General features: G+C 63.8%; 55 protein-coding genes and 4 tRNA genes (2 of these 59 cut by a window edge). 41 read left to right on the top strand and 18 right to left on the bottom strand.

Translation table 11 applies throughout. The features are described from left to right. Positions 1 to 456, bottom strand: partial view of a DeoR/GlpR family DNA-binding transcription regulator gene (locus O3301_RS22890; RefSeq protein WP_305057581.1) — the 5' portion only. Its footprint begins 303 nt before the window's first position; the window shows 456 of its 759 coding nt (coding positions 1-456); its start codon is at positions 454 to 456; its stop codon lies beyond the left edge, outside the window. A gap of 225 nt (positions 457 to 681) precedes the next feature. Here O3301_RS22890 and glpD point away from each other — a divergent pair, with 225 nt between their 5' ends. From glpD to glpK, 8 genes are all read left to right on the top strand, one after another. After that, a complete protein-coding gene (gene glpD, locus O3301_RS22885; RefSeq protein WP_305057580.1) occupies positions 682 to 2205 on the top strand; it encodes a glycerol-3-phosphate dehydrogenase in 1524 nt (507 codons plus the stop codon). 106 nt (positions 2206 to 2311) lie between these two features. Continuing rightward, positions 2312 to 3406, top strand: coding sequence for an ABC transporter ATP-binding protein (locus O3301_RS22880; protein ID WP_099667328.1), 1095 nt, complete (start codon positions 2312 to 2314; stop codon positions 3404 to 3406). A 1-nt stretch (position 3407) separates the two neighbouring features. After that, entirely contained in the window at positions 3408 to 4508 is a 1101-nt protein-coding gene (locus tag O3301_RS22875; protein ID WP_305057579.1) for an ABC transporter ATP-binding protein, read from the top strand. After that, complete coding sequence (locus tag O3301_RS22870) at positions 4508 to 5392, top strand: carbohydrate ABC transporter permease (protein ID WP_034754965.1); 885 nt, start codon at positions 4508 to 4510, stop codon at positions 5390 to 5392. Before O3301_RS22875 ends, O3301_RS22870 begins: the two co-directional genes overlap by 1 nt. Next, the gene (locus tag O3301_RS22865; protein WP_369811511.1) at positions 5389 to 6195 is read left to right on the top strand and encodes a carbohydrate ABC transporter permease; all 807 of its coding nucleotides are present in this window, start codon (positions 5389 to 5391) and stop codon (positions 6193 to 6195) included. Before O3301_RS22870 ends, O3301_RS22865 begins: the two co-directional genes overlap by 4 nt. Position 6196: 1 nt before the next feature. Further along, entirely contained in the window at positions 6197 to 6499 is a 303-nt protein-coding gene (locus O3301_RS22860; RefSeq protein ID WP_369811512.1) for a DUF2160 domain-containing protein, read from the top strand. Positions 6500 to 6562: 63 nt separating this feature from the next. Beyond that, complete coding sequence (locus O3301_RS22855; protein WP_034779106.1) at positions 6563 to 8290, top strand: ABC transporter substrate-binding protein; 1728 nt, start codon at positions 6563 to 6565, stop codon at positions 8288 to 8290. Positions 8291 to 8378: 88 nt separating this feature from the next. Further along, positions 8379 to 9872, top strand: coding sequence for a glycerol kinase GlpK (glpK, locus tag O3301_RS22850; RefSeq protein ID WP_305057578.1), 1494 nt, complete (start codon positions 8379 to 8381; stop codon positions 9870 to 9872). 19 nt (positions 9873 to 9891) lie between these two features. Here glpK and O3301_RS22845 read toward each other — a convergent pair whose 3' ends face one another. Then, on the bottom strand, positions 9892 to 10452 hold the full coding sequence (locus O3301_RS22845) for a YdcF family protein (protein ID WP_305057577.1): 561 nt from the start codon (positions 10450 to 10452) through the stop codon (positions 9892 to 9894). A 151-nt stretch (positions 10453 to 10603) separates the two neighbouring features. On the opposite strand from O3301_RS22845, the gene O3301_RS22840 reads away from it, so the two are divergent. Next, entirely contained in the window at positions 10604 to 11113 is a 510-nt protein-coding gene (locus tag O3301_RS22840; protein WP_289914175.1) for a hypothetical protein, read from the top strand. A 9-nt stretch (positions 11114 to 11122) separates the two neighbouring features. On the opposite strand, the gene O3301_RS22835 is transcribed toward O3301_RS22840, so the two are convergent. Next, positions 11123 to 11770, bottom strand: coding sequence for a cysteine hydrolase family protein (locus O3301_RS22835; protein WP_305057576.1), 648 nt, complete (start codon positions 11768 to 11770; stop codon positions 11123 to 11125). Positions 11771 to 11882: 112 nt separating this feature from the next. On the opposite strand from O3301_RS22835, the gene O3301_RS22830 reads away from it, so the two are divergent. Continuing rightward, a complete protein-coding gene (locus O3301_RS22830) occupies positions 11883 to 12875 on the top strand; it encodes a GlxA family transcriptional regulator (protein WP_305057575.1) in 993 nt (330 codons plus the stop codon). Here O3301_RS22830 and O3301_RS22825 read toward each other — a convergent pair. Next, positions 12858 to 13739: a tetratricopeptide repeat protein gene (locus tag O3301_RS22825; protein WP_305057574.1), complete on the bottom strand. Its 882-nt coding sequence runs from the start codon at positions 13737 to 13739 to the stop codon at positions 12858 to 12860. The two genes, O3301_RS22830 and O3301_RS22825, sit on opposite strands and share 18 nt — an antisense overlap. A 139-nt stretch (positions 13740 to 13878) precedes the next feature. On the opposite strand from O3301_RS22825, the gene O3301_RS22820 reads away from it, so the two are divergent. Next, the gene (locus O3301_RS22820; RefSeq protein ID WP_305057573.1) at positions 13879 to 14643 is read left to right on the top strand and encodes an AraC family transcriptional regulator; all 765 of its coding nucleotides are present in this window, start codon (positions 13879 to 13881) and stop codon (positions 14641 to 14643) included. Between the two features lie 58 nt (positions 14644 to 14701). After that, the gene (locus O3301_RS22815; protein WP_289914180.1) at positions 14702 to 15649 is read left to right on the top strand and encodes a DMT family transporter; all 948 of its coding nucleotides are present in this window, start codon (positions 14702 to 14704) and stop codon (positions 15647 to 15649) included. A 22-nt stretch (positions 15650 to 15671) separates the two neighbouring features. Here the strand turns inward: O3301_RS22815 and O3301_RS22810 are convergent, their stop codons facing one another. From O3301_RS22810 to O3301_RS22800, 3 genes are all read right to left on the bottom strand, one after another. Then, positions 15672 to 16238 (bottom strand): carboxymuconolactone decarboxylase family protein, encoded by a 567-nt coding sequence (locus O3301_RS22810; protein ID WP_289897335.1) that lies wholly within the window; start codon positions 16236 to 16238, stop codon positions 15672 to 15674. Between the two features lie 108 nt (positions 16239 to 16346). Next, complete coding sequence (locus O3301_RS22805) at positions 16347 to 16694, bottom strand: hypothetical protein (RefSeq protein WP_099667338.1); 348 nt, start codon at positions 16692 to 16694, stop codon at positions 16347 to 16349. Between the two features lie 147 nt (positions 16695 to 16841). After that, the gene (locus tag O3301_RS22800) at positions 16842 to 17342 is read right to left on the bottom strand and encodes an Lrp/AsnC ligand binding domain-containing protein (protein WP_070222192.1); all 501 of its coding nucleotides are present in this window, start codon (positions 17340 to 17342) and stop codon (positions 16842 to 16844) included. A 106-nt stretch (positions 17343 to 17448) separates the two neighbouring features. Between O3301_RS22800 and O3301_RS22795 the strand changes: the two genes are divergently transcribed. The 16 genes from O3301_RS22795 to O3301_RS22720 all read left to right on the top strand — a co-directional run bounded on the left by O3301_RS22795 (position 17449) and on the right by O3301_RS22720 (position 33802). After that, entirely contained in the window at positions 17449 to 18738 is a 1290-nt protein-coding gene (locus O3301_RS22795; protein WP_099667339.1) for a D-amino acid dehydrogenase, read from the top strand. Between the two features lie 13 nt (positions 18739 to 18751). After that, positions 18752 to 19870, top strand: a complete 1119-nt coding sequence (gene alr, locus O3301_RS22790) for an alanine racemase (protein WP_251348138.1) — start codon at positions 18752 to 18754, stop codon at positions 19868 to 19870. Between the two features lie 88 nt (positions 19871 to 19958). Beyond that, a complete protein-coding gene (locus O3301_RS22785) occupies positions 19959 to 20516 on the top strand; it encodes an NADPH-dependent FMN reductase (RefSeq protein ID WP_099667341.1) in 558 nt (185 codons plus the stop codon). Positions 20517 to 20678: 162 nt separating this feature from the next. Beyond that, positions 20679 to 22229: a sensor domain-containing diguanylate cyclase gene (locus O3301_RS22780; protein WP_305057572.1), complete on the top strand. Its 1551-nt coding sequence runs from the start codon at positions 20679 to 20681 to the stop codon at positions 22227 to 22229. Between the two features lie 154 nt (positions 22230 to 22383). After that, a complete protein-coding gene (locus O3301_RS22775) occupies positions 22384 to 23817 on the top strand; it encodes a cytochrome ubiquinol oxidase subunit I (RefSeq protein WP_099667343.1) in 1434 nt (477 codons plus the stop codon). Continuing rightward, positions 23807 to 24814: a cytochrome d ubiquinol oxidase subunit II gene (cydB, locus tag O3301_RS22770; protein ID WP_305057571.1), complete on the top strand. Its 1008-nt coding sequence runs from the start codon at positions 23807 to 23809 to the stop codon at positions 24812 to 24814. The genes O3301_RS22775 and cydB overlap by 11 nt, the downstream gene beginning before the upstream one ends. Further along, positions 24814 to 24951: a DUF2474 domain-containing protein gene (locus tag O3301_RS22765; protein WP_099667345.1), complete on the top strand. Its 138-nt coding sequence runs from the start codon at positions 24814 to 24816 to the stop codon at positions 24949 to 24951. Before cydB ends, O3301_RS22765 begins: the two co-directional genes overlap by 1 nt. Next, entirely contained in the window at positions 24951 to 25484 is a 534-nt protein-coding gene (locus tag O3301_RS22760) for a hypothetical protein (protein ID WP_305057570.1), read from the top strand. The genes O3301_RS22765 and O3301_RS22760 overlap by 1 nt, the downstream gene beginning before the upstream one ends. A 45-nt stretch (positions 25485 to 25529) precedes the next feature. Then, positions 25530 to 25964, top strand: coding sequence for a hypothetical protein (locus O3301_RS22755; RefSeq protein ID WP_305057569.1), 435 nt, complete (start codon positions 25530 to 25532; stop codon positions 25962 to 25964). A 127-nt stretch (positions 25965 to 26091) separates the two neighbouring features. Further along, positions 26092 to 26433, top strand: coding sequence for a hypothetical protein (locus O3301_RS22750; protein WP_305057568.1), 342 nt, complete (start codon positions 26092 to 26094; stop codon positions 26431 to 26433). A 1-nt stretch (position 26434) separates the two neighbouring features. Next, a complete protein-coding gene (locus O3301_RS22745; protein WP_305057567.1) occupies positions 26435 to 27793 on the top strand; it encodes a TolC family protein in 1359 nt (452 codons plus the stop codon). A gap of 2 nt (positions 27794 to 27795) precedes the next feature. Then, complete coding sequence (locus O3301_RS22740) at positions 27796 to 29178, top strand: multicopper oxidase family protein (RefSeq protein WP_305057566.1); 1383 nt, start codon at positions 27796 to 27798, stop codon at positions 29176 to 29178. A gap of 196 nt (positions 29179 to 29374) precedes the next feature. Next, complete coding sequence (locus O3301_RS22735) at positions 29375 to 31030, top strand: methyl-accepting chemotaxis protein (protein WP_289914186.1); 1656 nt, start codon at positions 29375 to 29377, stop codon at positions 31028 to 31030. A 78-nt stretch (positions 31031 to 31108) separates the two neighbouring features. Then, complete coding sequence (locus O3301_RS22730; RefSeq protein ID WP_289897345.1) at positions 31109 to 31882, top strand: transporter; 774 nt, start codon at positions 31109 to 31111, stop codon at positions 31880 to 31882. Between the two features lie 93 nt (positions 31883 to 31975). Next, positions 31976 to 32488 carry a hypothetical protein gene (locus tag O3301_RS22725; RefSeq protein ID WP_289904455.1) on the top strand — a complete coding sequence of 171 codons (513 nt, stop codon included), beginning with the start codon at positions 31976 to 31978 and terminating at the stop codon, positions 32486 to 32488. A 15-nt stretch (positions 32489 to 32503) separates the two neighbouring features. Next, a complete protein-coding gene (locus O3301_RS22720; protein WP_251348150.1) occupies positions 32504 to 33802 on the top strand; it encodes an NAD(P)/FAD-dependent oxidoreductase in 1299 nt (432 codons plus the stop codon). A gap of 57 nt (positions 33803 to 33859) precedes the next feature. Here O3301_RS22720 and O3301_RS22715 read toward each other — a convergent pair whose 3' ends face one another. Next, a complete protein-coding gene (locus O3301_RS22715) occupies positions 33860 to 34375 on the bottom strand; it encodes a DUF6265 family protein (RefSeq protein WP_305057565.1) in 516 nt (171 codons plus the stop codon). Between the two features lie 147 nt (positions 34376 to 34522). Here O3301_RS22715 and O3301_RS22710 point away from each other — a divergent pair, with 147 nt between their 5' ends. Next, positions 34523 to 35122 carry a hypothetical protein gene (locus O3301_RS22710; RefSeq protein ID WP_305057564.1) on the top strand — a complete coding sequence of 200 codons (600 nt, stop codon included), beginning with the start codon at positions 34523 to 34525 and terminating at the stop codon, positions 35120 to 35122. 27 nt (positions 35123 to 35149) lie between these two features. Here O3301_RS22710 and O3301_RS22705 read toward each other — a convergent pair whose 3' ends face one another. Further along, positions 35150 to 35863 (bottom strand): sensor histidine kinase, encoded by a 714-nt coding sequence (locus O3301_RS22705; protein WP_099667356.1) that lies wholly within the window; start codon positions 35861 to 35863, stop codon positions 35150 to 35152. 310 nt (positions 35864 to 36173) lie between these two features. Between O3301_RS22705 and O3301_RS22700 the strand changes: the two genes are divergently transcribed. Further along, complete coding sequence (locus O3301_RS22700; protein ID WP_077406391.1) at positions 36174 to 36569, top strand: hypothetical protein; 396 nt, start codon at positions 36174 to 36176, stop codon at positions 36567 to 36569. 73 nt (positions 36570 to 36642) lie between these two features. Here the strand turns inward: O3301_RS22700 and O3301_RS22695 are convergent, their stop codons facing one another. Together O3301_RS22695 and O3301_RS22690 are read right to left on the bottom strand one after the other, a co-directional pair. Beyond that, entirely contained in the window at positions 36643 to 37626 is a 984-nt protein-coding gene (locus tag O3301_RS22695) for a diguanylate cyclase domain-containing protein (protein ID WP_099667358.1), read from the bottom strand. 306 nt (positions 37627 to 37932) lie between these two features. Further along, positions 37933 to 40422, bottom strand: a complete 2490-nt coding sequence (locus O3301_RS22690; RefSeq protein ID WP_305057563.1) for an ATP-binding protein — start codon at positions 40420 to 40422, stop codon at positions 37933 to 37935. A 427-nt stretch (positions 40423 to 40849) separates the two neighbouring features. Here O3301_RS22690 and O3301_RS22685 point away from each other — a divergent pair. From O3301_RS22685 to O3301_RS22675, 3 genes are all read left to right on the top strand, one after another. Continuing rightward, positions 40850 to 40926: transfer RNA gene (locus tag O3301_RS22685), tRNA-Arg, on the top strand. A gap of 82 nt (positions 40927 to 41008) precedes the next feature. Beyond that, positions 41009 to 41085: transfer RNA gene (locus tag O3301_RS22680), tRNA-Arg, on the top strand. 77 nt (positions 41086 to 41162) lie between these two features. Further along, a tRNA-Arg gene (locus O3301_RS22675) sits at positions 41163 to 41239 on the top strand. A 114-nt stretch (positions 41240 to 41353) separates the two neighbouring features. Here O3301_RS22675 and O3301_RS22670 read toward each other — a convergent pair. Next, positions 41354 to 43522: a hypothetical protein gene (locus O3301_RS22670; protein ID WP_305057562.1), complete on the bottom strand. Its 2169-nt coding sequence runs from the start codon at positions 43520 to 43522 to the stop codon at positions 41354 to 41356. A gap of 270 nt (positions 43523 to 43792) precedes the next feature. Between O3301_RS22670 and O3301_RS22665 the strand changes: the two genes are divergently transcribed. Next, positions 43793 to 43869 (top strand) — tRNA-Arg (locus O3301_RS22665). Between the two features lie 55 nt (positions 43870 to 43924). Here O3301_RS22665 and O3301_RS22660 read toward each other — a convergent pair. Then, a complete protein-coding gene (locus O3301_RS22660) occupies positions 43925 to 44800 on the bottom strand; it encodes an AraC family transcriptional regulator (protein ID WP_305057561.1) in 876 nt (291 codons plus the stop codon). A gap of 114 nt (positions 44801 to 44914) precedes the next feature. On the opposite strand from O3301_RS22660, the gene O3301_RS22655 reads away from it, so the two are divergent. Continuing rightward, positions 44915 to 45871 carry a phytanoyl-CoA dioxygenase family protein gene (locus O3301_RS22655; RefSeq protein ID WP_305057560.1) on the top strand — a complete coding sequence of 319 codons (957 nt, stop codon included), beginning with the start codon at positions 44915 to 44917 and terminating at the stop codon, positions 45869 to 45871. Between the two features lie 94 nt (positions 45872 to 45965). Further along, a complete protein-coding gene (locus O3301_RS22650) occupies positions 45966 to 47111 on the top strand; it encodes an alpha-hydroxy acid oxidase (RefSeq protein ID WP_305057559.1) in 1146 nt (381 codons plus the stop codon). Here the strand turns inward: O3301_RS22650 and O3301_RS22645 are convergent. The 5 genes from O3301_RS22645 to O3301_RS22625 form a co-directional block, all read right to left on the bottom strand. After that, positions 47108 to 47620 carry an ATP-binding protein gene (locus O3301_RS22645; protein ID WP_289914193.1) on the bottom strand — a complete coding sequence of 171 codons (513 nt, stop codon included), beginning with the start codon at positions 47618 to 47620 and terminating at the stop codon, positions 47108 to 47110. The genes O3301_RS22650 and O3301_RS22645 overlap by 4 nt on opposite strands. Positions 47621 to 47813: 193 nt before the next feature. Next, on the bottom strand, positions 47814 to 48620 hold the full coding sequence (locus tag O3301_RS22640; protein WP_305057558.1) for a DUF6624 domain-containing protein: 807 nt from the start codon (positions 48618 to 48620) through the stop codon (positions 47814 to 47816). Between the two features lie 10 nt (positions 48621 to 48630). Then, positions 48631 to 49293 (bottom strand): hypothetical protein, encoded by a 663-nt coding sequence (locus tag O3301_RS22635; RefSeq protein WP_305057557.1) that lies wholly within the window; start codon positions 49291 to 49293, stop codon positions 48631 to 48633. 41 nt (positions 49294 to 49334) lie between these two features. Beyond that, positions 49335 to 50075 (bottom strand): CPBP family intramembrane glutamic endopeptidase, encoded by a 741-nt coding sequence (locus O3301_RS22630; RefSeq protein WP_305057556.1) that lies wholly within the window; start codon positions 50073 to 50075, stop codon positions 49335 to 49337. A 35-nt stretch (positions 50076 to 50110) separates the two neighbouring features. Further along, the gene (locus O3301_RS22625) at positions 50111 to 51703 is read right to left on the bottom strand and encodes a sensor domain-containing diguanylate cyclase (RefSeq protein WP_305057555.1); all 1593 of its coding nucleotides are present in this window, start codon (positions 51701 to 51703) and stop codon (positions 50111 to 50113) included. Between the two features lie 139 nt (positions 51704 to 51842). Between O3301_RS22625 and O3301_RS22620 the strand changes: the two genes are divergently transcribed. The 5 genes from O3301_RS22620 to O3301_RS22600 all read left to right on the top strand — a co-directional run. Continuing rightward, positions 51843 to 52406 carry a GNAT family N-acetyltransferase gene (locus tag O3301_RS22620; protein ID WP_289910617.1) on the top strand — a complete coding sequence of 188 codons (564 nt, stop codon included), beginning with the start codon at positions 51843 to 51845 and terminating at the stop codon, positions 52404 to 52406. 62 nt (positions 52407 to 52468) lie between these two features. Further along, positions 52469 to 53008, top strand: a complete 540-nt coding sequence (locus tag O3301_RS22615; RefSeq protein WP_305057554.1) for a GNAT family N-acetyltransferase — start codon at positions 52469 to 52471, stop codon at positions 53006 to 53008. Next, positions 53005 to 53715: a response regulator transcription factor gene (locus tag O3301_RS22610; RefSeq protein WP_305057553.1), complete on the top strand. Its 711-nt coding sequence runs from the start codon at positions 53005 to 53007 to the stop codon at positions 53713 to 53715. Before O3301_RS22615 ends, O3301_RS22610 begins: the two co-directional genes overlap by 4 nt. Continuing rightward, on the top strand, positions 53712 to 54935 hold the full coding sequence (locus O3301_RS22605; RefSeq protein WP_305057552.1) for a HAMP domain-containing sensor histidine kinase: 1224 nt from the start codon (positions 53712 to 53714) through the stop codon (positions 54933 to 54935). The genes O3301_RS22610 and O3301_RS22605 overlap by 4 nt, the downstream gene beginning before the upstream one ends. 72 nt (positions 54936 to 55007) lie before the next feature. Further along, positions 55008 to 55406 carry the beginning of a PHB depolymerase family esterase gene (locus O3301_RS22600; RefSeq protein ID WP_305057551.1) on the top strand. 477 nt of this gene lie beyond the right edge of the window, so the window shows 399 of its 876 coding nt (coding positions 1-399); its start codon is at positions 55008 to 55010; its stop codon lies beyond the right edge, outside the window.

Genomic DNA, 55406 nt, shown 5'->3' with positions numbered 1-55406 from the left:
CACGATGCCGCGGTCGCGCCCGCGCACCACGCCGCCGGCCACGATGACTTCGCAGGCGGCGTTGTCGGCCAGGATGGCGGCCACGTTCAGGTTGTTCGTCACCACGTGCAAGCCCGTGTGCCGGCCCAGCGCGCGCGCCACTTCCTCGGTCGTCGTGCCGATATTGATCAGGAGCGAGCAGCCGTGCGGCACTTGCACGGCGACGGCGGCGGCGATGCGCCGCTTGGCCTCGCTGTTGAACACTTGCCGCTGGCTGTAATCGATGTTTTCCACGGACGAGGGCAAGCCAACCCCGCCGTGGTAGCGGGCCAGCAGGCGCGCTTCTTCCATCTGCTTGACGTCGCGGCGCACGGTTTGCGGCGTCACGCCCAACTGCTGGGCCAGCTCTTCGACGGACATGGTGACCTTCTGGCGCACCACTTCGAGCAGGCGGCGCTGGCGGGGATTCAAAATCATGGGCTTGTCTCTTTAAAAATCAAAAACGAACAGAAACGAACAAATAGTGATGAAAATATGTTGCTATGAGTTCGCATTCTGGCGTATCTTATTCATATTGCATGCGTATTACTAGATGGTGATCTTAACGACAGTCGCCGGCGATGCCTAGTCTTTCCTCGCCGCCCTTTCCCCGACAGACACGGAGTCCCGATGGCCGCAGCACAGCAAGGTGTGGAGACAGCGATGGCATACGACGTGCTGGTGGTCGGCGGCGGCATCAATGGCGCCGGCATCGCGCGCGACGCGGCCGGACGGGGCCTGTCCGTGCTGCTGTGCGAAAAGGACGACCTGGCCGCGCACACCTCGTCCGCCTCCACCAAGCTGATACACGGCGGCCTGCGCTACCTCGAATACTATGAATTCGGCCTCGTGCGCAAGGCGCTGATCGAGCGCGAAGTGCTGCTGCGCTCGGCGCCGCACATCATGTGGCCGCTGCGCTTCGTCATGCCGCACGCCAAGGGCCAGCGCCCGGCCTGGCTGATACGCGCCGGCCTGTTTCTCTACGATATGCTGGCGAAGCGGGAAATCCTGCCTGCCTCCAGCGGCATCGACCTGACCCGCCACGCGGCCGGCACACCGTTAAAACCCGAGTTCAAGCGGGGCTTTGTGTATTCCGACGGCTGGGTCGACGATGCGCGCCTGGTGGTCCTGAACGCCATCGACGCGGCGGACAAGGGCGCGCAGGTGCTGACGCAGACGCGCTGCACGGCGCTGTCACGCGATGGTGCGGGCGGGGACGCTGCCTGGCTGGCCACCTTGCAGCACGCCAGCGGGCGGCAGAGCACGGTGCGCGCGCGCAGCATCGTCAACGCGGCCGGGCCGTGGACGGCCGAGTTCCTGCAGCAGGCCGCGCCCGGTGGACAGGGCCGGCATTTGCGCCTGATCAAGGGTAGCCATATCGTCGTCAAGCGCCTGTTCGAGCATGATCATGCCTACATCTTCCAGCATCCGGACGGGCGCATCGTGTTTGCCATTCCGTATGAGCACGATTTCACCCTGATCGGCACTACCGACCTCGACTATCACGGCGACACCGGCAAGGTGGAAATCGATGACGAGGAAATTCGTTACTTGTGCGAGCTTTCCAGTTACTATTTCAGCAAGCCAATCTCGCCGGCCGACGTGGTCTGGACGTATGCGGGCGTGCGCCCGCTGGTGGAAGACGCGGCGGCCGACGCCAAGGCCGTCACGCGCGATTACCGCTTCGAGCTGGACCAGGAAGGTGCGCCGCTGCTCAGCGTTTTCGGCGGCAAGATCACCACCTTCCGCAAGCTGGCCGAGGAAGCCATGGACATGCTGGCACCCTTGCTGGGCAATACGCTGCCGGCCTGGACAGCCAGCGCCTGCCTGCCCGGCGGCGACGTGTTCGGCAGCACGCCGCAGAACCGGTCCGTGCGCGAGTTCGGCCAGTTCGTGCAAGGCTTGCAGCGCGAGTACGCGTGGCTGCCGGCGGCGCTGGTGGCGCGCTATGCACGCGCCTACGGCACGCGCATCCACGCGCTGCTCGCCGGGCGCAGGGACGTGGCGGCCATGGGCGAGGAAATCGCCGCCGGCCTGTACGCGGCGGAGGTCGATTATGTGCGGCGCCATGAATGGGCCGTCAGCGCGGCCGACATCCTGTGGCGGCGCTCCAAGCTGGGCCTGCACCTGCCGCGCGCGACGGCGGACACGCTCGACGCCTGGCTGTTGCAGCATCCTTTGTCATAAGCAGCACCTTTTGCCGTAAGCAGCAGCCGTAAGCAGCACACGTTGGCGACCGCGCCCCGCAGAGGGTGCGGCGAAGAATAAGAAACCATCACTGGAGGAGAAGCGCGTGCAACTGGTACTGGACAAGATCAGCAGGAAGCAGGGGGCTGACGACTTTTTATATCCGATGTCGCTGGCATTGGTGCCGGGCGCCATCAACGTTTTGCTGGGCACCACGCGTGCCGGCAAGACGACCCTGATGCGCGTGATGGCGGGCCTGGACAAGCCCAGCGGGGGCACCGTGACGGCCGATGGCGTCGACGTGACGGGCGTGCCCGTCAGCAAACGCAACCTGGCCATGGTGTACCAGCAATTCATCAACTATCCGGCCTTCACCGTATACGACAATATCGCTTCGCCTTTGCGCTTGCGCAAGGAACCCGAGGAACAGATCCGCACGAAAGTGCTCGCGCTGGCCGAGCGCCTGCACATCACGCCGTATCTGCAGCGCACGCCCGGAGAATTGTCCGGCGGCCAGCAGCAGCGCACGGCGCTGGGGCGCGCGCTGATCAAGGATGCGTCCTTGCTGCTGCTCGACGAGCCGCTCGTCAACCTCGACTATAAATTGCGCGAGGAATTGCGCCGCGAATTGACGGAACTGTTTTCCGGCGGCAGCACGACGGTCGTGTACGCCACCACGGAACCGCTGGAAGCGCTGCAGCTGGGCGGCCACGTGGCCGTGCTGCACGAGGGTCGCCTGCTGCAGCAGGGACCGACCCTGGACGTGTTCAACGCCCCCAATTCCATCGATGTGGCGCGCACCTTCAGCGATCCGCCCATCAACCTGATCCCCGCGCGCGTGGATGCGCACGGCGTGGCGCAGGCGGCGGACGGCCTGGCCATCCACCTGAGCGGCGCGCAGCGCGCCCGCCTGGGCGACAGCACGGAGGTGATCCTCGGCGTGCGCGCGCACAGCCTGCATCTGTCGCCCCAGTCCGATGGCGACGTGCCCATCGCGGCGCAGGTGGACCTGGCGGAAATCAGCGGCTCGGAAACCTATGTGCATGCGCGCCGCGGCGAGCTGGCCCTGGTGGCGCAGCTGGGCGGCGTGCACAACCTGGAGATCGGCAGCGCCTGCACCGTGTATTGCCAGCCGCACGCCTTGCTGATCTTCGCGCAAGACGGCGGGCTGCTGTTTGCTCCAGAACAAGGAGGCGCTTGACATGGCGCGCATCGAACTGGTGGACCTGGCGCACGCCTATAAACCGAACCCGACGGCGCCAAGCGACTATGCGCTGCGGCCCATGAGCATGGAATGGCATGACGGCGGCGCGTATGCCTTGTTGGGGCCGTCCGGCTGCGGCAAGACGACCTTGCTCAATATCATTTCCGGCCTCGTGAAACCGTCGCACGGCAAGGTGCTGTTCGATGGCAAGGATGTGACGCAGCTGCCGACCGAGGCGCGGAATATCGCGCAAGTGTTCCAGTTTCCCGTCATTTACGACACCATGACCGTGCACGACAATCTGGCCTTTCCGTTGCGCAATCGCGGCTGGAAAGAGACGGAAGTCAAAAAGCGCGTGCAGCAAGTGGCGCAGATGCTGGAATTGACGGGCGACTTGAAATTGCGCGCCAGCGGCTTGTCCGTGGACGCCAAGCAAAAGATTTCGCTAGGGCGCGGTCTCGTGCGCCCGGACGTGGCGGCCGTGCTGTTCGACGAACCGCTGACGGTGATCGACCCGCACCTGAAATGGCTGCTGCGCAGAAAGTTGAAGGAAATCCACCACGAGCTGAAATTGTCCTTGATCTACGTCACGCACGACCAGGTGGAAGCCTTGACCTTTGCCGACCAGGTGGTGGTCATGACGCAGGGCGAAGTGGTGCAGACGGGCAGCGCGCAAGCGCTGTTCGAGGAACCCGAGCACACGTTTGTCGGCTATTTCATTGGCAATCCGGGCATGAACTTGCTCGATTGTACCCTGGACGATGGCGGCCTGCGCGTGGCGGGGCAGGCGCTGGCCGTGTCCGCCGCCGCGCGCGCGGCGCTGTCGGGTGCGCAAGGGAAAATCACGGTGGGCGTGCGGCCCGAATTCGTCGAGTGCGTCAAGGCGTATCCGGGAGAAGAGGGGGGCGACCATTGCCTGGAAGCCACGGTCACGGCCGTACGCAACATGGGTACGCATTACCTGGCGGAATTCCAGCTGGGCGGAGCGACGGTGGCGGCCAAGCTGCGCACCATCGACGCGGTGGCCGGGAATGCCGTGCGGCTGCGCTTCCCGCCGCAACGTACCTTGTTCTATGTCAACGATAAGCGGGTGGCCTGATGATACATAACGGTAAAACCGATAACAACCGCCGCGCCTGGCTTTTGATCTTGCCCGTGCTGCTGTGCGTGGCCTTTTCCGCCATCCTGCCGCTGATGACGGTGGTGAACTATTCCGTGCAGGATATTCTGAGCCCTACGCAAAAGGTTTTCGTGGGCACGGAGTGGTTCCGCATGGTCATGCTGGACGGCGACTTGCACAGCGCCTTGCTGCGCCAGCTGCTGTTTTCCGGCTCCGTGCTGGCGATCCAGATTCCGCTGGGCATTTTGATCGCCCTGTGCATGCCGGCCGATGGCTGGAAGGCGTCGCTGGCGCTGGTGCTGATCGCGCTGCCCTTGCTGATCCCCTGGAACGTGGTGGGCACCATCTGGCAAATCTTTGGCCGCGGCGACATCGGCCTGATGGGCTATACCTTGAATCAATTGGGCTTTGACTACAATTACAACGGCAACTCGCTCGACGCGTGGCTGACGGTGATGGTGATGGATATCTGGCACTGGACGCCGCTGGTCGTGCTGCTGTGCTATGCGGGCTTGCGCGCCATTCCAGACGCGTATTACCAGGCGGCGCGCATCGACGGCGCCTCGCGCCTGGCCGTGTTCCGCTACATCCAGCTGCCGAAACTGCGCAATGTGCTGATGATCGCCGTCTTGCTGCGCTTCATGGACAGTTTCATGATCTACACGGAACCGTTCGTGCTGACGGGGGGCGGTCCCGGCAATGCCACCACCTTTTTGTCGCAATACCTGACGCAGAAGGCCGTGGGCCAGTTCGACCTGGGGCCGGCGTCCGCGTTTTCCCTGATCTATTTCCTCATCATCCTGCTGTTCTGCTTTGTGCTGTACACGTGGATGCAGAGAGTCGGCACGGGAGACCAGAAATGATGCACAAGAAAATGAGCAGCGCCATCCTGACCGTCTTCCTGCTGGGCTCCTTGCTGCCCATCTACTGGATGCTCAATATGTCGCTCAAGACCAACGAGGAAATCGTCGGCGTACTGAGCCTGTGGCCCCAGCAATTGACGTTTGCCAACTACCACACGATCTTTACGGACCGTTCCTGGTACAGCGGCTACATCAATTCCATGATCTACGTGGCCTTGAACATGGTGATGTCCGTCACGGTGGCCTTGCCGGCCGCGTATGCGTTCTCGCGCTACAACTTCGTGGGCGACAAGCATCTGTTCTTCTGGCTCTTGACCAACCGCATGACGCCGCCCGCCGTCTTCCTCGTGCCGTTCTTCCAGCTGTATTCGACGGTGGGCCTGATGGATACGCATCTGGCCGTGGCGCTGGCGCACATGGTCTTCAACGTGCCGCTGGCAGTGTGGATACTGGAAGGCTTCATGTCCGGCGTGCCGAAGGAAATCGACGAGACGGCGTATATCGACGGCTACAGCTTTCCCCGCTTCTTCATCCGCATCTTCTTGCCGATGATCAAGTCTGGCGTGGGCGTGACGGCGTTCTTCTGTTTTATGTTCAGCTGGGTGGAACTGTTATTGGCGCGCACCTTGACGTCCGTCAATGCCAAGCCCATCGCCGCCACCATGACGCGCACCGTGTCGGCGGCCGGCATGGACTGGGGCGTGCTGGCGGCGGCGGGCGTGCTGACCATCGTGCCCGGCGCGCTGGTGATCTGGTTCGTGCGGCATTACATAGCCAAGGGTTTTGCGATGGGGAGGGTGTGACATGGAAAATACCGATAGCACAGCCAGCCTGTTCGGCTGGATGGCGTGGACGCCGGAAGTGGCCATCTTCTTCATTTGCATCGGCTTGATGCTGGCCGGCATGACGGTGTGGCAAATCCGTTCGCCCAGCATCGAACGAAAAGGTTTCCTGCCGATGCCGACGACGCGCGGCGACCGTTTGTTCATCGGGCTGTTGACGGCCGCGTATGTCAATCTGGCGTGGGCGGGGTTCACGGAAATGCAGCAGGCCATCGGGGCCGGCATCAGTTTTGTAGTGTTGTTGGTGGTAATGCGTTGGGGATAAGTCGTAGATGAGAATACCGGCCCGCCACCGCAGGCCGGATGACAACTAAAAAGGAGATTCACGATGAAATTGAAGTTCACGGTCTTCGCGGCTGCGGCCATGCTCGTGTCGAATGCGGCCCTGGCGGACGCCAAGCAGGCGCAAACCTGGATCGACAAGGAATTCCAGCCATCCAGCCTGAGCAAGCAGCAACAGCTTGCTGAAATGAAATGGTTCATCGATGCGGCGGCCAAGCTGAAAGCCAAGGGCATCAAGGAAATTTCCGTGGTCTCGGAAACCATCGACACCCACGTCTACGAATCGAAGACCCTGGCCAAGGCTTTCGAGGAAATCACGGGCATCAAGGTGCGCCACGACATCATCCAGGAAGGCGACGTGGTGGAAAAGCTGCAAACGTCCATGCAGTCCGGCAAGAGCATCTATGACGGCTGGATTTCCGATTCCGACCTGATCGGCACCCACTACCGCTATGGCGCCGTGGAACCCCTGTCCGACTACATGGCCGCCAAGGGCAAGGAATTCACGAATCCCGGCCTGGACTTGAAAGATTTCATCGGCATCAGCTTTACGACGGCGCCCGACGGCAAGGTGTACCAGTTGCCCGACCAGCAATTCGCCAACCTGTACTGGTTCCGCGCCGACTGGTTCGCGCGCAAGGATTTGCAAGCCAAGTTCAAGGCCAAGTACGGCTACGAACTGGGCGTGCCGCAGAACTGGTCCGCGTATGAAGACATCGCCGATTTCTTCACGAATGACGTGAAGGAACTGGATGGCAAGAAAGTCTACGGCCACATGGATTACGGCAAGAAAGACCCTTCGCTGGGCTGGCGCTTCACCGATGCGTGGCTGTCGATGGCTGGCGCGGCCGACAAGGGCATTCCGAACGGCATGCCGGTCGACGAGTGGGGTATCAAGGTAGCGGCCGACAAGTGCACGCCCGTGGGCGCCTCGATGTCGCGCGGCGGCGCCACCAATTCGCCGGCGGCCGTGTTTGCGCTGACGAAATACATCGATTGGATGAAGAAATACGCGCCGCCGCAGGCGAACGGCATGAATTTCTCGGAATCGGGCCCCGTGCCGGCGCAGGGTGAAATCGCCCAGCAAATCTTCTGGTACACGGCATTTACGGCAGGCATGACGAAACCGGGCTTGCCAGTGGTCAACAAGGACGGCACGCCGAAATGGCGCATGGCACCGTCGCCGCACGGTCCGTACTGGAAAGAGGGCATGCAGAACGGTTACCAGGACGTCGGTTCCTGGTTCCTGTTCAAGTCCACGCCAGACGACCGCAAGGCCGCCGCCTGGCTGTACGCGCAATTCGTCACGTCGAAAACCGTGTCGCTGAAGAAATCCATCGTCGGCCTGACTTTTATTCGTGATTCCGACATCCGCCACGATTATTTTACGAAGCACGCGAACGAGTACGGCGGCTTGATCGAGTTCTACCGCAGCCCCGCCCGCGTGGCGTGGACGCCGACCGGCAACAACGTGCCCGACTATCCGAAGCTGGCGCAGCTGTGGTGGAAGAACGTGGCCACGGCGATTACGGCGGAAAAAACGCCGCAGGCTGCCATGGATAACCTGGCCGAGGAAATGGACCAGGTCATGGCGCGATTGCAGCGGGCCGGCATGAAGGCGTGCGCGCCCAAGCTCAATCCGAAGGTCGATCCGAACCAGTATCTGTCGGACCAGCATGCCCCATGGAAAAAGCTGGCGAATGAAAAGCCGAAGGGTGAAACGATTGCCTACGATAAATTATTGCAGGCTTGGAAAGAAGGCAAGGTAAGGTAGTCGTGTAAGCTTCTGCCGGGGCTGTCCCGAGGGCACGGAGCGAATCGGCTCCGTGCCTGTTTTTACCCGATTTTCGCACCACCAGACAATGACCAAATACATACTTGCTTTAGATCAGGGCACCACCAGTTCGCGCGCCATCCTGTTCGACCATGCGGGCCGGCCGCACGCCAGCGCGCAGCGCGAGTTTCGCCAGATTTTTCCCCAGCCGGGCTGGGTCGAGCATGACGCGAACGACATCTGGGCCTCGCAAGAGGCCGTGCTGCAGCAGGTGTTGCGCGACAGCGGCGTGGCGGCATCCGACGTGGCCGCCATCGGCGTGACCAACCAGCGCGAAACGACGGTGCTGTGGGACCGCGCCACGGGCGCGCCCGTCGCCAACGCCATCGTCTGGCAAGACCGCAGAAACGCCGCTTACTGCGAGCAACTGGTCGAGCAGGGCCAGGCGGACGTGATCCAGCGCAAGACGGGTCTCGTGCTGGATGCCTATTTTTCCGCCACCAAGTTGAAATGGCTGCTCGACAACGTTCCCGGCGCCCGCGCGCGCGCCGAACGGGGAGAGCTGGCCTTCGGCACCGTCGACAGCTGGCTGATCTACAAGATGAGCGGCGCCCACTTGACGGACACGAGCAACGCGGCGCGCACCATGCTGTTCAATATCCATACCTTGCAGTGGGATACGGACTTGCTGGCGCTGCTCGACATTCCCGCCTCCCTGCTGCCCGACGTCGTGCCATCGAGCGGCGTGGCGGCGCACACGCATGCCAACTTGCTGGGCGTGTCCGTGCCTATCGCCGGCATCGCTGGCGACCAGCAGGCCGCCACGTTCGGCCAGGCGTGTTTGAAACCGGGCATGGCGAAGAATACCTACGGCACGGGTTGCTTCATGCTGATGAACGTGGGCAAGCGCCCCTTGCCTTCGAAAAATCGGTTGTTGACGACGGTGGGCTGGAGCCTGGGCCCAGGATCGGATAGAACTGACTATTTGCTCGAAGGCAGCGCCTTTATCGCGGGCGCGGCCGTGCAATGGATGCGCGACGGCATCGGCATCATCCGCGACTCGTCCGAAGTGGAAGCCTTGGCCACCAGCGTGCCCGATTCGGGCGGCCTCGTCTTCGTGCCCGCGTTCGCGGGCCTGGGCGCGCCATACTGGGACCCGTATGCGCGCGGCACCCTGATCGGCATCACGCGCGGCACGGGCAAGGCGCACATCGCGCGCGCGGCGCTCGAAGGCGTGGCGTACCAGAACGTGGATGTGCTGTCCGCCATGCAGGACGATGCGGGCATCGCGCTATCCGAGCTGCGTGTGGACGGCGGCGCGGCCCGCAACGACATGCTGATGCAGTTCCAGGCCGACATCTTGAATGTGCCCGTGGTGCGTCCTGTAGTGACGGAAACGACGGCCCTGGGCGCCGCCTACCTGGCGGGCCTGGCCGTGGGTTTCTGGGACTCGCAGGAAGAAATCGCCGCCCAGTGGCAGGTGGGGCGCCGCTTCGAACCGGCCATGGCGGCCGACGAACGCCTGACACGGCTGCACAAGTGGCAGCGTGCCGTCGAACGGTCGCGCGACTGGAGCGAGTGAGTCAGGGAATCAGCCGGGATCAGGGCCGCGCGTAATACACGGCATAGCCCACCGTTTCGCGCGGCACGGAATACAGGTCGCGCAGCTCGAAATAAGGGGCGTGCACCTGGCCGCTGACGGCGATGCCGCTGCGCTCCAAAGCCAGCCGGAAGCGGGGCACGTGGAAGTATTGCGTGGCCACCATGGCCGTGCTCCAGCCGTGCTCGCGCATTAGCGTAGCCGTATTGCGTGCCGTGGCCTCCGTGGTCCAGCCTTGATTATCCTCAATGATGGCGCTGGCTGGCACGCCGCGCGACTGCAGGTAGCGGGCCATCGATGCGGCCTCGTCAAAACCTTCCTTGCCCGTTGCCCCGCTGACGAGGATGCGGGGCGCCCGGTGTGCCTGGAATTGCTGGAGCGCCACGTCGAGCCGTGCCTGCAGGCGGGGGCTGGGCGTGCCGTCAGGCAGGATCGTATTGCCGGGCACGACGATCACGTCGGCGGGCGCCAGCTTGTCGTTGAGTCCGGCCAGCACCAGGGCGGCGGTGGCCAGCAGGAAAGTGATCAGCGCCAGCAGGGCGGTCCATCGTATTGTTCGCATCGCTATGCATCCAGCAGGTTTTTCGTGAGCGCGACTGTAGCAGATGGCGGATGACTTGCGCGTTCTCAAGCCGGCGCAGGGGGATATTCGTCTATGCTAAGCTTGGTTATATGGCAACCCTGTGTGCCACCCCTCTGCATTGGAGAACCGCATGACAGCCGTATCCAGCATCCTGATCGCCATGGCCTTCGCCGCGCAGGCGGGCCAGTCCGACCCGTCGAACCAGTATGACCGCTCCGGGTCCGCCGGGCGCGGCGACGATATCCAGCTCGTTTGCTATGGCGAGGCGGAAAAGATCACCATGGAAAACCGTTCCGGCATGGAGTGGGACAACGACAGGCACAAGTATGTGCAGAAATCCACGCTGGAGACGGGCAAGAGCAATTTCGATACGGCCGTGAATGTTTCCATTCACGGCAGCGCGGCGCAAATCCGCTTGCCGAAGCAACTGATTCCACCGATTCATGCCGACAGCAACGATGGCTGGTGGGACGTGATGGATCTGGTCGTCGGTCACGATGAAATCCGCGGTCGTTTCCAGCTGAACGCCTTGAATCGTCCTACCCTCGTGATCAACCGCCGCAGCGGCGTGATCACGGTCGATGGCTTGATCAAGTTCAGCGGCCGCTGCGACGCCGATGACGGGCACCGGCGTTTTTAATCTCCGTACTTAGGCGGCGCTGGCCGCTTTCCGTGCGCGCTGGTTCGACAGATAAATATTGTCCTTTTCCAGCGGCTTGCCTTCGCGCACGGCAGCGAGCCAGTCCTGCGTGCTGACGACGGCGGCGAAATTCGAGTGGAACACGGCGCTGAACACGCGGTGGATTTCTTCGGCGCTGGCCGTGCCGCCCGCGTTGCTGTAGGGCAGGGTGCCGGTGGCGTCCTGTAGGAACTCGACTTGCAGGCCGTCGTGCGCGGCGTGGAAGATCGTGGCGGCATCGCAATTGTGCGTCATGTAGCCGACCACCGTCAGGGTGTCGATGCCGTGGCTGCCCAGCCAGGCCTGCAAGTCCGTGCCCGCGAAGGCGCTGCCCATGACCTTGTTGATGCGGTGGTCGGCGGTAAAGGCGGCCACTTGCGGATGCAGCTGCCAGCCGTCGCTGCCCTTGGCAAAGATGGGAGAGGCTTCCGGCGCATCGTGCTGGACGACGATCACGGGCACGCCGGCGGCGCGGGCAGCAGCCATGGCGGTGACGATGTTGGGCAGGGAAATATCGACGGATGGATATTCGATGGGCATGTCGCCCGTAAAGTATTCATTTTGCACGTCGATGACGAGCAGGGCGCGGCGCGGGGCGGTGGAAGCGTGGGTGGACATGGTTTCTCCTGGAACGGTTGAAAGAGGATGGACTTCCTCGATAGCGCCATTTTCAAGCCGCGCGCCGCAAATAAAAAGTGGCCCGAAGGCCTATGTACGATAAAATCGGGCCATGCCTACCGTTCCTGCACCTTCCTCCCCCTTGAGCGTGGCCGTGATCGCCTTCGACGGCATGACGCCATTCCACTTGTCCGTGCCTTGCCTCGTGTTTGGCGCCCAGACGGACGAGGCCGACCTGCCGCCTTTCCACGTGCGCGTGTGCGCCGCCGATCCCGTGCCCTTGCGCACGGCGGCCGGCTTCGGCATCACGCCCGAGTTCGGTCTGGAAGGGCTGGAAGGGGCCGATATTGTCATCATGCCGGCCTGGCACGACGATTGCCGCGATGCGCCGCCGCCCCTGGTCGCGGCGCTGCAGGCTGCCAGCCGGCGCGGCGCGCGCATGGTGGGGCTGTGCCTGGGTGCGTTTCCCCTGGCGCAGGCGGGCTTGTTGGAGGGCAAGTGCGCAGCCACGCACTGGGGCATGGCGGAGCGGCTGGCAGCCCGCTATCCTAGGGTCAGGGTGGATCGGGAAGTGCTGTACGTGGACGATGGCGGCGTGCTGACGTCGGCCGGCGTGGCGGCCGGCCTCGATTGCTGCCTGTATCTGCTGCGCCAGCTGGCGGGCGCCGAGGTGGCCAACCGGGTGGCGCGCCGGCTGCTGGTGGCGCCGCACCGCCAGGGCGGGCAGGCGCAATTCATCGAGCGCCCGCTGCCCGTGTCCGGCAGCGAAGGGCGCTTTGCCGAGGTGCTGGCTTGCGTGACGGCCAATCTGGGCATACCCCACAGCATCGACGCGCTGGCCGAACGGGCCGCCATGAGCCGGCGCAACTTCACGCGCCATTTCCGCCAGGCGACGGGCACGTCGTTCAAGCAGTGGCTGCTGAACCAGCGTCTTGCGCATGCGCAAGGCTTGCTGGAAAAGAGCGGGGCCTCGATCGACGTCGTGGCGCAGGAGGCCGGCTTCGGCACGGCCCTGTCCTTGCGCCAGCACTTTCGGGCGAACCTGCAGACGTCGCCTTCGGCGTACCGCAAGCTGTTCCGGCAGCAGCTAGGCCAGCTCGCTTGACCAGAGCAGCGCCGGGTCCCGGCTGTCCTGCGGCAGCATTGCGCTGACGGCGATTTGCCGCGCGATGAAGGCGGCCGGCTCGAAGGCATGGCGCTCCTGGAAGGACACGGTTTCCGCGCTCATCAGTTCCGAATAGGTTTGCATCAAGGTCGAGGCGCAGCGGTAATTGCCTTGCTCAAGATACGTGTCGATGGCGGCCAGCAGCATGGGGTAATCCGCATTGTCCTTGCTGCCGCCGAAGTTGAACGACAGCTGTCCGCAGGCACGCCAGATGGGGTCGATTTCCCCTTCCGGCACCGGCTGCGTGCGCAGCCATTGCAAGGATTTCAAGGGCGGGCCGCCGAACGAGGGGGGCGAAATGATGGCCTGGATCGCCACCTTGACGGCCTCATCGATTCTTCCCGCGCGCACATACTGGCCGTGCAGCAGCGCCAGCGCATCCGTGTATTCGGGCAGGAGGGCGAGCGCCGCTTCCAGCAGCGCGATGGCCGCGTCCGGGTTGCGCTGGGCAATCAATTCCTTGGCTGCCAGAAAGGCGGCGCGTGGCGAAGCGGGGTCGTCGTCCAGCGTGGGCAGCGCCACGTAGCCGTCTTCGTCTTCGTCTTCCGCGTCGCCGGCTGCCGCATGGGCGCGCAGGAAAGCGGCCAGGCTGGAAAAATTCGGCTGCAAGCGCCATTCGTCATGCCACGTTTCGACGACGATCGGTTCGGATGCTTCGCGGCCGATGGGCCAGTACAGGCCGAACGTGTCGCCATTGCCCAGCGCGCCTTCGAAGAAGGGATTGAAGCCGAGCGGCGGGTAGGGTGCGCTGTGTTGCCAGTCTTGTTCCACCGAGATGTGGGCGAGTTGTGCAGGTAGTAGCATGGAAGTGGCAGAGGAAAAAACGCCAGTGTAGAGCAAGCGGGCGCCACTGGCACGCACCGTCGGAGCGTGTGGCGGTACGCCAGGCCTGGGGCATCGCCGTGCTGATAAAATAATTGCTTCTTCGCCCAGGCCGGCCCCCATGTCCAGCACCCCCCATCCTGCCATCGACCTCAGCTTTCGTAGCTACGCGGAAATCGGCGCGCCGAACCGGCATGACTTCGTGCAGCTGGTGCTGCCCCTGCACGGCCAGTTGCTGCTGGATATCGACGGCAAGCAGGGCAAGGTGGATGCGCAGCAGGGCGTGGTGATCCCGGCCAATACCTGGCACGCACAGCATAGCCGGGTTGCCAACCACTCGATCATTCTCGACGTGGATGCGGCGGCCGTGGAGCAGGGCAGCTGGGGCCGCCTGCTGGAGCGGCCGTATGCGGCGCTGGGGCCGGGTGCCCGCAAGCTGATCGAATACCTGGGCATCATGGCGGGGCAGCAGGCGCTGACGCCGGCCGTCATCCAGGGCTGGACACCGCTGCTGCTGGACACCTTGCTGCAGACCGCGCCGCAGGCCCGCTCGCGGCTGGCCGCGCTGCTGGCGCGCGTGCAGGCCGAGCCTGGCTTGCCCTGGTCGACGGCATCGATGGCGCGCTTTGCCAACCTCAGCGTCAGCCGCCTGCATGCACTGTTCCGCGAAGAAATGGATACCAGTCCGCATGCCTGGCTACTGCAGCAGCGGATAGGGCGGGCCTGCGACTTGCTCACCGCCAGCGACGCCGGCATTGCCGAGATCGCGCTGGCGGCCGGCTTTTCCGAGCAGAGCGCGCTGACGCGGGCCATGCGCGACAGCATCGACGCCACGCCAGCCGCTTACCGGCGCCAACGTCGCGAGAACCGGTCAAAAACGCAGTAGATTACGCCAAGAACGGGCGCGCCGCAGCGGCCACAATCTCCTTTTCGGGAGATTGAATATGTTGCAAAAGAATAAGACCCGCCTGGGCATGCTGGCCGGTATCGCTGCGGGCGCACTGTGGGGCCTGGTGTTCCTGGCGCCGGCGCTGCTGCCCGCGTTCCAGCCGCTGGAATTGTCGGTGGGCCGCTACCTGGCCTACGGCCTGATCGCGGCCGTGCTGGTCGCGCCGTCGTGGCGGCGCCTGCTGCGCAGCCTGGGCTGGCGCGAATGGCGGGGCTTGATCTGGCTCAGCCTGACCGGCAACATCATCTATTACGTGCTGCTGGCCAGCGCCGTGCAGACGGGCGGGGTGGCCATGACGTCGATGGTGATCGGCCTGCTGCCGCTGGTCGTCACCGTGGTCGGCAGCCGCGACCACGATGCCGTGCCGCTGCGCAAGCTGCTCCCTTCGTTGCTGCTCAGCGGTGCCGGCTTGTTGTGCATCAGCTGGCAGTCGCTCGCGCATCCCGGCCATGCATCGCTGCTGGGACTGTTGTGCGCGCTGGCGGCGCTGCTGTCGTGGACGGTGTATGCCGTCGGCAACAGCCGCTGGCTGGGGCGCTTGCGCGCGGTGTCGGCGCAGGAGTGGAATCTGTTGACGGGCGTGGTGACGGGCGCCGCCGCATTGCTGCTGGCGATTCCCGTCGCGCTTGCGGCACCGGCCGCGCATGGCGGCACGGCATGGCTGCAGTTCGCCGGCCTCGTCACGGGTGTGGCGCTGCTGTGTTCAGTCGTCGGCAACGGCTTGTGGAATTACGCCAGCCGCGTGCTGCCGCTGACCTTGATGGGGCAGATGATCGTCTTTGAATTCCTGTTTGCCCTGTTGTACGGCTATGCGTGGGAGCGGCGCTGGCCCACCGCGGCGGAATCTGCGGCGACGGCGCTGCTGCTGGCGGGCGTGCTGGCTTGCGCGGTGGCGCATCGGCCGCAGCGGGCGGCCAGCGCGGCGACGGCCCGGGCGGCATAAGGCGCGGCGCGGGCCAGGCCCTTCAGTCGCGTTCCGGCACCGGCACGTTGAAGCCGTTCAAGGTGGTCGATACCAGTGCGTACAGGCCCACGAGGTAGATCAGCTCGTTGATGCCGTGCTGGCCGAAGGTGGCCAGCGCCAGGCGGTACAGCGGCTCCGGCAGCGTGCCGCCACGGCTGAGCGCGTAGGCCAGGTCGTAGGCCACGCTTTCCTGCTTGTCCAGGTCGAGCGGCTTGACGTCCGCTACCAGCGTGGCGAGGCGCTCGGCAGGCATGCCTTCGCGCTCCGCGACGGCGATGTGGGCGTAGATTTCATAGGCGGCATTGTAGCGCGCGCCCACCACCAGGATGGCAATCTGGCGCACCTTGTCGGGCAGCGTGGCGTTGGCCGTCATGGCCAGGGTCAGGTTCCAGATCGCCTTGCCGATGGCCGGTTCGTGCAGCCACGGATTCCACGGCCCCATCAAGGCGCCATCTTCGCGCACGGCGATGAAATCGTTGAAATTGCTGGTGATGCCTTTGCGCATATCGTCGTACAGCGGCTGTTGTTCTTGTGTCAGGTCTTTCGGAGCGATCAGGGGCAGGCGCATGGAAACTCCTTGCAGGGTAGGTGGGCGGTGGGCGGCGGGAGCCAGCAGCCAGTATAGCCATCTGGCTGGCGGCTGCCTTACGCTGTCGCACACGTGCGCGGCCTGCGCCTACCTGCGCGGCTCGTGGATGCGGAATTTCTTCACGATGCCGGCCTGGTCGAACATGACGGCCACTTCGCGCGTGCCTTTTTCGCCCAGCAGGGGGATCAGCCGCGTCACGCTGGGCGTCTTCAGCTGGTTCTTGTAGACCCAGACTTCATAGCCGGGATCGAAGCTGACGACGGTGGCGTTGCCCAGGGCCGCGTCGAGGTCGAGGCGGGTGGTCTTGCCGACCTTGATGTTTTGATAGATGGCGCCATTGTCCGGCGCACGGTTGACCTTGTATTCACTGGCGGTGCACATGGCCACGGCCAGGCCCGCGAGGCAGGAAGCTGCCAGTTTTATCAATGTGTTCATATGGACTCCCAGTGTGCATCACTGCTTCCAATCTCAGAGGGGACGGGCGTGATGTCAGGAGGGAGTGTGCTTGTGTCGCCGCGAATGTGCTACAAGATTATACAAAGGTGCAAAATTTGATGCTGTCGGTGCCGGCAGGCGGTACCTTCAGCGATTTTGCAGTACGTCGGTCGACAGCGCCAGGGTTTCCTTGATTTCTTCCATCACCACATAGCTCTTCGATTGCGCGGCGCCCGGCAACTGCAGCAGCATGTCGCCCAGCAACTTGCGGTACTCGGCCATTTCATGGATGCGCGCCTTGATCAGGTAATCGAAGTCGCCCGACACCAGGTGGCATTCCTGCACTTCGGGAATCTGCAGCACTTCGCGACGGAATTGCTCGAAGGCGGACGCGGATTTTTGATTCAGCGTAATCTCTACAAAGACGAGCAGCTTGGCGCCCAGCGCGGCCGGGTTCACCTTGGCGTGGTAGCCCGTGATGACGCCGTCGCGTTCCATGCGCTTGACCCGCTCGATGCAGGGCGTGATGGACAATCCCACCTGTTCGCCCAGGTCTTTCATCGAGATGCGGCCATCCTGTTGCAGGATGCGCAGGATGTGGCGATCCAGCTTGTCGAGGCCACGTGCCGATTCTTTAAGGATTCTCATGATTTATTGCTGAATATCTCGATTTATACGTGAACAAATACTGGCTCTTTCCCAATATGATAGCGGTTAATCTGGCGTCAGCCTAAAAAAATATAATGAGGAAACTATGCGTATTGTGATTCTGGGTAGCGGCGTCATCGGCGTCACCAGTGCTTACTATCTGGCCAAGGCAGGACATGAGGTGACCGTCATCGACCGCCAGCCGGGCCCGGCACTGGAAACCAGCTTCGCGAATGCGGGGCAAATCTCGCCCGGCTACGCTTCGCCATGGGCTGCGCCCGGCATTCCCCTGAAGGCCGTGAAGTGGATGATGCAGCGCCACGCGCCCCTGGCCATCTCGCTCGACGGCAGCGCCGCCCAGCTGAAATGGATGTGGCAGATGTTGCGTAATTGCACACCGGAAGCGTATGCCGTGAACAAGGAACGCATGGTGCGCCTGGCTGAATACAGCCGCGACTGCTTCAAGGTGCTGCGCGCCGAGGCCGGCATCACGTATGAAGGCCGCCAGCAAGGCACGATGCAATTGTTCCGCACCGAAAAACAATACAACGACGCCGCCAAGGATATCGAAGTATTGAAAGACGCGGGCGTGCCGTACGAAGTGCTGCAGCGCAACGAACTGTCGCGCGCCGAGCCGGCCCTGGAAGCGGTCAAGGATAAACTGTTCGGCGGCTTGCGCCTGCCCAACGATGAAACGGGCGATTGCCAGCTGTTTACCACGCGCCTGTCCGAGATGGCCGAGGCGCTGGGCGTGAAGTTCCGTTATGGCGTGTCCATCGATGCATTGCTGACACAGGGCGACGAAATTGCTGGCGTGCAATGCGGCGCGGAAATCGTCAAGGCCGATTCCTATGTCGTGGCGCTCGGCTCCTACTCGACGGGCTTCATGAAGCCGCTGCTGGACATTCCCGTGTATCCATTGAAGGGCTATTCGATCACCGTGCCTATCGTTAACGCGGCCAAGGCGCCCGTGTCAACCATCCTCGATGAAACCTACAAGATCGCTGTCACGCGTTTCGACGACCGCATCCGCGTGGGCGGCATGGCGGAAATCGCCGGCTATAACCTGAACCTGAACCCGCGCCGCCGCGAAACCCTGGAAATGGTCGTCAACGACCTGTTCCCCGGCGGCGGCAACACGGCCGAGGCTACCTTCTGGACGGGCTTGCGCCCGATGACTCCGGACGGCACGCCGATCGTCGGCCGCACGCCGTTGCGCAATCTGTTCCTGAACACGGGCCACGGCACCCTGGGCTGGACCATGTCCTGCGGTTCCGCGCAATTGCTGGCCGACCTGATGTCGTCGAAAAAGCCGGCCATCCTGGCCGACGACCTGTCCGTCAGCCGCTACAGCGGCGCGCAGGGCAATGGCAAACTGCAGCACGCGGTGGCCTGAGATGGGGGCCAGCATGCCTCCCAAGGAACGTAGCGGCGCCATCCTGACGGTGGACCTCGATGCCGTGCGCGCCAACTACCGCTTGCTGCGCGACAAGGCGCACCCGGCCGCCTGTTCGGCCGTCGTGAAATCCGACGCGTATGGCCTGGGCGCCGCGCAAGTGGGCGCGGCCCTGTATGAAGAAGGGTGCCGCCATTTCTTCGTGGCCCACCTGGAAGAGGGCATCAGCCTGCGCCCGCACGTGGCGCCGGACGCGTCCATCTTCGTGCTGCACGGCCCGCCCGTCGGCACGGAAGGCGAATTCACGGCCCATGGCTTGACGCCCGTGCTCAACAGCGAGCCGCAGGTGGCGGGCTGGCGCGCGCATGCAAAAGCGCTGGGCAGCACCCTGGACGCCATCGTGCAGGTGGATACGGGCATGTCGCGCATGGGCTTGTCGCCGCAGGAAATCGACGCCTGGCTGCTGGACCCGCACTTTCTTGACGGCATCAAGGTGCGTTACCTGATGAGCCACCTGGCGTGCGCCGACGAGCGGAGCAACCCCATGAATGGCGAGCAGCTGGCCCGTTTCATCGCCATCCGCGCCCGTTTGCCGCAGTACCGCGCCAGCCTGGCCAATTCCTCGGGCATCTTTTTGTCGCCCGACTATCACTTCGACCTGGTGCGCCCCGGTGCGGCCCTGTACGGCATCGGGCCGCAGGGCGGGGAACCGAATCCCCTGCGCTCGGTCGTGCGCCTGCAAGGCAAGGTCTTGCAGACGCGCACGATTGCCGCCGGCGACCACGTGGGCTACAGCCGCCGCTACACGGCCAGCGAGCCGCGCCAGGTGGCGACGGTGTCCGTCGGCTACGCCGATGGCTGGCTGCGCAGCATGAGCAACCAGGGCCTGGCCATCGTCGACGGCGTGAAAGTGCCGCAGATCGGCGCCATCTCGATGGATTCCATCACCCTCGACGTGAGCGCCATCGCCGGCGACCGCGTCGCGCCGGGCAGCCTGGTCGACCTGATCTGCGCCGAACACCCGGTCGACGCCGTGGCGGCCATGGCCAATACCATCGGCTACGAGGTGCTGACCAACCTGGGCGGGCGCTATTACCGCGAGTACCAGGGCTTGGCTGGCGGCGCACGCTAAGCAGCGCAAACCCCATGATTGTGTGGCAAGATAGTCCTGCAGTGAAGTTCACTCCAGGGCTATTTTTTCACCATCATCGGGGATATATATGAGTCAATATAACGTTGCTATCATCGTCGGCAGCTTGCGCAAGGATTCCTTCAACCGCAAGCTGGCCGACGCCATCATCAAGCTGGCGCCGCCCGAGTTTTCCTTCAAGCACATCGAAATCGGCGACTTGCCGCTGTACGACCAGGATGACGATGGCGCGCAGTCCGAGCAGGTGCTGCGCCTGAAATCGGAAATTTCCGCATCGCAAGCCTTGCTGTTTCTCACCCCCGAATACAACCGCTCGATTCCTGGCGTGCTGAAAAACGCCCTCGACCAGGGCTCGCGCCCGTACGGCCAGAGCGTGTGGGGCGGCAAGCCGGGCGCCGTGCTCGGCGTTTCCGTCGGCGCCACGGGCACGGCCCTGGCGCAGCAGCATTTGCGCAATGTGCTCGCCTACCTGGATGTACCGCTGCTGGGACAGCCTGAAATGTTTATCCAGGCCAAGGAAGGCCTGTTCGACGAGCATGGCGGCATCGGTCCGGCCAGCCTGGGTTTCTTCCAGGGCTGGATGCAGCGCTACGTGGACTGGGTCCGCAAACACGCCATCCACGCTTGATGCATGTCAAGGCGGCAACGCTCGGCGTTGCCGCTTGTACACATTCTTTGACCATTGATGCCAAGATTTCAATATTGGCACGGGTGTCTCGGTATAATGCGCCCTTTCTTTAGCGCAATACTTCTTCTTGTCGACCCCATGTGGACTAAACCTGTTCTGCGCATGAATTTGCGCCGCTTGATCGTGCTCGTGGCCTTTACCAGCGCCCTGGTGTCCCTGGCCAATACCTTCTACGCCAGCTACAGCGTGCAGCGCCAGCTGCTGATCGATACCACCCTGGAAGCGAATCACGCCTACGCCAGCAAGCTGGCCAGCACGGCCGAGGATTTCCTGCAATCGGCGCGCCAGCAACTGGCCTACAGCGCGGGCGGCCTGCCTTCGCGCATGGGCGACGAGCAATGGCTGACGGACGAGGCGCAACGCCTGCGCCTGCAAACGAACAGTTTCAATTCCGTGCTCATCGTCGATGCCCAGGGCAAGGTGCTGGGCGTGTCGCCGGAAACCCTGGCCCTGAAAAACCGCACGCTCGATTCGGCCGGCGCCATCCAGGCGCTGCGCGAGCGGCGCCCGCTGGTGACGCAGCCGTATGTGTCGTCGGCCGGCAACCTGGTCGTGTTCATTTCGCATCCCATCCTGGGCAAGGATGGCCGCTACCTGGGCTACGTGGGCGGCAGCATTTACCTGAAACAGAAAAACATCCTTTACACCATGCTGGGCCAGCATTACTACCGCGACGGCTCCTACCTGTACGTGGTCGACCAGAACCGGCGCCTGCTGTACCACCCGGACCCCGACCGCCTGGGCGACGTGGCCGGCAGCAACGACGTCATCGACGCCATCATCGCCCAGCAGGGCGGCGGCAACCGGCGCATGAACAACAGCCTGGGCGTGGACATGCTGGCCGGCTATGCCATCATGCCATCGACGGGCTGGGGCATCGTGGCGCAGCGCCCGACGGCCATGACCCTGGCCCCGCTGAACCAGCTGATGGCGAACACGGTATGGCACTCGCTGCCCATCGCCTTGCTGAGCCTGCCATTCATCTGGTGGCTGGCCAGCCTGATTTCGCGCCCCCTGGTGCAGCTGGCCGAAGGCGCGCGGCGCATGGATGCGCCCGGCACGGCCGAGCACATCGCCGCCATCCGCTCGTGGTATGTGGAGGCGGCGCAAATCAAGAAAGCCCTGCTGAAAGGCTTGGCATTGTTGCAGAACAAGATCGGCAAGTTGAAGACCGATGTGCAGACGGACCCGCTGACGGGCCTGTCGAACCGGCGCGGCATGGCGGCGGCGCTGGAAGCGTGGCAGGCGCAGGCGCGGCCGTTTTCCGTCATCGCCATCGACATCGACCATTTCAAGCAAGTCAACGACCGCTGGGGCCATGCCGTGGGCGACGAAGTCATCCTGCGACTGGCGCAGCTGATGCGCGCCTGTTCGCGCGATGCCGACGTGCTGTGCCGCAATGGCGGCGATGAATTCATCATGCTGCTGCCCGATGCCGACCTCGACGTGGCCATGCAGGTGGCCGAGCGCTTGCGCGCCAAGGTGGCCGCCGCCGTGATTCCCGGCGCGGGCCTGGTCACGATATCGCTGGGCGTCGTGTCGTCGGAACAGGAAGCGGGCAGTACGGACGCCGTGCTGCGCGCCGCCGATGCGGCCCTGTACGTGGCCAAGGAAAATGGCCGCAATTGCGTGGGCATCACGGAGCCCGCCTGAGGCGGTTTTCCGTTGGAGCGGTTTGATCTTGTCATTCGGCAAACGTCAAACTGATCCTATGTTTTCTCCCGTTTCTGAGTCTGTTATGTTTTACCCGGAAAGCCTAGAGTGGAGGCCTGGGTAAAACAGACGTCACACGTCGGGAAGGCAACACATGTTAGGGCTTACGGCACTGGAACTGGCGCGCGTCCAGTTCGGCTTCACCATCTCGTTCCACATCATTTTTCCTGCAATCACGATCGGCCTGGCCAGTTACCTGACGGTGCTGGAAGCGGCGTGGCTGCGCACGCAGGACGGCGTGTACCGCGACCTGTACCATTTCTGGTCGAAGATTTTCGCCGTCAACTTCGGCATGGGCGTCGTTTCCGGCCTCGTCATGGCGTACCAGTTCGGCACCAACTGGAGTTTCTTTTCCGATTACGCGGGCAGCATCACGGGGCCGCTGCTGGCCTATGAAGTGCTGACGGCCTTCTTCCTGGAAGCGGGCTTCCTCGGCGTGATGCTGTTCGGCTGGCACCGCGTGGGGCCCGGCCTGCACATGTTCGCCACGGCCATGGTGGCGCTGGGCACCCTGATTTCCGCCACGTGGATCATTGCGTCGAACAGCTGGATGCAGACGCCGCAGGGCCATGAAATCATCGACGGGCGGGTCGTGCCCGTGGATTGGCTGGCTGTCATCTTCAATCCCTCGTTCCCGTACCGGCTGCTGCACATGAGCGTGGCCGCCTTCCTCGCCACGGCCTTGCTGGTGGTGGCGTCGGCCGCCTGGCATTTGCTGCGCGGCAACGACAATGCGGCCATCCGCAAGATGATGACCATGGGCTTGTCCATGCTCCTGGTCGTCGCGCCCATCCAGGCCGTCATCGGCGACGTGCACGGCTTGAATACCCTCGAGCACCAGCCGGCCAAGCTGGCCGCCATGGAAGGCCACTGGGAAAACACGGGCAACGAAGGCACGCCGCTGATCCTGTTCGGCTGGCCCGACATGGCGCGCGAAGAAACCCTGTACAAGGTGGAAATTCCCCGCTTGGGCGGCCTGATCCTCGCGCACGACTGGAATGGCACGATTCCCGCCCTGAAGGAATTTGCGCCGCGCGACCGACCCCCTTCCGCCGTCGTGTTCTGGTCGTTCCGCCTGATGGCGGGGCTGGGCATGCTGATGATCGCGCTGGGCATCTGGAGCGCGTGGTTGCGCTGGCGCAATACCTTGTGGCGCTCGCGCCTGTTCCTGCGCTGCGCCCTGTGGATGGGGCCGAGCGGGCTGGTGGCCATGCTGGCCGGCTGGTACACGACGGAAATCGGCCGCCAGCCGTGGACCGTGTACGGCTTGCTGCGCACGGAGGATGCCGTCTCGGCCCACGGCGCCACGCAGCTGGGCATCACTTTGCTGTTGTTCATCGTCATCTATTTTGCCGTGTTCGGCACGGGCATCGGCTACCTGCTGCGCCTGATCCGGGTGGGGCCGCAGCCGCACGAAGGGGAGAGCGTCGAGCATGGCGGCCCCGGCCAGGAACGTACGCCTGCACGGCCGATGTCGGCCGCGCATCTGGAAGAGCAAGCGCAAGGAGGACATTCGCATGGGCATTGATCTAGCGCTACTGTGGGCCATTATTATCTTGTTCAGCATCATGATGTACGTGGTGATGGACGGTTTCGACCTGGGCATCGGCATCCTGTATCCGTTTTTCCAGGACAAGAGCGAGCGCGACGTGATGATGAATACGGTGGCGCCCGTCTGGGATGGCAATGAAACCTGGCTGGTGCTGGGCGGCGCCGGCATGCTGGCGGCCTTTCCGCTCGCGTATTCCGTCGTGCTCAGCGCCTGCTATCTGCCGCTCAGCTTCATGCTGATGGGCCTGATCTTCCGCGGCGTGGCCTTCGAATTCCGCTTCAAGGCGCGCGAGCACGAGCGCCACGTGTGGGACAAGGCCTTCATCGCCGGCTCGGTGGCGGCCGCCTTCTTCCAGGGCGTGACCCTGGGCGCCTACATCCAGGGCATGCCGGTGGTCAACCGCAGCTATGCGGGCGGCGCGCTGGACTGGCTCACGCCGTTTTCCCTGTTCACGGGCGCCGGGCTGGTGGCGGCGTATGCCTTGCTGGGCAGCACCTGGCTGATCATGAAGACGCAGGGCCGCCTGCAGGCGCGCGCCGTACGCCTCACGCGCGTGCTCGTCTGGCTGCTGCTGGGCGTGATCGCCGTCATCAGCGTCTGGACGCCGCTGGTCGATCCGGCCATCGCCGCGCGCTGGTTTGCGCTGCCGCAATTGTTCTGGTTTTTGCCCGTGCCGCTGCTGGTGCTGGGCGCGGGCTGGCTGCTGCTGCGCTCCCTGCGGCAGGGGCGGCAGGCGGCGCCGTTCCTGTGCACGCTGGCGCTCGTCTTTCTCGGCTATACGGGCCTGGGCATCAGCGTGTGGCCGCACATCATCCCGCCATCGGTCTCGATCTGGGAAGCGTCGTCGCCGCCGCAAAGCCAGGGCTTTACGCTGGTGGGCGCGCTGTTCATCATTCCCGTGATCCTGATGTATACGGTGTGGTCATATTATGTGTTTCGTGGCAAAGTCCTGCCGGAAGATGGGTATCACTGATGCAAGGACAAGGACAACAGACATGGTGGAAACGACTGGCCTGGATGGCCGGCCTCTGGCTGGCCAGCGTGGCGACGCTGGGCTTGGCGGCCTGGGCGATGCGCCTGCTGATGCGGGCGGCGGGGATGGGCAGCTGATGGCGGACGGAAAAGCATCCGGCATCCGCTGCGAGGTCGGCGGCCGGCGCCATCCGCTGGCCTTCCTCGGCTGCCGCGGACTCAATTACGGCCAGCACAGCGCGCTGCCGCTGCATCCGTTCCGCCTGAGCGTGCCGGAAACGGCGCTGGCCGGCTTGCTCGACGAGCCGTTCAACAGTTTTCTCCAGACTTGCCGCGAAGACGATTTGCAGTACGAGGAAAGCGACTTGCCCGAGCTGATGCATGCCGGCTATCCCGACATCACGGCCATGCTGGCGGGCCACCGGCCGCTGCTGGCCGGGATGCTGCTCGACTTCATGATCGGCGATGTGATGGATGCGATCGGGCGCGCCAGCGGCTACCGGCCCCTGCACGCACGCTACTGGGGCGATGTCGAGGCGGCGGACGGCCGCGCGTACTTCACCGTGAATCAAGTGCAGACCGTGTCGTTTGCCGATGGCCAGGTCATCTTCGAAGGGCAGGGCTATTACGGCGTGTACGTGATCTGGCTGACGCATGGCCGGCGAGCGTGAATAGGGACTTGACCTTCCTCATGTGGGAAGGTTTATAGTGGTGTCATGAACCGTGCCTTTTCCCGCTTTCTCGCCCGCTCGCTGCTCTGGCTGCTGGCCGTCACGCTGCCCATGCAGGGCTTTGCGTCGGCCATGCGCAGCTGCTGCGTGGACGAGCTGGCGGCGGTGGTCACGGTTGCCGTCGAGGCGCTGCCAACGCCCCAGTGCCACAGTATGGCCGACATGGCCGACATGGCCGACATGCGGATGGCGGACCAGCCGATGAAAATGGCCATGGACGATGGCGGCGCCATGCACCATGGCCACGATTGCAGCAACCATGGCGCTTGCACCGTGGGCGCTGCGGCGCCGCCCGGCATGCCGCCCCTGCATGCCTTGACCCTGCGCGCGCCGCCCCCGGCGCTGGCGCCCGATTCCCTGTTCGCCGGGCATATCCCATCCGGTCCCGAACGTCCTCCGAGAAGCACGCGCTCCGCCTGACCGCCCGTTGAACCTGGCGGTGCCGCCGTCGCACGTCCCTGCAGCTTGTATCGTGCACCGTGTTCCGGCCGCGCCAGCGTTCCAGTCGCGCGCCCGCCGCGCCATACCCTGTTCTTCAAGGAATACCATGAAATACCTGTTCAGCTTTGCGCTGGCTGTGCTGCCGCTGGCCGCCGCAGCGCAGTCACAGCCCGCCCCGCAAGAGGCGCAAGCCTCCGTGCCGGCCACCACTTACCGCTCCGCCTTCGCCGGCTACCGTCCCGCCGCCGAGGACGACGCCACGCCCGACCAGGCCTGGCGCGCCGTCAACGACAAGGTCGGCAAGGCCGGCGGCCACATGGGCATGATGAAGATGGAAGGCCACAAGATGGAAGGCCATGCCATGAAGGGCCACACGATGCCGATGGATAAGCCCAGCCCCAAGCCCGATGCCCAGCCGGCCCCGCAACATCAGCACGAAGGACACTGACATGCCACGTTTCACCAAATCAACTTGCCTCACGCCGCTGGCGCTGGCGGCCGTCCTGCTGCTCAGCGGCTGCGCCAGCTTCAGCGCCGATGGCGGCATGCAGGCCGTGTCCGCGCTGGCCGACGCCCGCACGGGTGCGCCCGAGGCGCTGGCCGACAAGGGCGGCGAGGAAAAACTGGCGGCCTTGCTGGCCCAGCCCCTGGACGCGGATGGCGCCGTGCGCATCGCCCTGATGAACAATCACAGCATGAAGGTGGCGCTGGCCGAGCTGGGCGCGTCCGAGGCGGACCTGGTGCAGGCGGGGCGCTTGCGCAATCCCGGCCTGTCGTTCGGCCGCTCGCATGGCAGTCACGGCAATGAAATCGACCGCGGCGTCAGCTTCGACCTGGCCGGCTTGCTGACCATGCCGATGCGCGTGAACATCGAACGGGGCCGTTTCGAGCAAGCCAAGCTGCAAGCGGCCGGCAGCGCCGTGCAACTGGCGTCGGATACGCGCCGCGCCTACTTCAACGCGGTGGCTGCCGTGCAGACGGAACAGTTCATGCAGCGGGCGCTGCTGTCGGCCGAGGCGGGCGCCGAACTGGCCACGCGCTTGCAGCAGGCGGGCAACTGGAGCCGCCTCGACCAGGCGCGCCAGCAAGTGTTTTACGCGGACGCCGTCGGCGACCTGGCCCGCGCGCGCCACCAGGCCACGGCCACGCGCGAGCACCTGACGCGCTTGCTGGGCCTGTGGGGCAAGCAGACGACGTTCACTTTGCCGTCGCGCTTGCCCGATTTGCCGGCCAAGCCAGCCGAGGCGGGCAATATCGAGGCGCAAGCCATGGAGCAGCGCCTCGACGTGCAAAGAGCGAAACTCGACGCGCACGCGACGGCCAGCGCGCTGGGCCTGTCCAAGGTGACGGGTTTCATCAACGTGCTCGACGTGGGCTACACCAACAAGAGCACGAGCGAGGCGCCCCGTGAAAACGGCTACGAAGTGTCGCTGGAGCTGCCCCTGTTCGACTGGGGTTCGGCGCGCAATGCGAAGGCGCAAGCCTTGTATGAGCAGTCGCTGCAGCGCACGGCGGGCACGGCCGTGCGGGCTCGCTCGGAAGTGCGCGAGGCGTATTCCAGCTACCGCACGGCCTACGACCTGGCGCGCCACTACCGCGATGAAGTCGTGCCGCTGCGCAAGACGATTTCGCATGAAGTATTGCTGCGCTACAACGGCATGCTGGCCAGCGTCTTCGAACTGCTGGCCGATGCGCGCGAGCAAGTTGCCAGCGTCAACGGCGCCATCGACACCCAGCGCGATTTCTGGATTGCGCAAACTGAACTGCAAGGCGCCATCAATGGCAGCGGCCCTGCCAACAAGGAATAATGATGATTACACGTAGAAACTTTTTCATGAATGCGGGCGCGGTCGCCCTGAGTGCGGCAGCGGTGAGCCGCGTGGGCGCGGCATCGCTGCCGGAAGCCGTCAGCATGGCCGGCGCGGAGACGAAGGCGCCGCCACCGCCGCCGAACGGGCGGCCGTACAACCCCGTCGTCACCCTGAATGGCTGGTCCTTGCCCTGGCGCATGAATAACAACGTCAAGGAATTCCACCTCGTGGCCGAACCCGTCGTGCGCGAACTGGCGCCCGGCATGATGGCCAATCTATGGGGCTACAACGGCCAGTCGCCCGGTCCCACCATCGAAGTGGTGGAGGGCGACCGCGTGCGCATTTTCGTCACCAACAAGTTACCGGAACACACGAGCGTGCACTGGCATGGCCAGCGCTTGCCCAACGGCATGGACGGCGTCACGGGCTTGACCCAGCCGGGCATTCCTCCTGGCAAGACCTTCGTCTATGAATTCGTCGCCAAGCGGCCCGGCACCTTCATGTACCACCCGCACGCGGATGAAATGACGCAGATGGCCATGGGTATGATGGGTTTCTGGGTGACGCACCCGAAAGACCCGAATTTCATGAAGGTGGACCGCGACTTCGTCTTCTTGCTGAGCAACTACGACATCGACCCCGGCAGCTACACGCCGAAGATCATGACCATGACGGATTTCAATCTGTTCACCTTCAATAGCCGCGTCTTCCCCGGCATCGACCCCATGGTCGTGCGCCAGGGCGACAAGGTGCGCGTGCGCGTGGGCAATCTGACCATGACGAACCACCCGATCCATATGCATGGCCATGAATTCGAAGTGACGGGCACGGATGGCGGCTGGACGCGCCCCGAATCGCGCTGGCCCGAAGTGACGACGGACGTGGCCGTGGGCCAGATGCGGGCCGTGGAATTCACGGCCACGGACCTCGGCGACTGGGCTTTCCACTGCCACAAGTCGCACCACACGATGAATGCCATGGGACACGACGTGCCCACCATGATCGGCGTCGACCACCAGGGCGTGGCGGCGAAGATCAATCAATTGGTGCCCGGCTACATGGTGATGGGCGAGCGGGGCATGGCCGACATGGGCGAGATGCAGATGCCGATTCCCGACAATACCTTGCCGATGATGGCGGGCGACGGCCCCTTCGGCGCCATCGGCATGGGCGGCATGTTTACGACGGTCAAGGTGCGCAAGGATCAAAAAACCGGCGACTACCGCGATCCGGGCTGGTACAAGCACCCGGCCGGCAGCGTGGCCTATGAATGGACGGGCGCCTTGCCGGAACCCGTGCGCGGCCAGGGTACGGGCAAGCTGCCGGCCAAGGGGAGCGTCGAGATGACGGTGCGCAAACCTGGCGCACACGCGGGCCATTAACGCGGGCCATTAACGGAGAGGCGCCAAGCCCATGCCCGAACGGCTTGCCTAGCATGGCAAGCCGTTTTGCATGTTGCTATAAATCAAGGAATTGTTGTTTGGTGACAATCCGAGCATTTTTTTCCGTGTTTTTTCTTTATATTCAAGCCAGTACGCTCCAGTTGCATCGAGTATCGGCCAGTCTATGGGAGAAATCATGTTGAACCGGATGAAGGTGGGAACGCGCTTGCTGGCGGCATTCTTTTGCGTCGCGCTGATGGGGGCCATCGTGGCCGGCATCGGCATCTTCAACATGGGCAAGATCGATACCATGGCGGGGCAGATGTACAACCATGAACTGTTGGGCTTGTCGTACATCAAGGAAGCCAACATCGCCTTGATCAAGGTGGGCCGCGCGCGCAGCAACTTCTTGCTGGCCACGACCGCCGAGGAGCGCGCCACGCGCCAGGCCGACATCGCCAAATTCCTCGACTTGAATAAAAGTTACCTTGCCAAGGCGGAGCCGCTGTTCGTCACGCCGGCCGCCAAGGAACTGTTTGCGCGCTTCGCCGCCGTCGAAGCGGAATATATCGCCACCATGCAGCAGGCGCTGACCCTGGCGGCAGCCGAACCGCTGGCCCAGCGCAGCGCGCAACTGACCGAACTGCTCAACAAGACGCGCCAGCATGCCGATGAACTCGACGGCGTGCTGGACAAGCTGTCGCAGCAGAAGGAAGAGCGCGCCAAGGCCGCTTCCGAGCAGGCGTCCGGCGTGTACCAGGCCAGCCGCAGCTTCATGATTGCGCTGGTGCTGGGCAGCGTGGCGGCGGGCCTGGCGCTGGGGGCGCTGATCACGCGCGGACTGACGCGCCAGCTCGGTGGCGAACCGGCGTATGCCGTCAAGATCGCCGGCGCCATCGCCGAGGGCGACCTCACCGTCGATATCCGTACGGCCAGCCACGACAGCGCCAGCCTGCTGTTTGCCATGAAAACCATGCGCGACAAGCTGGTGGGCATCGTCAGCCAGGTGCGCTCGGGTACGGACACCATCAACACGGCCTCGGGCGAAATTGCCCAGGGTAACCTCGACTTGTCGTCCCGCACGGAAGAGCAGGCCAGTTCGCTGGAAGAAACGGCGTCGTCGATGGAAGAGCTGACGTCGGCAGTGCGGCAGAATGCGGACAATGCGCGCCAGGCCAATGCGCTGGCCGGCGCCGCGTCCGACGTGGCGGGCAAGGGCGGCGCCGTGGTGGGGCAGGTGGTGCAGACGATGGAATCGATCAACGCGTCGTCGCGCAAGATCGTCGACATCATCAGCGTCATCGACAGCATCGCCTTCCAGACGAACATCCTGGCCTTGAACGCGGCCGTGGAAGCGGCCAGGGCGGGCGAGGAGGGGCGCGGATTTGCCGTCGTCGCGTCCGAAGTGCGCAACCTGGCGCAACGCTCGGCCAGTGCCGCCAAGGAAATCAAGATTCTGATCGGCGACTCCGTCGAGCAGGTGGAAATCGGCTCCAGACTCGTGCATGACGCGGGCAAGACGATGGATGAAGTGGTCACCAGCGTGCGCCAGGTGGCCGACATCATGCAGGAAATCACGGCCGCCAGCGCCGAGCAAAGCGCCGGCATCGAGCAAGTCAACCAGGCCGTGCTGCAGATGGATCAGGTGACGCAGCAAAACGCGGCCCTGGTGGAAGAGGCGGCGGCCGCCGCCGAATCGCTGCAGGACCAGGCGCAGACCCTGACGGAACTGGTGGGCGTGTTCCGCCTGCATGCACAGGCGCAACAGATGGCCGTGCCGGCGTCCAGCAATGTCACGCCGCTGCGCCGACCGGTGCCGGCCGCTAGGCAGGGCGTGCGGCGCCTGGCCTGAAATGGGGCGGGTCCGGGCGCAATCGGCGCGGTGGTGGTAGGCTGTCGTTATTGCGCGTTTGCCACTTCCGGGTTTCCCATGCCGTCTTCTTCCCTGCCGCTGTTGTGTTTCTCCGTGTTATTGCTCTCCCTACCGCCGCTGGCGCAGGCGCAGGAGGGCGATCCCGTGCTGCCGTACCGGCCTTCCGTGGCCAGTCCCGCCCAGCTGCCCGTGCCGGGCCAGCTGGAATTCGAGGCGGGCGGCCTGCTGTCGAAAACGGACGACACGCGCCGCGCCAGCCTGCCGTACACGTTCAAACTGGCGTTCAGCCCGGAATGGGGCGTGTTGCTCGAAGGCGAGGGCTTCGTGCGCGCGCGCGACGACACGGGGCGTCGCGAAACGGGCGTGGGCGACACGACGGTCGTGCTCAAGCGCGCCTTTTTGCTCGACAGCGCGACGGCGCTGGGCCTGGAACTGGGCTGGAAGTTGCCCACGGCCAAGGACAGCATCGGCAGCGGCAAGAGCGACGTGTCGCTGAACGGCATTTTCAGCCGCGACCTGGGCGCCGTGCACATGGACGCCAACCTGAACGCCACGCGCCTGGGCGCAGCCGACCCGCATACCGGCAGGGTGCAAACGGGCTGGGCGACCTCCTTTTCCACGCCCGTCAGCGAGCGCTGGGGCGCCACGGCGGAAGTGTCGGGCACGCGCTTGCGCGGCGCGCCGGCCACGGCGCAGCTCTTGCTGGCCGCCACCTACAGTCCCACGCCGCGGCTGGCCATCGATATCGGCATGGCGCGCGGCTTGACGGCGGCGTCGCCGGACTGGTCGCTGTTCAGCGGCGTGGTCGTGCCTTTAGGCAAGCTGTGGTGAGATTGCCACGGCAATCCTTATGTGTCCTTGCGAACAAACAGTTGGTTGCACAAGGTCTACAATTGCGGCATAACTGATAAAAGGAGTGTCCCCATGAAAACCCTGATTCTTGCCGCCGTCTTGCTGTCGGCCGCTACCGCTGCCGTCGCCCAGGTGGGCGTCTCCGTCACCGTCGGCCAGCCGGGCTTTTACGGACGCATCGACATAGGCGACTATCCAGCGCCGCAATTGATCTATGCCCAGCCCGTCATCGTGCAGCGCCCGCAATACTATTCGGCGCGCCCCATCTATTTGCGCGTGCCACCCGGCCATGCGAAACACTGGTCCAAGCACTGCCGCAAGTATAATGCCTGTAACCAAGAGGTATATTTCGTCCAAGATAGTTGGTATAACAACCAATATGTGCCCCGTTACCGCCAGCAGCATGGCGACCATGGCCGTCCCGACTACCGGGACCATGACCGTGATCGCGGCCACTATGACAAGCATGATGACAAGCGCGATAAACATGAAGGCAAGCGCGACAAGCATGATGACAAGCCAGGCAAGGGCCATGGCAACGGTCATGGCAATGGCAATGGCAACGGCAACGGGCACAGGGATTAACAAGCAGGAGGATCTTTGCATAGTAAAATCGTTATCGTAGGGGGAGGTGCAGGCGGCCTGGAGCTGGCCTGTAAACTCAGCCGCAAGCTCGGCGCCGGCCAGGTCACCCTGGTCGACAGCCGCCTGTACCATATCTGGAAGCCGTCGCTGCATGAAGTGGCGGCCGGCACCCTGGACATTCATCAAGAGGGCCTGTCATACCAGATGCTGGCGCATGACAATGGTTTCACCTATGTCTATGGCCCCCTGATCGCACTCGACGCCGCGTCGAACAGCCTCACCGTGGGCGCCATCGCCACGGACAAGGATGAGCAACTCTTGCCGCAGCGCACTGTCAGCTACGACCAGCTGGTGCTGGCCGTGGGCAGCACCTCGAATTACTTCGGCGTGCCCGGCGCCCAGGAAAACACGATTTCCCTGAATGCCACGGAAGATGCCGAACGTTTCCGTCTGACCCTGCTGAAACTGCTGGCCATGGCCGAGCAGCGCCAGGGCGACGCGGGCCATCCCGGCGTCGACATCGTCATCATCGGCGGAGGCGCCACGGGCGTGGAACTGGCGGCCGAATTGCGCGAAGCGAGCGGCGTGTATGCCGCGTATGGTTTTCAGAATCTCAACGCCATCAAGGATGTGCGCATCACCCTGCTCGAAGGGGCGCCGCGCATCCTGGCGCCGCTGCCCGAGCGCGTCTCCATCGCCGCTTCGAAATTGCTGCACCAGCACGGCATCACCGTGGTGACCGATACGCGCGTCACCACCATCGAAGCCGACAAGGTGACGGTGGCCAGCGGCACCAGCTATGCGGCCGACATCTGCGTGTGGGCCGCCGGCATCCGCGCGCCGGAATTCCTGTCCACTCTGGGCTTGCCGACCAACCGCGCCGGCCAGCTGGAAGTGACGGGCATGCTCAACGTGCAGGGCCATGCGAATATCTTTGCGCTGGGCGACTGCGCCGCCTGCATGGGGCCGGACGGCAAGCTGGTGCCGCCGCGCGCCCAGGCTGCCCACCAGCAAGCCGATTACCTGCTGAAAACGTTCCTGCTGCAAGCGAAGGGCAAGCCGCCGCAAACCAAGCCGTACGAATACCTGGACTACGGTTCGCTCGTGTCCTTCGGCCGCACCACCTCGGTGGGTACCCTGATGGGCTCGCTGAAGGGGCTGAGCTGGTTCGTCGAAGGGTTTGTTGCGCGCATGATGTATGTGAGCCTGCACCTGATGCACCACAATGCCGTGCTGGGCAGCGTGCGCACGGCCGTCATGGCCATGGGCCGCTTCCTGATCAAGCGCAGCACGCCGCAAGTCAAGCTGCACTGATCGCGCTGCAGTAAACGGTTTGCGCCGGATCAAACAAGGGGCCTTGCGGCCCCTTTTTTATTTGCCGCGCGCGGCAGGCGCCGCTTCGCAACGGCCCCGCGTCATGGGAAAGTCGATGGTGGTGAATTTGCCCTTCAAGGTGCCGACGATGCTGGCATGCAAGATGCGCTCGCTGTCGCGGCGGTAGATGATGCGGCTCGGAAAGTCGTTGTCCAGGTTGGCGAAGATGAATTCGTTCGGCTTGTCCTGGCGCAGCAGGTTGAAGCTGACGGGCGGCTGTCCCGACGGCTGCACGATGTAGGCCAGCTGGCCCGGTTCCGTGAGGCGGATCTGCACGAATTCAAAGGCCGTCGTCTTGCCGCCCTTGACGGTGCGGCTGGTGCCGAGGATGGTGCCGCCGGCGGCCGTGCTCCATTGTTCGCCGGAACCGGGTTCGGCGCCGTCGACGTTCCAGCAGCCGGCCAGCCAGGCCAGCTTGTCCACGGTTTCCGGCGGCGGCACGGTATTGTCGGCGGCCTGGGCGGCGCCCATGGTCAGCAGCGCTGCCAGCAAGGTCGTTGCGAGTCGTTGCATGCCATCTCCTGTCGTTGCGATGTTAGCGGTCACTGGGGCACGCCGGCGGCGCGCCTGCCCAGTGTAGCCGATGCTGGGCTGCGCACGGCAAACACTTTATACTCGGGAAAGATGCCGACCGTCACCACCATCACGCCAAGGACAATCATGCACGATACTTCCACGCAGCCGCACGGCGCCTCCAGGCCGGGCCAGTTCGACGACCGCTACATCAGCTTGAAAAGCCTGGGCCTGGACCCGGAGCAGCTCGATTTCTACCAGCTGCTGCTGGCCTGCAGGGCGAAGGGGGAAGCCGGGGAAAGCCTGCGGCAGGTCGTGCGTTTCCGCACGGATGGCTATGGCAAGTCCCGCTTCATCAGCAGCCTGGACGCGTTGCCGGCGCCGCTGGCCACGTTTCCCCGGTGGCGTGCCGAGCTTGACGGCTGGCCCGGCGAGCTGGCGCGCGAGGACTTGCTGGCGCGGGCCAGTGCAGCGCTGGAGCAGCCGGCCGGCGTCTTTCTCGCCTCGGCCGCCTGGCGCACGGCATTGCCCGACATTTGGCAAACCCTGCTGGCGCTGGGATGGCGGCAGGCGGGTTCCCCGGCCGATGCCGCCCTGACGGCCCAATTGACGGATGTGTTGCGTGTTGGACATTTCTTGCAGGTGCTGGAAGGCGATCGCGCCAGCCTGGCCGGGCATGGCGCGCGCCGCGATGTGCTGGGGGCGCAACTGCTGTTGCCGGAAGAGGGCATGCCGCTGCCCCGTTGAGGCGGGCAGGGCGCCCGCTGCGGGAAATTATTCTTTTGGCGTAATGCGCGGCAAGACGACAGTCAGGGCCGTGCCGCCTTGGGGATTGGCCGTCAGGCTCAGGGTGCCGCCCAGGTAATGCACGCGCTCGCGCACGGAGCGCAGGCCGTGCTTGCTCATTTCGACGGGCTCGTTGGCCGGCAAGCCGCTGCCGTTATCCTTGACCGTCATCATCAGCGCCTCGTCATTGTCGTCGATGATGATGTCCACCTGCGTGGCGTGGGCGTGCGCGGCGATGTTGCCGAGCGCTTCTTCCAGGGTGCGCAGCAGGGCCACGCCCACGTTGCGCGGGCAAATCAATTCATCTTCGGGCAGGCTGCAGCGCACGGTGATCTTGTGCTGTTCGGCAAATTGCGCGGCCAGCTCACCGAGCGCGACATTTACGCCGAGAAACTCGAGCTTGTCGTTCCACAGCTTCATCTGCATCTGGCGGTTGGTCTCGATCACATTCAGCAGCAATTGCTTCATGGTTGCCGCGCGGTCGAGCAAGGCGGCTTCCTGCGGCATCTTTTGCGTCAGCAGCGACAGGTGCATGGTCAGCGCCGTCAGCGAGGAGCCGAGGCTGTCGTGCAGCTGGCGCGACAGGGCGCGCCGTTCATTGTCCCAGCTGGTGTTGACATGGCCGAGCAATTCGCTGAGGTCGGCGGCGCGTTCCGCATCGGCCTGGGACGCTTCCTTGTTCGGATCTGTTTGTGCGGACATAGCGCCCCGTGAATGGTGAAAGGTGAGGACCAAATTCAAGTTGTGGATCATACATGAGGATTTCATCGCGGGGCGCATGGATGAAAAATTTCTGTCTTTTCGGCAATTTTAATCTCCTTCCATCATTTTTATGTGATAGACAATATTATCGTTTGCGCCAGCGGGCGCCGTTCCCGTCGTTACGTACGGCTGCGCACATACCGGGGCGCGGCTCGCTGCCATAGTGGGGCTGTCATTACCCCATGCGGCCTGGCGCCACTGCGGCGCGGGGCGCAGCACTGGCCCGCTTACCGAAACGAAAGGACATGCCATGAATATCGATACCATCGTCGACAAGGAATACCTCGACAAAAGCTTCCGCGACATCGTCAATGCGCCCATCAGCGCCCTGCGCGGCGTCAGCGCAAAAGACGCCAAGGCCTTGCAGCAGGCGTTTGGCGTGACCACCGTGCGCGAATTGTCCAACCTCAACTTCGTCAAATGGGCCAGCGCGCTGGCCATCCTGGCCGATGAAGAGGGCATGAGCGGCGAAGAGCGGGCCAAGGAAGAATTGCTCGACGACGCCGTGGAAATGACCTTTCCCGCCAGCGACCCGATCTCCGTCGATGCGGGCATCACGCGCATCGAAGTGTCGCCCGACACCGTCAATGCGCAAACGGACCACCAGCATGCGGGCCAGCATGAAGTGACGGCTGGCAAGAAATAAAGCCTGCTGGACATGAAAAAACCGGCTGGCCGCGAGGCCCGCCGGTTTTTTTACGCGCCGCGCGGCGTCACGGTCAGGCGATCGATGGAATGCTGCTTTTCTGCATGTTGACCTGCGCCGCGATCACTTCGTGCGGCGTGCAGCAAAAGCGGTTCTTGCCGGCGCGCTTGGCTTCATACAGGGCCGTGTCGGCCGCGCCGAGCAGGGATTCGACGGTGCTGGCGTCGTCCGGGTAGATGGCGATGCCGATGCTGGTCGACAGGCGCAGGGTCAGGTCGTTGATGAAATACGGCTCGGAAATGACTTCGATCAGCTTGGCGGCAGGTTCGCGCGCGTCGCCCTTGCCGGCCAGGTTGCCCAGCACGATGACGAATTCATCGCCGCCGATGCGCGCCACCGTGTCTTCCTTGCGCGACGCGCCCACCAGGCGGGCCGCCACCATTTTCAGGATCTCGTCGCCATAGCCGTGGCCGTAACTGTCGTTGATGGCCTTGAAGCCGTCCAGGTCCAGGTACAGGATGGCCGACTTGCCGCGGTTGCGGGCCGATTGCTGCAGCGTATGCTCGATGCGGTCTTCCAGCAGGCGCCGGTTCGGCAAGCCCGTCAGCGGATCGTGCAGCGCCAGTTCCTGCTGCTGCTTGCTGTATTGCGCCAGTTCCTTGTACAGCAGGCGCACTTCCAGCATGTTGTGGATGCGCTTGTGCACTTCCATCAGGTCGAAGGGCTTGCTGATGAAGTCGCGCGCGCCCGCTTCCAGGGCGGCGATCTTGAAACTCGGTTGCGCCGTGAGGGCCAGCACGGGCAGGTAGCCGCCATGTTCGATTTCTTTCAAGCCTTTCATGACCTGGAAACCATTGAGTTCCGGCATTTGCAGGTCGAGCAAGATCAGGTCGTAGCAATGCTCCCGGTGCAGGGGGCAAACCTGTGCCGGACGCATGGTGGCCGTGACGTTGGTATAGCCGGCATCGCGCAGGATTTCCAGCATCAGGTCGACATTGTCGGGTGAATCGTCGACGACCAAAATTTTGGCTTTCAAAATCTCATCTTGGCTGGGCATGTAAGGTCTCGGTTATACGGTCTATGCAACGCTGGCTTCTACCGCAGATGATGGGCTGACGGCGGTGGAAAAGATAGTAGCGCCTTGCAACAAGATAGGGCGCACAACTGCGCATGAACTCGCTTCTGCCGTTCTCCCCGGCCAAGGTCGCCGCTTCCAGCCTGCCGTGCAGGTGTGCTTCTGCATTTCAGTGTAGCAAACTTCAGCTTAGTTGCTTGTAGGACAGTGCCGCGTCTGAAAGTAGGAAGGCTGACCCATGAAAATAGTCATTTTGTACTGCACTATTTATTTCTTTGCATCATCTTTTTAAGATGGTGTTTTGCGCTCCCGTCCAGGGCGCGCAGCGGCCAGCTGCGCCACGGCCGCCACCAGTCCGGCCGGGTCGAGCGGCTTCGAGATCCAGGCCTGGAAGCCGCTGTCGAGCGCCCGCTGGCGATCTTGCGGTTGCGCAAACGCCGTCAGCGCCAGCGCGGGCAGCCGGGCCAACTCCGGGGCGGCGTGCGCGCGCACTTGCGCCAGCAAGTCGAAACCGTCGGCCTCGGGCATGCCGATGTCGCTGACCAGCACATCCGGGCGCACCTGCTCCAGCAGTTGCAGCGCTTGCGCCACGCCGCCGGCGCCGTGCACTTCGGCATTGTTGTCGCGCAAGATGCGTTCCGTCAGTTCGCGCGCATCGGCGTCGTCATCGACCAGCAGCACCTTGACGCCGCGCAAGTCATGGCTGGAGGGTAGGGCGCTGCCCGCCTGGCGCGCGGCGGCCGGCGTGCCCAGCGGCAGGCGCACGGTAAAGCTGGCGCCCTGCATGTCGCCGGCGCTGCTGACGGTGACCGTGCCGCCATGCTGCTCCACCAGGTGCTTGACGATCGCCAATCCCAGCCCCAGGCCGCCGTGCCGGCGCGTGGTGGAGGCATCGGCCTGGCGGAAGCGGTCGAACACGTGCGGCAGGAAATCCTTCTTGATGCCGACGCCGTTGTCGGCCACCGTGATGGACAGGCGCGACGTCTCGCGGCGCACGCCGATATCGACCCGCCCCCCTTGCGGCGTGAACTTCAGCGCATTCGACAGCAGGTTCCAGATCACTTGCTGGATACGGCTGGGGTCGCCCGTGATGGTGCCCGCATCGCTGGCGATGTTGCAGTGGATGGCGATGTGCTTGGCGTCGGCCGCCGGGCGCAGGGTTTCGATGGCCGAGGCGATGATGCTGGCGGGCGCCAGGGTTTGCAGGTCGAGCAATACCTTGTCGGAAGTGATGCGGCTCATGTCGAGCAAGTCCTCGATCAGCTGCGCCTGCGCGCGCGCATTGCGTTCGATGCTTTGCAGGCCGCGGTGCAGGTCGGCCTGGTCGCGCGTGCCGCGCCGCAGCACCTGGGCCCAGCCGAGGATGGCCGACAGGGGGGTGCGCAGTTCATGCGACAGGGTGGCGAGAAAATCGTCTTTCAGCTGGTTCGTGCGCTCGGCTTCGGCGCGCGCCTCGCGTTCGCTGTCGAGCAGTACCTTGCGCTCTTCGGCGGCGCGCGTGGCGGCCGCGTACAGGCGCGTATTGTCGAGCGCGACGGCGGCCTGGGCCGCGATGGCCGAGACGATGCGTTCGCTGCGCGCGCTGAACATGCCCGCTTGCGGATGGCCGAGCAGCAAGCGCCCCAGCAACAGGCCCGAGCGGGAGCTGACGGGCAGGCTCAGGCAGCTGCGCAGCGGCGGCGCGCCGTCGGCGCTGGCATCGGGCGCGGCCAGCAAGTCGTTCTGGCGCATGGCCGGCCCCTGGCGCAGTTCGGTGGCGATGGCTTCGGCCTGGCGCAGGCTGATGCCGTTGACGGCGCGCGCCGAGGGCAGAGGCGCGGCGCTGTCGGGGATCTCGCCCGCATCGTCATAATAGAAGGCGCCGAAGCGCGCGCCGCTGATGCGCGTGGCCGCATCGACGGTTTCCTGCAGCAGGGCGGGCAAGTCGAGGGTGCCGGCCAGGGCCGCCCCTGTATTGTTGAGCAATTCGAGCACGCGCGTTTCATCGCGCAAGGCTTCCTGCGCGCGCTTGACCTGGTCGACGTCGGTGCTCGTGCCAAACCAGCGCAGCAGCTGGCCGCCCCGGTCGCGCACGGGATTGGCGCGCGTCAGGAACCAGCGGTACTGGCCGTCGGCGCCGCGGATGGGAAATTCCATTTCGAAGGGCGTGCCGTCGCGCAAGGCGGCCTTCCACGCGTGCAGCATGGGCGGCAAATGCTGCGCGTGATAGGCGATGCTCCAGCCGTCGCCCGCCATCTGTTCGGCGCTGGTGCCCGTGTAGTCGTGCCAGCGCTGGTTGTACCAGGCAATGGTGCCGTCGAAGCTGGCGATCCAGGCCAGTTGCGGGATGGAATTGGCCAGCGCGCGCAAGTCTTCCTCGCTGTGGCGCAAGCTTTCCTCGGCCTCCTTGCGCTGGCTGATGTCCTGGATGTACGTGGTCAAGCCATCGCTGGAAGGGAAGATGCGCACTTCCAGCCAGCGCCCCAGCGGCCGGTACAGCAGTTCAAAGCTGCTGCTGTGCTGCTGCGCCATGGCGCGCCGGTATTGCACTTCCAGTTCCGTCCCCTGCAGGGCGGGGCAGGCTTGCCACAGGCTGCTGCCTGCCAGGCTGGCGCCGGGCGGACGCTGCGGTGCGAACATGTCGGCGCCGCGCGTATTGATATAGCGGATGGTCCAGTCGCGGTCGAGCAGGCAAAAGCCATCGGTGATGCTTTCCATTAAGTTTGCCAGGCGCTCGCCGGAGAGGCTCAGCGGCGCTGATGGGGGCAGCAGATCTTGCGTGCGGTCAGGCTTGGCCATCGGAAATCCTGCAACAGTGAGTCTGCCGCACGGGCTCTTGCCCCGCCGGGCCGCCGCCGCTAAGCTCAGTTAAATGGGTCATGATGGTCAATGCCCGCGCCATGAATGAGGGGAGGCACAAGCGCCCCTGTCTGGCTGGTATTGTAGCCCCAAGCGGCGCAGCGCCACCGCACGCTTGCGCGTTGCCTGCAGATAGCACTGGACAGGCTGGAAAGCAGTCCCTATAATCCCGCTTCTTTCGAGACAGCAACTTCTCGATTCGCTGGAAGCTCCTGTGAAAGCAGAAGTGTCCATCGATAAAAAGGCGTCAGCTTTTTAGCAGTGAAAAGGTAGTCGATCATGCGGGGCGGTATTCTGCAAAATCAGCTAAGCGATTGAAAAATCGAACTTTTCAAAGCGAAATGAATACGCTATAATGTTTGCCTGCGCGGCTGTAGCTCAGCTGGATAGAGTACTTGGCTACGAACCAAGGGGTCGTGGGTTCAATTCCTGCCAGCCGCACCAGAATACTGAAAATCAGACTTTGCCTGGTTTTGTTGTAACAAGTTTCACCTCCATGTCGTTTGTGGAATGTTGTAGAAGTTTTGCGGCTGTAGCTCAGCTGGATAGAGTACTTGGCTACGAACCAAGGGGTCGTGGGTTCAATTCCTGCCAGCCGCACCAGTATTACCAGCATCGGGTTTTCCCGTGTTCATGAAAGTTTCAAGCTTCGCGCCGTCCGGCGAAGTGTGTCAGAGTTTGCGGCTGTAGCTCAGCTGGATAGAGTACTTGGCTACGAACCAAGGGGTCGTGGGTTCAATTCCTGCCAGCCGCACCAGTATTTGCAGTAGTGAAAAAACCCGGAAAGTTCGCTTTCCGGGTTTTTTTTCGTCCGGCGCAACTGCAGCGGGCCGCCGACGGCGCGGCCTGCCGCAGCTGCGCCAATATCCCATCAATTCGGATACGGCTGGCCCGAGGACGCCTGGTTGCCCAGCACGATGGTGGTCACCCACAGCCCGCCATTCGTCACGGGGCCGGTGAACTTGAACAGCGAGCTGCCCGATTGCGCCGGGTCCGCCACATTCGACGCCAGGCTATTCAATCCCGAAGTCGTGAAGGTGCACGCGGTTTCTTGCCCAACAGCATTTTGTTCCGCGTTCAGCACGGGCGTGGCGCCATTGAACAGGTACAGGCCGCAATTGTCCATTTTCGATCCGTAGGTGGCGGACTGCGTGTAATTGAAGGTCACCGCGCCATCGAGCAGGGTGGCGGCCGGGATGGACGACAGTTTCGCCGGCGTGATGCTGGTGATCGTGGCGAACAGGCTGGCCTGGTTTGCCCGGGCAAACGCTTTCGACAGGGGCACGGCATTGATCTGGAACGGGAAGGCGCTGACGGGGCCGTTCGCTGTCTTCAGGGTCCAGACATACACCTTGCCCGGCGCCACTTTCGTCTCGTCGATGCAGGCCGTGCCGGCGCCCAGGCCCGGCGTGCCGGCGGGCAGGCTGGCCAGGTCCTGGCAGCTCTGGATCGCTTCCGCGTTATTGTAGAAAGCGCTGGCAGCGCCATTGCTGTCGGCAATCCGCATGTGGGTGTAGCCCGTGGCTGGCAGGATCAGCTGCAATTTGCTGCCGGCCGTGCCCGGTGTCTGGAAGTCGCCGAATGTCGTCAGGCCCGGTCCCCGCACGTCGATCTTGTTGATGGCCGGATTGTCCTGCAGCACGGTGTCGAGCTCGACGTGCGCGGCCCATTCGCGCGCAAAGGTGGCCGCGCCAGCACTGTCGAGGCTGCGCTGGATGCGCGCATTCATGTGCATGTCCAGGTGGCCGCTGCCGGCCAGCTTCCAGCCGCCGGCACAGGCGCTGGTATCGCTCGTCTTGACCAGCTTCCAGTTGAGCATGCCCGCATCTGTTCCTATGCGCAACTGTACCCAAGCGCTGCTCGGCTTGCCTGCGGTGAAGCCGATGGCTGTCGCCCCGGCGCCAAGGCGATTGTTGATGAAGTCGGCGACGCGCGATGTCGAAGTGCTGCTCGACGACGTCAGCGTGGCGATTTCATCCGTGCTTAACGGTTGCATGTTGACGCTGGCCAAGCCCAGCGCTTCGATGGTCAGCCCGGCATGAGCGGCCTGGTCGGTGCTGGTCAGGGCCGACACGATTTCCGCCTGGCCCACACCCGTCCCCATATTGAAGGAACTGTCGATGAACGGCGACACGGCCGCCGTCGACGGCGCGACGAAGCCCGTCTTCGGATACAGGGCGCTGAGCGAGGCCATGCAGGCGCGGATTTCCGGCAAGACGCTGGCCGCGGCGTTTGCCTTGAACAAGTCGGCATCCGATGGCGGCGTCGCTGCGGGGATGGTTGCGGCGCCGCCGGCGGCGGCAGGCAAGGTCACGCTGCCCAGCGTGCTGTTGGTGGCAATCAGGGTGACCGTCGCCATGGCGCCTTGCGCTTCCGCGGGCGCGACGAGAATCTGGTCCAGCACGGCATCCATGCCCGTGCCGTTGGCAACAAAGGCGCCCGTCAGCGGATTGGTGTTGCTGGTGTTAATCGGTTTGATCATGGCGACGACTGCGGCGATGGCCGCATCTAGCCGTTGCTGGGTCGCGGCACTGGCCAGCGCCGCGGTGCAGGCGGCCGGGACGGCATTGGCGACGGGCGCGCAGGCGCTTGCCAGGGCGGCGCCGCCAGGCTGGCCTGACGCCGTGGAAACGATCAGGTCGGTCAGCGGCGTGATATTGACGGTTTGCCCCGCTGCCGTGGCGATGGAATTCATGGTCACTTGCTTGCCGCCGGCCGTGCCGGTGATGCTGAGGAGAAAGGGCGCCGTCATGCCGCCCACGTCGAGCGTGTATGCCCCGCCGGCGCCGGTACTGACGGCCACGGAAACTTTGCCCTTGCTATCGATGGCAATCACGCTGCCCGCGACGGGCGCGCCGACGGCGGCGGTGCCGCTGAGCGTCGTGGCTGGCGGCGGGACGACGGGCACGACAGGAGGGATGGGCGCAACGGGTGCGACCGGGTCGGCGGGGGCGCTGCTGCCGCCGCCGCACGCGGCCAGCATGAGGGCGGTGGCGCAGGCGGCAGCCAGAGGCAATAATTTGTGCAAGTTCTTCTTCATGGTATCCCCTTAGTATTTTTATTAAAATTACTGCTAGTAAACATTCTCAAAGTTTTCCATGAATTGCAATTTATTTTTCTTGGATGCATTAATAATGAGCAACAAGTAACAAAGCTGTCGGTTTCGCGCCGCAGTCTGGAAAGAAATGTGATGAAATGAGCAAGAGTGCGGCGTGCGTGTGCCGCCGCAAGACAGGAGTGGCCGCCAATTGTGAAATATCGCCGCCACGGCTTTGCCATTCTGCAAAGCCCTGCTATAATCTTGTCTTAGGCGGCTGTAGCTCAGCTGGATAGAGTACTTGGCTACGAACCAAGGGGTCGTGGGTTCAATTCCTGCCAGCCGCACCAGAATATTGGGGGTCAGATTGTAAAATCTGATCCCCTTTTTCGTTTCCGAATGGATTTACGCTGCGCCTGTGGCGCCGCGCCGGTATTGCTGGCGAAACGCGCGCGGCGTCACCTGCCTGGCGGCGCGGAACTGGCGGTTGAAATGCGCGAGGTTGCGGTAGCCCGCCTCTTGCGCGATGACGGCGATGGCCAGATTGCTTTCGATCAGCTGTTGGCAGGCCCGGCCGATGCGCAGCCGCGCCAGGTACTCGCCGGGCGTGCAATGCGCGTGGCGCTTGAAACAGCGGTGGAAGGCGCCCAGCGACAGGGCCGCCCGCTGCGCCAGCGTTTCCAGTGCAATCTCTTCCCGGAAATGCGCGTGCATGAAGTCAAACACGATTGCCATGCGCTTTTGCTGCCCATCGGCATGCACCGGCGCCAGCGCTTCCGAGGCCAGCGGCTGCGCACTGCCATCGCCAGCCAGGTCCAGCAGCACGTCGAGCAGCAGCGGCAGGCGCTGCGGCACGGGCAGCGCATTCAATTGCAGCAGTTTCTCTGCGCTGCGCGCGCTCGTTGCCGGCGAAAAATGCAGGGCAGGGCCGGCGCGGCGCGCCAGTTGCCGCACGCCGTGCAACTCCGGAAAACAGGCTGCCAGCTGCTCCACCCATTCCAGCGAAAACCACACGACGACGGCCAGCATCGGCTGCGTGCCGTCGATGCGTTCGCTGGCCGACCACGTGTGCGGCAAATTCGGCCCCAGCAGCACCAGGTCGCCCGGTTCGAAGTCGCCCAGGTGGTCGCCGATATAGCGTTGCCCCCGCGCATTGACCGTCAGGGTCAGCTCGAATTGCGGGTGGTAATGCCAGAGGAAGGGAATCGCATCGAGTTCGCGCCACAGCAAGCCCCAGGAGTGGCCCGTTGGGATCGTGACTTGTTCAAATAAAGGCGTCATTGTGACGTTTTAAAGAGTGTGATGGTCAGGATAGTATCAGTTTTGGTTGCTGCGCACGCATTTTACGCGGCACTGCCGGAGCACAATTTGTCCACACCAACACAGGAGACAGCGATGCAAAACCGATATCAGTACGGCGAAGACCGTCCCGGCAATCCATCCGTGGCTTACACGGAACAAACCCAGTTGCGCGACATACAAAAACAGCTGCCCCTGCGCGTGCTGTCCGACAGCGATTTCCTGCACTGGCAAACCTATGGTTACGTCATCGTCAAGGATGCCGTGACGCCGGAACAGGTACGCCGCACGACCGATTTCCTGTGGGAATTCCAGGGGCTGGACCAGCATGATGCCTCCACCTGGAACCGGGACCAGTTGCGCGACCACGCGATGAAAGAGCTCAACGGTTCCGGCATGGTCGAGGCCTATCACAACCAGACCCTGTGGGATAACCGCCAGACCCAGCGCGTGTACGACGCCTTTGTCGACATCTGGGACCGTCAGGATTTGTGGGTGACCATCGACCGCGCCAACCTGAACACGCCGAACAATGGCAAGCGCAAGTTCGGCGGCTTCATCCACTGGGATGCCGACACCACGCTCGACCCGCTGCCCGTCAATGTGCAGGGCGTGCTGGCCCTGTCCGATACTTCGCCCGACAGCGGCGGCTTTCAATGCTATCCGGAATTGTTCAACAACTTGCTGGCGTGGCGCAAGGCCGTGCCGCAAGACCGCAACCCGTGGCAGCCGGATCTGGCGACGGTGCCATATCCGATGGAATTCATTGCCATGAAGAAAGGGGAGTTGTTGATCTTCAACAGCCTGCTGGCGCACGGCATCCGCCCGAACACGTCGACGGACCAGGTGCGCCTGGCGCAATACATTTCCTTCACGCCAGCCCAGGAAGACAATCAAGCCCTGCGCGACTGGCGCGTGCAAAGCTGGCGCGAGCGCAGCGCGCCGCAAGGCTATGCGTTTCCTGGCGACCCCGAGGAAAAGGAACAGCTGCGCTATCCGCAGGCGCAGCTGACTGCACTGGGCGAGAAGATCCTCGGCGCGCGCGGCTGGTAAGCGTGGCGCGACGTCCGATGGCATTGCCTGCCGGATAGACAATTGCCGGCAAATGCACGATCATGGCTTGACTTGCCATCGACCGAGGAAACGCATGAGTATCATCACCTGCATCGAAGACTTGCGCGTGCTGGCCCAGAAACGGGTGCCGCGCATGTTTTACGACTACGCCGATTCCGGTTCCTGGACGGAATCGACGTACCGCGCCAACAACAGCGATTTCGCCAAGATCAAGTTCCGCCAGCGCGTGGCCGTCAACCTGGAAAACCGCAGCCTGGCTTCGACCATGGTGGGCCAGCACGTATCGATGCCGGTGGCCCTGTCGCCCACGGGCTTGACGGGCATGCAACATGCGGATGGCGAAATCCTCGCGGCCCAGGCGGCCGAGCAATTCGGCGTGCCGTTCACCCTGTCGACCATGAGCATCTGCTCGATCGAGGACGTGGCGGCGAACACGACAAAACCGTTCTGGTTTCAGCTGTATGTGATGAAGGACCGCGAATTCATCAACCGTCTGATCGACCGCGCCAAGGCGGCCAAGTGCGGCGCGCTGGTATTGACGCTGGACTTGCAGGTGCTGGGCCAGCGCCACAAGGACTTGCGCAACGGCCTGTCGGCGCCGCCGAAACTGACCATTCCGAACATCCTCAACATGGCCAGCAAGCCGCGCTGGGTGGCGGGCATGCTGGGCACGAAACGGCGCGGCTTCGGCAACATCGTCGGTCACGCGACCTCCGTCTCCGACATGTCGTCCCTGTCGGCCTGGACGCAGCAGCAGTTCGACCTGAGCCTGTCGTGGGCGGACGTGGAATGGATCAAGCAGCGCTGGGGCGGCAAGCTCATCATCAAAGGCATCATGGACCCGGAAGACGCGCGCCTGGCCGTGGAAAGCGGCGCCGACGCGCTGATCGTCTCGAACCACGGCGGGCGCCAGCTCGATGGCGCGCAATCGTCGATCGAAGCCTTGCCCGCCATCGTCGACGCCGTCGGCAGCCAGATCGAAGTGCACATGGACGGCGGCATCCGCTCCGGCCAGGACGTGATCAAGGCCGTGGCCCTGGGCGCGAAAGGCGTGTACATCGGCCGCCCGTTCCTGTACGGCCTGGGCGCCATGGGCGGGCCGGGCGTCACCAAATGCCTGGACATCATCCGCAATGAACTGGACTTGACGATGGCGTTTTGCGGCTTGCGCGACCTGCAGCAGGTGGACAAGAAAATCCTGCTGCCGGGAACGTTTTAAGCGGCAATTCGCACGATTTCAAAACCTTCCGATGCCTGGGGCGGCACGAAGTGGCGCGTGATGTCATCAAATTGCGCGTCGCTGGTGGAAAACGGGTGCAGCCCGCTGGCATTGCGCTGGCGCAAGCGCGCCTTGCATTCCTCATCCGTCACGTCGAGGTAATGCAGCACGTGCGGCGTGCCCGCCTGCTGGAACAGGTCGCGCATCCAGGCGCGGCTGGCCGGCGTATTCGCGGGAAAATCGAGGACGACGGACACGCCCGCCTGCAGCATCTGCAGGCACAAGGGGGCGATGGCCGCGCGCAGCCGCGCCGCGCAAGCCGCGTAGTCGGCCAGGCTGGCGATCTGGCCCGGATACAGTTGCGCCAGCAAGCTGTCTTCGCTGATGCGCACGGTGTGCGGCGCCGCCGCAAGGCGGGCGGTCAGGGTGGATTTGCCCGAGGCAATCTTGCCGCACACGAGGTGCAGGGTGGGCGTGGTGGGAACGGTGGTACCGGAAGTGGTTTGCATGGTCGCTCGCTGAAAGTGAAAAATAGTCTGCGAGACGTCTTGACCAGTTGCTGCAAATCAAAGCCGCCTCTCAGGCGGCTTGGTCAATGTCATTCCTGTCCAGCCACCATGTGTGAAATGGCGGCAATAATCGATGGCAGGGGCGGGAATGGCGATTGCATGGTGCAACGATGCCATGCAACGGTTGACGTTGTCAATTGTCCTGTTCGAATAACTGCCGGTACTGTGCATAGGGTTCCATGCCCATGCTGGCGCGGCGCTGCTCCAGGCGCTGCGGATCGTCGATGGGGCAGGGGAACGTCTTGCCGGTGCTATCCGTGCGGAACTGGCTGCCGTACAGCTGCGGCTGATTGTTACTGCACAGGTCGCGGTCGATCGCCAGTGCCAGCTTCGAAGGCGTGATCTCTCCCCGTGCCGCTGCTGCGCGCATCAGGACCAGGCTGCTTTTGAGGAAGGCACTTGATCCATGCTGGGCGATCAGCCAGGCGCTGCCCGCCGCCTTGTAGCCGACCATTGTTTGCGTGGGCCAGCCTTTGCTGGCGATGATTTGCCGCAAGCGTTGCTCACGTGCTTCATCCGTGGCCAGCATGCGCTGGCGTGTGGCCAGGTCCGGCCCCGTTGGCGGGAATCCCGCGCGCAGGGCCTGGTCTTCCTGTTCCATGGTCCGCAATTCGGCTGCCAGCGCCGCTTCGGGCAGCGCGGCCGGATACAGCAGGAAGTCCACCGCGCCCGCCGTGGCCGCGCTGAAGATGAGCTTGGGCTCCGCTTCCCAGCCCGGCGATTGCAGGAGCAGTGCCAGTGTGCTGTCTGCTGGCACATCAATGCGGTAGCGGCCATTTTCTACCGTGCCATGTATCTGCGGCTCGCCGTGCATGCGCTCGGCAACGATGCTGATGGCTTGCGGCAGCGGCGGGCCGTTGCTGCGGATGGTGCCGCTCAGTTCGAAGGCGCCCGCATGGACGCTGCAGCACAGCAGGATGGAGAAGGTCAGGCGTGGCATGGGAGTCCGTTCATAAATGGGGGAGGTCGAGCAAGGTCCACTTTTCGCGGAACGTGGCGTCATCGAGCGGCTGCACATGCGGGTCGTCTTGTCGGAACAGGCCGCCGATCAGCATATCCTGGATGGCGTCCGTGAAACCGCCGTATGGCGAGGCGCTACCCCACTGGCGTTGCGTGTGGGCGAAGACGACGGCGTCTTGCTGCGCCGCCAGTTGCGCCAGGGAATGCCGCAAGGCGGCCGCTTCCGGGCCCAGGTCCGTGGCGATGGCGCACACCAGGCGCTGGCCAAATTGCAAGGGTTTGTCTGCTCGTCCCAGCAGCGATTCGTTGGCCAGGGCGAGGAACACATCGGGCGCCTGGCCATCCTTTTCGCAAATGGTCCAGGTGGGCGCCCACGCTTCCAGGCTCATGAAGCGGGCGTCGCGTGTTTCCGGCGTATGCGTCCACTTCGCGTGCGATTTGTCGTCCCAGCCCAGGCGGCCAAAGGAAATCGGCTTGCCCTTGGGATTGTATTGATGGCTGCGCACGCCGGGCTTGCCCCTCGCGCTTGCCTGCGCCATGAGGCCATCGAGGCTGGCGGCGAACGGCATCCATTGCGCCGCATCCCACAGCGGCGCCGCAGCGGGCGCGGCCAGCAGCAGGAATACTTCGTAATCACGTGAAAAAAACGCCATGCAGCTTCCTCGGCAAGTGGATGGAAAATTGTGTCGCAATATTATAGTTGCGCTTGCGACAGGATGGCGCGCTGGCTGGGGCTTAGCAGGTAGACGCCGTACAGGCACAGGGGCAGCACGGCCAGCAGGGCGATATACGGCAGGATAGACGCGCCGTCTTCGGCCGGGTTGGGCAAGGTGGCCGTCACCAGCGCGTAGTCCCACAAGCCATGCACGAGCACCATGGGCCAGATGGAGCGGGTGCGCAGGCGGATGGCCGCGTAGCCGACGCCCTGCAGGGTGGCGGCCACGGCTTGCCACAGGGCGCCGCTGACGTCGCCCGTGGCCAGGCCGTTGGCCGTGTGGGCCAGGCCGAACAGCGCCGAGGACATCAGGACGGCGGGCCAGACGGCGTAGCGCTCCAGCATGCCTTGCAGCAAGATGGCGCGGAACATCAGCTCTTCCGAGACGGCCACCAGGGCCGCATTGCAAGCGACGATCAGCAGCACGCGCGGCTGCGGCCAGCCGCCGGCCCAGGCCAGCAACAGCATCAGCAGCGCATACAGCAGGGGCGGCGAGACGAGCCACAGCGTTTTCCATGGCTGCGGCGCGCACAGGCCCGCCGCGCGGCGCCGGCTTGAGGCCAGCAGCAGCGCCAGCGCGAACAGGGCGGCCAGCGCCCACGACAGGCCGATGCGGCCGGTGACGGCAGCGCCCGGCAAGGCGTAGCCGGCCGCTTCCAGCCAGCGGCCGCCCAGGCTCAAGCCCAGCCAGATGGCCAGTGCGATGAGGGTGACCGGCATGGTGAGGGCGATTCTTTTTCCTGGCATGGGCGGCGTCATGCTGCTGGCCCGCCGCCGCTGACGCGGTTGCGGCCCGTATTTTTCGACTGGTACAGCAGGGCATCGGCCTGGCGTATCAGCTCGCTGCTGTCGCTGCAGCAATCCCGTGCGGGCTGCAGCGTGGCTGCGCCCAGGCTGACGGTCACGACACCGTTCGCGCTGGCCGCATGGGCAATCTGCAAGGCTTCCACGCCCGAGCGGATGGCTTCCGCCACGTCCAGCGCGCCCGCAGCGTTGGTGTCGGGCATGATCACGGCGAACTCTTCGCCGCCATAGCGTGCCGCCAGGTCTTCGGTCCGGCCGACGCTGCGGGCCACGGCGCCGGCAACTGCCTGCAGGCACTCGTCGCCCGCCACGTGGCCATACTGGTCGTTGAATTTCTTGAAGAAATCCACATCGAGCATGATCAGCGACACTTCATGGCCGCTGCGCTGGGCGCGCTTCAATTCCTGTGCCAGCGTCTCGTCGAAACAGCGGCGGTTGGCCAGTCCCGTCAAGCCGTCTTGCGACGCCCGCGCCGCCAGGTCCGCATTCGCGTGCCGCAGCTCCGCCGTGGCCAGGCGCAGGCTGGCTTCGATGCGGTCGCGTACGGCAATCTGCCGCATCAGCTTGCGGAACAGGTAGATCAGCGCCGCTCCCGCCGTCAGCGACGCCAGCACGATTTGCATGCTCAGCTTTTGCCACTCGGCGAAGACGTCTTCCTTCGAGAGCCCCGCCGCCACGATGACGGGAAAGCGTTCCAGGTGGCGATAGCTGTACAGCCGTTCGATTTCGTCCACCTTCGCCGTCATCATGGCCGTGCCGACAGGTCCTTTTTCGCGGTAGGCGCGCAAGAGTGCGCCCGACGAAATATCCATGCCGATGACATTGGGCTGGAACGGCCGCCGGTAAATCAGCGTGCCGTCGTCGAGGGCAAAGAATGCCGTGCCCGTGTTGCCAAGGTTGAGGCTATCGTAGATGCGTTCGAAGGAGGCGAGCCCCAGGGTGACCAGCACCACGCCGGCAAAGGAACCGTCCGCCAATTCCACCCGGCGCGACACGGGCAAGACCCATTGCCCGCTGGATTTGCTGCGCACGGGTGCACTGATGCGGCTGCCCAGCTGCGCATGCGTCTTGTGATAGGTGAAATAATCGCGGTCGGCGTTGTTGCCGTCCTGCCTGGCGCCGGACGAGGTGGCCAGCCAGTCCCACTGGCTGTCAAAAATGAAGACGCCGGCAATTTCCACGATATTCCTCGACAGCTGCTGCAGGTGCGATTGCAAGCGCTCGCCCGTGGCGTCATTATTGCCTTCGTTGCGGATGTGTTCGACGATATCTTCCAGCATGACATCGGCGACTTCCAGTTCCATGTAGGCTTGCGTGGCAAGGGCGCGCGCCATGTTTTCCGTCGCCGCCCTGCTCTCGCGCAGGCGGACTTCGCGCGAAGACCAGACGATCCAGATGGTCATGCCCAGCAGCATGGCGCACATGCAGAAGAAGGCGATGCTGGCCCAGACGATCACTGGCCGCTTGTGCCTGCTCAAGACCTCGGGCTGCGCCGGCAGGGTGCCCGCCGCGTCCTTGTTTGTTGCATCCTTTACTGCATCCATAGGCGAATCATGAAGTTGCATCAATGATATGGTGGAAATATTGCCATACTACATTAAAAGCAGGCGCACAAAATTGCCACATCGTTATAGTTGCATGGAATAATAAGCCTTCGTCCGTTTGCAGCCAGACTGGAGAGCCATGACCTACAGCAAGACCATCACTACTGAACGATTGATCCTGCGCAAGCCGCAACCGTCCGATGAGGCGGCGCAGTTCGCCATGCATTCCGATCCCGAAGTGATGCGCTATTTCAGCGAACCACCCTGGGAAGACACGGGCCGCGCCGCGCGCCAGATTGCCGAGGACATCGCCGCTTTCGAGAAAGAGGAATTCTTCCGCTTCGCCGTCGAGCTGAAGGCGACGGGCGAATACCTGGGCAGCTGCAGCCTGTTTTCCGAGCACCGCCAGAACCGCCGCGCCGAGATCGGCTACGCGCTGGGCCGCCCGTACTGGGGCAAGGGCTATATGCACGAAGCGCTGTCGGCGCTGCTGGAATTCGCCTTCATCGAGCGCGACCTGAACCGTCTGGAAGCCGATATCGACCCGCACAACGCCGGTTCGGCCAGCGCCCTGGAACGCCAGGGTTTCAACAAGGAAGGTTTTCTGCCCGAACGCTGGATCGTCGGAGGCCAGGTCAGCGATTCGGCGCTGTATGGCTTGCTGCGCCGCGAGTGGGAAGCGCGGCGCAAGGGCGCCGCGTGAGCGGACAGGTTGGCGGCGCGTTCCAGCGATCGCCAGGCCGCAGCTGAGGAGGATGCCAGGCGATGATCGCTGTCGATCTACCCGCTTCAGGCCACCCGCTGGTGACCTTGCGCCCGCTGGAATACAGCGACGCGTCCGCCTGGTATGCCTACCTGGCCGACCCTGCCGTCGTGGAGCACACGAGCTGGAACTTGCAGTGCGCCGACGATCTGCAGGCCAATTTCGATGACTATGCATCGGCCCAGCCATCGTCGTCCATACGGCTGGCCGTGGTGCTGCGCGACGGGGGCCGGCTGGTGGGCACGGTCGGCTTCAATGCCATTTCCCCGCAGCACGGCACGGCTGAAATCGCCTACGATCTTGCTCCTGCCGTGTGGGGGCAGGGCGTGGCCACGTCCGTCGTGAACGCTGTCGTGGATTGGGGTTTCCAGCGCCTCGGCTTCCGGCGCATCCAGGCAACCGTGCTGGAAAGCAATGAACGGTCGATGCGTGTGCTCGAACGCTGCGCTTTCGAGCGGGAAGGCTATCTGCGCTGCTACCGGCAAATTCGTGGAAGGTCAGGCAATTTCTGGCTGTATGCGCGCATTGCCGGCGTGCGATGAATAAACTTCCCCTGAGTATCCTGCTGGTGGAAGACCACCTGGCCATCGCGCGCCAGGTGCTCGATTTCCTCGACGGCCTGCGCTGGCAGACGGATCATGCGGGCACGGGTGCGCTGGCCGTGCAATTGGCCACGCGCAACAGCTATGACGTGGTGCTGCTGGACCTGAACCTGCCCGACATGGATGGTTTGCAAGTGTGCCGCGCCATCAAGGCGGCCGCGCCCAGCAATGTGCCGATTTTGATGCTGACGGCGCGCGACGCGTACGAAGACAAGGCGCGCGGTTTTCGCGACGGCGCCGACGATTACCTGACCAAGCCGTTCGACTTGCGCGAAGTGGCCTTGCGCTGCGAAGCGCTGGCGCGCCGGCAGCAGTTGCACGTGCACCAGGAAATGCGCGTGGGTCCGTTTACCTTGCAGACGCGCGCAGGGCGCGCCCTGTATGGCGACGCACCGCTGCCATTGACGCAGACGGGTTTTAAAATTCTGTTGCTGCTGTGCCGCGAATACCCGCACGCCGTCTCGCGCTCGGCCTTGCTGCAGCAGCTGTGGGGTAGCCAGCCGCCCGACAGCGACGCCCTCAAATCGCACATCTACGCGCTGCGCAAGCAGCTGGAGTTGCTTGGCGGGGCTGGCGCGGCGGGCATACTGGTGACCATACCGCAGTTGGGCTACCGCCTGGCCTTCGGCGCGGCGGCATCGCCATGAGCAAGTCGATCCGGCAGCGCCTGTTTGCCGCCCTGGCCGGCTTCACCGTCTTGCTGTGCCTATGCTACACGGGCCTGGCGCTGGTGATTGCGTATGTGACGGAAGACATGCTGGTGCAGCGCCTGCTCGAGCGCGAAGCGGCGGCCGTCAGCATGCGCTGGCAGCAGCACGATAAGCTTACGCCTTCTGGCAGCGACCTCATCACGGTTTATGGCAGTTACCTTGACTTGCCTCAAGCGGTGCGTGCGCACGTGCCGCCGTCCGCCCCGCGCGGGGAAGTGTTTACGACGACGGGCCAGCATTATCACGTGCTGGCGCTGGATATTGTTGCCGGCGGCCAGCCGCAGCGCGCATACCTGCTGGCCGACGTGGCGCCCGTGCTGGTGGTCTCGCGCCTGGTGCGGGAAGTGGGCGGCGTCGTGGCTGGCGTGGCGCTGGCGCTGATCGGCCTGGCGCTGCTGCTGGCGTACTGGCTGGCGCGGCGCCTCGTGCTGCCCTTGCAGAGATTGGCCCAGGAAGCGCGCCGGCTGGCGCCCGGCGGCGCCGTCCATTTCAGCGAGCGCGACCGCCCCGACGAGATCGGTTTCCTGGCGCGCCGGCTGGAAACCACCTTTGCCGAATTGCAGGCGGTATTGCGGCGCGAACAGGCATTTGCCCGCGACGTCAGCCATGAATTGCGCACGCCGTTGACCCTCATGCACAACACCCTGGCGCTGGACTATGTGCAGCCGCTGGGCAAGCAGGAGCAGGCGCAGCTGCGGCAATCCACGGACGAGATGCGCGCCACCATCGACGTGCTGTTCGCGCTGGCGCGGGCCGAGCAATTGCCGGGCGACGTGGTCGAATTGCGCGGCTGTATCGAGCAATGCCTGCTGCGCCTGCTCGATGAATACCCTTGGGATGCCAGCCTGCTGGCCCTGGACTTGCCGGAGCGGCTGGAGGTGGTCGGCAATCCGCAACTGGTCATGTTGCTCCTCAATAATTGCTTGGCGAATGCGCTGTTCCATGGCGGCCCCGATTGCCGCATCGGTATTGCGTTTGCGCAAGGTTGCCTGAGCATCGACAATACCGTGCAGCCGGGGCAAGCGCCACGCATCCACGGTTTCGCGCATGGCCAGGACCTGCTGCTGCGCCTGGCAAAAGCCATGCACTGGGACATTGTTTTACATCCGGGCGCGACGCAGTTCCGTGTCGCCATCGTGCCGGCCCGGGCGCGATAAAGTCGGCGGATTTCACCGCGATTTCACCTGCCCTTGCATATGCTGGCTGCTCTTTTACTTGAAGGGAAGCCCATGAAAATCGCCGTCAGCCTGTTCATCCTGTCCTGCCTGTCCATGCCCGTGCTGGCCCAGGTGCAATCGCTGCAGCTCAAGGACGACAAGCGCCGCTACATCGTCTACACGCCGGCTGCGTATCAAAGCCAGCCTCAAAAGACCTTTCCCGTCGTCTTCAATTTCCATGGCGGCGGCATGAGCATGGCGGAACAAATGCTGTACACGCAGATGAACAAGACGGCCGAGCGGCACCAGTTCATCGTTGTGTATCCGCAAGGTATCAAGCAGGATTGGAACGTGGGCTTCGGCATGGATTACCTGGCGGGCACGGACGATGTCGGCTTTACGCAAGCGATGTTGAGCAAACTCAAGCAGGATTACCGCATCGATGAGCAGCGCGTGTATGCCACGGGCCTG

The organism is Janthinobacterium sp. SUN211, assembly GCF_030587315.1.
GTDB classification, from domain to species: domain Bacteria; phylum Pseudomonadota; class Gammaproteobacteria; order Burkholderiales; family Burkholderiaceae_D; genus Janthinobacterium; species Janthinobacterium kumbetense.
The sequence above is the reverse complement of the archived record's forward strand: the minus strand, read 5'-3'. Positions and strand labels throughout refer to the sequence as shown.

Bases quoted from the DNA above. Each gene is read 5' to 3' on its own strand.
- glpD (WP_305057580.1), top strand. From the start codon at position 682: ATGGCATACGACGTGCTGGTGGTCGGCGGCGGCATCAATGGCGCCGGC.
- O3301_RS22875 (WP_305057579.1), top strand. From the start codon at position 3,408: ATGGCGCGCATCGAACTGGTGGACCTGGCGCACGCCTATAAACCGAAC.
- O3301_RS22870 (WP_034754965.1), top strand. From the start codon at position 4,508: ATGATACATAACGGTAAAACCGATAACAACCGCCGCGCCTGGCTTTTG.
- O3301_RS22865 (WP_369811511.1), top strand. From the start codon at position 5,389: ATGATGCACAAGAAAATGAGCAGCGCCATCCTGACCGTCTTCCTGCTG.
- O3301_RS22860 (WP_369811512.1), top strand. From the start codon at position 6,197: ATGGAAAATACCGATAGCACAGCCAGCCTGTTCGGCTGGATGGCGTGG.
- O3301_RS22855 (WP_034779106.1), top strand. From the start codon at position 6,563: ATGAAATTGAAGTTCACGGTCTTCGCGGCTGCGGCCATGCTCGTGTCG.
- glpK (WP_305057578.1), top strand. From the start codon at position 8,379: ATGACCAAATACATACTTGCTTTAGATCAGGGCACCACCAGTTCGCGC.
- O3301_RS22845 (WP_305057577.1), bottom strand. From the start codon at position 10,452: ATGCGAACAATACGATGGACCGCCCTGCTGGCGCTGATCACTTTCCTG.
- O3301_RS22840 (WP_289914175.1), top strand. From the start codon at position 10,604: ATGACAGCCGTATCCAGCATCCTGATCGCCATGGCCTTCGCCGCGCAG.
- O3301_RS22835 (WP_305057576.1), bottom strand. From the start codon at position 11,770: ATGTCCACCCACGCTTCCACCGCCCCGCGCCGCGCCCTGCTCGTCATC.
- O3301_RS22830 (WP_305057575.1), top strand. From the start codon at position 11,883: ATGCCTACCGTTCCTGCACCTTCCTCCCCCTTGAGCGTGGCCGTGATC.
- O3301_RS22825 (WP_305057574.1), bottom strand. From the start codon at position 13,739: ATGCTACTACCTGCACAACTCGCCCACATCTCGGTGGAACAAGACTGG.
- O3301_RS22820 (WP_305057573.1), top strand. From the start codon at position 13,879: ATGTCCAGCACCCCCCATCCTGCCATCGACCTCAGCTTTCGTAGCTAC.
- O3301_RS22815 (WP_289914180.1), top strand. From the start codon at position 14,702: ATGTTGCAAAAGAATAAGACCCGCCTGGGCATGCTGGCCGGTATCGCT.
- O3301_RS22810 (WP_289897335.1), bottom strand. From the start codon at position 16,238: ATGCGCCTGCCCCTGATCGCTCCGAAAGACCTGACACAAGAACAACAG.
- O3301_RS22805 (WP_099667338.1), bottom strand. From the start codon at position 16,694: ATGAACACATTGATAAAACTGGCAGCTTCCTGCCTCGCGGGCCTGGCC.
- O3301_RS22800 (WP_070222192.1), bottom strand. From the start codon at position 17,342: ATGAGAATCCTTAAAGAATCGGCACGTGGCCTCGACAAGCTGGATCGC.
- O3301_RS22795 (WP_099667339.1), top strand. From the start codon at position 17,449: ATGCGTATTGTGATTCTGGGTAGCGGCGTCATCGGCGTCACCAGTGCT.
- alr (WP_251348138.1), top strand. From the start codon at position 18,752: ATGCCTCCCAAGGAACGTAGCGGCGCCATCCTGACGGTGGACCTCGAT.
- O3301_RS22785 (WP_099667341.1), top strand. From the start codon at position 19,959: ATGAGTCAATATAACGTTGCTATCATCGTCGGCAGCTTGCGCAAGGAT.
- O3301_RS22780 (WP_305057572.1), top strand. From the start codon at position 20,679: ATGAATTTGCGCCGCTTGATCGTGCTCGTGGCCTTTACCAGCGCCCTG.
- O3301_RS22775 (WP_099667343.1), top strand. From the start codon at position 22,384: ATGTTAGGGCTTACGGCACTGGAACTGGCGCGCGTCCAGTTCGGCTTC.
- cydB (WP_305057571.1), top strand. From the start codon at position 23,807: ATGGGCATTGATCTAGCGCTACTGTGGGCCATTATTATCTTGTTCAGC.
- O3301_RS22765 (WP_099667345.1), top strand. From the start codon at position 24,814: ATGCAAGGACAAGGACAACAGACATGGTGGAAACGACTGGCCTGGATG.
- O3301_RS22760 (WP_305057570.1), top strand. From the start codon at position 24,951: ATGGCGGACGGAAAAGCATCCGGCATCCGCTGCGAGGTCGGCGGCCGG.
- O3301_RS22755 (WP_305057569.1), top strand. From the start codon at position 25,530: ATGAACCGTGCCTTTTCCCGCTTTCTCGCCCGCTCGCTGCTCTGGCTG.
- O3301_RS22750 (WP_305057568.1), top strand. From the start codon at position 26,092: ATGAAATACCTGTTCAGCTTTGCGCTGGCTGTGCTGCCGCTGGCCGCC.
- O3301_RS22745 (WP_305057567.1), top strand. From the start codon at position 26,435: ATGCCACGTTTCACCAAATCAACTTGCCTCACGCCGCTGGCGCTGGCG.
- O3301_RS22740 (WP_305057566.1), top strand. From the start codon at position 27,796: ATGATTACACGTAGAAACTTTTTCATGAATGCGGGCGCGGTCGCCCTG.
- O3301_RS22735 (WP_289914186.1), top strand. From the start codon at position 29,375: ATGTTGAACCGGATGAAGGTGGGAACGCGCTTGCTGGCGGCATTCTTT.
- O3301_RS22730 (WP_289897345.1), top strand. From the start codon at position 31,109: ATGCCGTCTTCTTCCCTGCCGCTGTTGTGTTTCTCCGTGTTATTGCTC.
- O3301_RS22725 (WP_289904455.1), top strand. From the start codon at position 31,976: ATGAAAACCCTGATTCTTGCCGCCGTCTTGCTGTCGGCCGCTACCGCT.
- O3301_RS22715 (WP_305057565.1), bottom strand. From the start codon at position 34,375: ATGCAACGACTCGCAACGACCTTGCTGGCAGCGCTGCTGACCATGGGC.
- O3301_RS22710 (WP_305057564.1), top strand. From the start codon at position 34,523: ATGCACGATACTTCCACGCAGCCGCACGGCGCCTCCAGGCCGGGCCAG.
- O3301_RS22705 (WP_099667356.1), bottom strand. From the start codon at position 35,863: ATGTCCGCACAAACAGATCCGAACAAGGAAGCGTCCCAGGCCGATGCG.
- O3301_RS22700 (WP_077406391.1), top strand. From the start codon at position 36,174: ATGAATATCGATACCATCGTCGACAAGGAATACCTCGACAAAAGCTTC.
- O3301_RS22695 (WP_099667358.1), bottom strand. From the start codon at position 37,626: ATGCCCAGCCAAGATGAGATTTTGAAAGCCAAAATTTTGGTCGTCGAC.
- O3301_RS22690 (WP_305057563.1), bottom strand. From the start codon at position 40,422: ATGGCCAAGCCTGACCGCACGCAAGATCTGCTGCCCCCATCAGCGCCG.
- O3301_RS22670 (WP_305057562.1), bottom strand. From the start codon at position 43,522: ATGAAGAAGAACTTGCACAAATTATTGCCTCTGGCTGCCGCCTGCGCC.
- O3301_RS22660 (WP_305057561.1), bottom strand. From the start codon at position 44,800: ATGACGCCTTTATTTGAACAAGTCACGATCCCAACGGGCCACTCCTGG.
- O3301_RS22655 (WP_305057560.1), top strand. From the start codon at position 44,915: ATGCAAAACCGATATCAGTACGGCGAAGACCGTCCCGGCAATCCATCC.
- O3301_RS22650 (WP_305057559.1), top strand. From the start codon at position 45,966: ATGAGTATCATCACCTGCATCGAAGACTTGCGCGTGCTGGCCCAGAAA.
- O3301_RS22645 (WP_289914193.1), bottom strand. From the start codon at position 47,620: ATGCAAACCACTTCCGGTACCACCGTTCCCACCACGCCCACCCTGCAC.
- O3301_RS22640 (WP_305057558.1), bottom strand. From the start codon at position 48,620: ATGCCACGCCTGACCTTCTCCATCCTGCTGTGCTGCAGCGTCCATGCG.
- O3301_RS22635 (WP_305057557.1), bottom strand. From the start codon at position 49,293: ATGGCGTTTTTTTCACGTGATTACGAAGTATTCCTGCTGCTGGCCGCG.
- O3301_RS22630 (WP_305057556.1), bottom strand. From the start codon at position 50,075: ATGCCGGTCACCCTCATCGCACTGGCCATCTGGCTGGGCTTGAGCCTG.
- O3301_RS22625 (WP_305057555.1), bottom strand. From the start codon at position 51,703: ATGGATGCAGTAAAGGATGCAACAAACAAGGACGCGGCGGGCACCCTG.
- O3301_RS22620 (WP_289910617.1), top strand. From the start codon at position 51,843: ATGACCTACAGCAAGACCATCACTACTGAACGATTGATCCTGCGCAAG.
- O3301_RS22615 (WP_305057554.1), top strand. From the start codon at position 52,469: ATGATCGCTGTCGATCTACCCGCTTCAGGCCACCCGCTGGTGACCTTG.
- O3301_RS22610 (WP_305057553.1), top strand. From the start codon at position 53,005: ATGAATAAACTTCCCCTGAGTATCCTGCTGGTGGAAGACCACCTGGCC.
- O3301_RS22605 (WP_305057552.1), top strand. From the start codon at position 53,712: ATGAGCAAGTCGATCCGGCAGCGCCTGTTTGCCGCCCTGGCCGGCTTC.